The sequence below is a fragment of the Acetobacter persici genome (assembly GCF_018256955.1).
GTDB lineage: Bacteria > Pseudomonadota > Alphaproteobacteria > Acetobacterales > Acetobacteraceae > Acetobacter > Acetobacter persici.
The window spans coordinates 1-57,671 of sequence record NZ_JAERKU010000015.1 but is presented as its reverse complement, the minus strand read 5'-3'; the positions used below and the strand labels follow the sequence as shown (position 1 = coordinate 57,671).

Genomic DNA, 57,671 nt, shown 5'->3' with positions numbered 1-57,671 from the left:
TTTTCCGGCACGCCTGTCGCGGTTGTCGCCAATGCCAGTCAGAACGGGGATATGGATGTATGGACGTACAACTGGTCCAGCACACAATTTGCCATCAATATTCCGCCGGACAGTAATTCATCCAATGAAACTGTCTCGATTATTGCGATCGGACCACGCTAATGACAGACATAAAAACACTTTATCCAGACCGTTATTATGCGGCGTATGATCTGTCAGCCACCCAGCCCACTCCGGTAACAGGCTGGTATGATACATGGGGGATGAGCAGCGTCGCAACCGTCCCGCCTGCGTCAAACCTGCTTCCCGTCAGCGCGGAAGACTGGTCTGATACCACGTCTTTCCGCCTGCCGAAGGGCCGCGGCGTGCTGGCGGGAAAAGTGATTGACTACACAGCCCCTATCCCGCCCGTGCCGCTGGCAACACAGGCCCGCAACGCACTCGCCACGGCCCGCCAGACCGTGTGGGAAGAGTATGGCGCCCTGAATGACCCGACCCCGCAGGTGTGGGTGGATTACCTCAAAGCTCTGCGGGCCATTGCACAAGGGCAGGAGACAAGCTGCACAACCCTGCCGGAGCCCCCGGCATGATCCCGCCTCTGCCGTCCCCCAACTGGCAGCCCGCCCCGGCCCGCACACTTCCGCTCACACCGCCGCCCGGCCTGCGTCTGCGGGGGCTGGTGGCGGAAGACCTCTGCCTCGCATGGGCGCCCAAAGCCAGCGGCGATAATCTGGATTTCAGCCTGAACCCGGAAAACTGGCTCTATGGTACAGGAGATTCCCTGACCTCCGTTTCCGCCCGCGTGCTCACGCTCACCGGGGCCGTGACAGACCTGACCGTTCTGTGGGCCACGCTTTTGCAGGGGCAGGCCTGTCTTTTTCTGGGGGGCGGCGTGCCGGGCACTGTGCAGCAGGTTCAGGTGTGCGTTACCACGCAGCAGGGGCGCAGCCTCGTGCAGCCTGTCTCGGTGGCCATTCTGGCGGACACTCCGGCGGCGCAGCCGCAGCCCGTCCCGCGTCTGGCCGATGGTACGCCCGTGCCCCCCAATGCTCTGGCGTTGCCGGGCGGTGCGATCCTCACCGGTCCCTCCGGAACCCCTTATCTTATCGCGTAACGGGAGAACCCATGTCCGGGTCAAACAGTTTCACGGCATCCACGCCCAGTGGTATGCCGCTTTCGGCGTTGCCAGTGCAGTCTCAGCCTGCCCCGGCTGATCTTGTTTTTGGTATCTTCAGCGGGCAGGGGCAGTTTGTCCCGCAATCTGCCATCTGGACAGGAGCGGTCTCCAAAACAGGCGATACGCTCACAGGCTTGCTGAGCTGCGCTCTTGCGCCGACGGATAGCACCCATCTGGTCAATAAAGCGTATGTGGACGCACAGGGCGGGCAGGTGAGCGGTATTGTCTCAACCCTCGTCACACAGGCGCAGGATGCCGCCACACAGGCGCAGACAGCCTCCTCCCGCGCGGCCGGAGCCGCGTCAACCGTTGTTTCGGCACAAAAGGGGGTCCCCAATGGCCTCGCCACACTCTCGCAGGAGGGCAATCTGGTGCTGGGTGGTCTGGACTGTCTGGGGGTGCGGAACGGGCATGTGCTGATGGCCATGGACCTCCCCACCACAGATCCCGGCATCTCCGGTGTCTGGTGGAATAACGGCGGCTATCTCTGCATTTCACAAGGCACTTCTGCATGACATTTCTTCTCAAAACCCGTTTTCTTCTCAGCCTGTGTTCCGGTGTCGCGCTTGTGGCAGGGGCCGGGGTTGCGGCATTTGCGCGGCCTAATCATCTGCTCCCGCAATATCAGGTGCTTGGTCAGGCAACACAGTCCGCGCAGTCCACGGATACGGCGGTGACTGCCACCGCCAACACCACCACAACCACCACACCGACATCTGCCGTTCCGTCTTCCGGCTCTGGTGCAACCGCGTCTACCCAGACGGGGGCTTCAGCCTCCTCAGCTTCGGCCTCGCCTCTGCTCGCCAGGACGGCGCGTCTGCGCAGTGTTCTCATGGCGTCCCCGCTGGCCAGCAGCGCCCCCACCTATGGCCCCACCCGGCCTCCGGGTGGGCTGGATGCGGCAACCGGCGTGCCGGCTTTGTGGCAGAATGCGACCATTGGGCAGATCGGCGCGATGGCGGATGGCAGCGTGCAGCAGTCGGACAAGAATAGTCCAAACGGCGTTGCGGGGCTGGATGCCACCGGGGCAATGACAGCCCCGGTCTCGGGGGATCTGTCCTCCGCCACCGCACGGATTAGCGCAGCCGGGGCCGTTGGCAGGCCGCTGGCCGAACGCTTTGCCGACCAGCTGAACGCAAAGGATTTCGGTCTGGCGCTGGACGGTAAAACGGATGATACCGCCGCCCTTCAGGCCGCCAAAAATGCTGCGGCGTCCGGCGCGGTCATTCAGCTTCCCGCCGGAAAACTCGCGCTGAAATCAGCACCTACGGGCAGCACGCCCAACCTGTGGCAGGCGAATGGCACCTTGCAGGCGGATGGCGGCCCGCTGCTCAGTCTGGGCACGGATGTGCTGGAAAGCACGCTGGAAGGCGGGAAATATTTTGTGCGCGGCCAGACAGCGGCGGATATGCCCCCGGTGCTGCGCAAGGATCTGGATATTACGCATTCTGGCGGCACGGCCGGATTTGTCATGAATCTGGAAAAAGGCAACTGCACCATCCCGTCCGTGGGGGCCGCACTGAATGATTATGTCTGGTGCCACTCCACGGTCCTGAATAGCGCCGCCTTTGGTGGCGGCCAGCATGTGGCGCAGGCCAGCATGGCGCAGAGACCCGCCAATGCGCTGGCGGACGGCAAAGGCTCCCGCTCCCAGATCTGGGCCGGGTATGATGAAACCCGTGATGATACCGGCCAGCCTTCCAATATTGCAGGCAGTCTGGTGGGGCGGGAAATTGATGTTTATGCCAACGCGGATGATCCCAATAACTGGCGTATTGGCCTCCAGCTTCAGATTGCCGGAGCAGGCAGCACCGGCACCCCCGGCCGCATTGGCAAAGGCATTGCGCTGGGCAATAATGACAGCACAAGTGCGTATGGCATCATGATTGATGCGGCAGGCCGGTTTGATACTGCGGGGATTGACCTCTCCCGCAGCACGCCGGTCAATAATGCGCCGGTGCTGAACATTGGCGCAAACCGGAATCTTGCGTTTAGTGATGATCACAAACCACATTTTCAGTTTGATTCTGCTGCCTATACCCTGCGCTACTGGTATGACACCACGCCGCTGTTTTCCGTCGGCATGAACGGGGATGTCACCACCGCGATTGCCAACCCCGGCAGTGGTGTGGCGTGGACACTGGGCGGACAGGCGCTGATCGGCCTCAATCTGAGCAGCCTGACTACACCGGAGGCCATGCGTCTGGGGGCAGGGCAGGCCCTCTCATGGGAACCAACGGCTGTTGTGCAAACCCGTTTTGCTGACGGCAAACTGACAGAGCAGGTCGCCGCCGGAGTGGCCCGCACGCTGGACACGCAGGGGAATGAGACCATTCCCGGTGCCGCCCATAACAGTCAGACGGTCGTCAGCCTCAGCCAGCCCACCGCATCCGCTTTTGTGGCACAGGGTAAGGCCGCCATCGGGCTGGATACCACGAGCCTTACCGCACCGGATGCGCTGCGTCTTGCCGGCGGGCAGGCCGTATCGTGGGAGCAGACGGCAGCCGTGCAAACCCGTTTTGCCAACAGCACATTGCAGGATACATGGGGCGGGGCGGTTCTGCGCACGCTGGACCAGAGCGGGAATGAAACCGTGACGGGCAGCACCCTGAACAGCGGCATGACCACCCATGTAAACAACAGTTCCGCCAGTGCTGTGACAGTGACTGGCACGGCTGGCATCGGGGTCAATCTGTCCGGGCTGGCAACAGCGCAGGCTCTGCGGCTGGGCAGCGGTCAGGCTGTGGCGTGGGAGCCTACGGGGGTCATCACCACCGGCTACACCGCCACCGGTCTGCGGGACGCCAATGGCAGCACAACCCTGCGCGCGCTGGATACAGCAGGGAATGAAACGCTGAGCGGTGCTTTAACCCCTGCGGCAGGTGTCCGCCTGCCCACCTTCTCCCGTGCGGCCATCAAAGGCATGAGCAACCTGCCCATTGGCACCACCCTGTACGATGCGGATGACGATACCCCGGCCATCTACACCTCCGCCGGGTGGAAACTGGCGACGCTCAGCGCGATTCCCTGATCCCTGATTGTCTGAGCGTCCGCTCACGCCCGGTCTCCGGCCCTCTCAGGCTGTAAAAACGGCGCGGGGGCGGCCCGGCAGGCGGCTAAAAAAGACGGATTGATCAAAGATAGCTTCCGTAATCTTATAACATTTATCCTTCATGGGAATAAGTGTTATTATTTTTGAGAAAACCTGACTCAAAAAAGGTTTTTCAGATCCCTCCGGGTGGAAACAGAATGCCCTGCCGCACTTACAGGCACAGCATTTTTCCTGTAGAACGGCAGCCAGTGACATTTTTCAGACATATTTCATCATAGCCCTTTCACGGCTGCCGCTCAGACCTGTTCAGCTCAATGGATCTCAAACGTCATGGCGCAAATTATCGTCTCCTCCGGTCAGTCTTCCTCCGGCCTGACCATCAGCGGGAATGACTCCCTGCTCGTTCAGTCTGGCGGCACAGTGCAGAATACTGTTCTGCAGGGCAGTGAAAACGGCATGGGCAACGGCCCGACGGAAGAGGTGCAGGGCAGCAGCATCGGCACACAGATTGGCAGCGGCTCCCAGACGATTGACGCTGGCGGCTCCGCCCTGAGCGCCTCGGTCGGCTCGGACGGTGTTCAGGCTGTGCAGAACGGCGGGTCCGCCAGCTTCACCACAATCCAGAGTGGCGGGGAAGTTGACGTCGGGGATCAGGAGGCAGATCCGGACGCCGCTCTGGCCGTTATCACTTCCGCAACCGTCCAGTCCGGTGGTGAGCTTGATATTTATAATCAGGGCGTCGCGTCCGGCACAGTGGTTTCCTCCGGCGGAGGGCTGGATATTGCCGAAGGCGGGCTGGCGTCCGGCGATACTATTCTCTCAGGCGGTGTTCTGCTTGTCGGGCTGGGTGGGTCCGCCACGCATGAGACGGTTCAGGCTGGCGGCCTGATTATCAAATATGCCGGTGCAACGCTCACGGACACCAACACAGATGGCGTTCTAGCCGGTGTTGTTGTGATGAATGATGATGATAGCGTGGTGTCCTCATGGCTTCAGTCCGGAGATGCAACGCTCAATAATCTCGATCTGTCCACATTAAGTGGCCCAAATGAGTATGAAGGGCTGGATGTGTTTGTCGGGGGTGGAGAAACCGTCAACACCCTGACGCTGAACTCCGGCATGGACGTCGATATTGCCGGCACCGTGAACGGCCTGACGAGCGGATACGCCGATGTCTTTCAGGGTGGCGTTCTGACGGGTGTTATCTCTTCTGTTGAGGTGACAAATCAGGGTGGCCTGATTTCCGGCGCAACGCTGACCCAGAGCGCCAGTCTGGTCAATTCGGGCGGACTGGTTGCGCAGGTCACGGTGGAGAGCGGCTCCTTTGTGACGATTGGCATGCAGCCGCAGCAGGACGATGATGATGATGACGGCCCCACCCTGCCTGCCGCACAGGCTTCGGGCATGGTCGTTCTCTCCGGCGGGCAGATGACGGTTCTCTCCGGCGCGAGTATTGCCGGGGATACCATTTCTTCCGGCGGCTTTGTGTATCTGTCCGCCGGAGCCTCCGCGTCTCATGAAACCATTGCCGATGGCGGTATTCTGATCCGTGAAGGCAATACGACCGTCAGCAGCATAGATGGCACGCTGGCCGGGCTTGTGGTGGCGGACAACAGGGGGGCTGTCAAACAGGTCTTCTTCCAGTCGGGCTCTGCCACGCTCAGTGGCCTCACGCTGGATATAGGCAGTGTAGCTCCGTCCGGCGGCACCGTGACAGTGGGGTACGGTGAAACGGTTGAAAGCCTGACCCTGACGGGCAGCAGCTACACCACCCTTAATATTGCAGGCACAGTATCCGGCCTGACGGCAGCGGGCACGCAGGCAACCCTCCTGCAGGGCGGCGTTCTGGGCGGTACCCTTGCCAGAAGCAGCCAGACCGGCGTGAACTGGTTCTCCGTGACGAATAGTGGCGGCAGCATTTCCGGTGCGGTTCTGACCAGCGGTGTGAGCCTCGCGAATGCCTCTGGCCAGATTGACGGGCTGACAGTGGCCAGCGGGGCCACGCTGTCATCAAATGATATGAACATGACCGGGGTTGTCGTGCAGAGCGGCGGCACGCTCCGGATTGATTCCGCAACCGATATCGGGTCCGCAGGCGGGGTGCTGGATATTGGCGCCAGCCTGTTTCTGGGTCAGGGCATCAGCGCTGTCGAGTCTGGCGGCAGTCTTATTGTGTCCAGTGACGGTACTGTGGTGCAGACGTACACGCTGGACACCTCGGACGGCACACCCATTCTGCTGAATACAAGCAATGTCGCCATTTACGGGGAGACAAACTATACGCTGGCGGCGGGGCAGATTGTCTCTGCCGGGCAGATATCCTCCGGGTATGTTGTCAGCGCCGCAGGTGTGCAGATGGTGTCCGCCGGTGGCACCAGCCTCAGCACCACCATTCTTGGCAGCGGGCAGGAAGTGGTTTTTTCCAGTGGGGTGGCATCCGGCACGATTGTTCATTCGGGCGGGACGGAGACCATCAGCGCTGGTGGGTCGGCTGTCGGAGGCGTGATTTCCTCTTATGGGTCTGAGGTGATCTCAGCCGGTGGTTCCTCCCTGCAGACCGACATCCTGTCTGGGGGCGCCCAGAATGTGACCACTGGTGGCACCGCATGGTCCGCCACGGTTGAAACGGGCGGCACGCAGACTGTCAACGGCGGGACTGCGTCCGGCACACAGGTCAGCGGATATCTGTCTGTTTATGGTGGTCAGACTGTCTCTGCCGTGGTGTCCGGCGGCGCGACGGAAAATGTTGTCAGTGGTCAGGCGGTTGCCACCACCGTGCAGAGCAACGGCCAGATGGAGGTTGCACAACACGGTTCGGCTGTGAGTGCCGTTGTAGAAACTGGCGGGTTCCTGACAGATGCGGCCGGGGTGATAACCGGGACTACCGTCCAGTCCGGCGCAACGGCGCAGGTTTACGGGGCATCGTCTTACGTCTGGAGCAATGGCAGTTCGGTTGCAAGCACGGTTGTTGGCTCTGCGGTGTCAGACACCGTTCTGTCTGGCGGTGCCCTGCTGGTCGGTTCTGGCGGACGTGCGTCCGGGGATGTCATTTCCTCCGGTGGCTATGTGGAAGTGCTGTCCGGCGGCACCATTGCCAATGAGTCCGTGCAGAGTGGCGGCGTGATTATTCTGGATAACGGCGGCACCGTAACAGGCACCAATACCTCCGGTGTGCTGGCGGGCGTTGTGGTGCGGGACGGGCAGGGGAGCCTGATTTCCGCCATTGTGCAGTCGGGTGACAACACGGTCCATTCGCTGGATCTCACCTCGGTCGGCAGCGCCAATGTGGTCCACAGTACTCTGGTTGCTTCGGGTGAGACGGTCAGCGGTCTTTCGATCGGGAATTCCGGACTGTACAGCTATCAGAACACGCTGAGCATCGGGGGTGTTGTTTCCGGTCTTGCGATCAGGAACGTGAATACGACGATCCTGTCCGGGGGCGTGCTTGAGGGAGATGTCGCGCTGACAGGCGGCACAAACTCCAGTGAGACTCTTTACCAGTATACTTCTGTTGAGAATTCGGGCGGAACGGTATCCGGCGCGGACATTTTTCAGAATATCACACTACGGAATGAAAGTGCTGGTATTCTGAGCCACGTCACCATTCATAGTGGCGCGACGCTTCAGACGGTGGGGAACACTCTTTCTGACGTGCTCGTGCAAAGTGGCGGCACGATAGAGGGCTCTTTCCAGAGCGGTACCGGCCAGACGGGCGGCACTCTGGATGTTGGAGCGCACTTCGTAACAGATTCTAATCTGTCAACAACGGTTGAGAATAACAAATTCTCTCTCTCAAGCTCAGGCACACTCCTTGAGCAGTTCAATATTGCTCTTTCTTCTGATGCGCAGACTGGTGAAACCGGCGTTCTTCTGGCGGGCAATAATGGATATTCTACAGTCGCGGAAGGGTACGTTGTCAGCGCGGGCCAGACATCAACCGGGCTGGTGGTGCCGGGTTCTCATGCGCTGGAGGTTGAGGCTGGTGGCACCAGTGTAGACGCCACGCTGTCTTCCCCCGCCAGCAACGGGTCCGGGACGATGGAAGATGTGTGGGGCAGCAGCCTTAGCACGCATGTCCAGAGCCAGACACAGCAGGTTATTCACTCAGGGGGCGTCAGCCTTCAGGCGACAATTCAGGACCACGCACAGCAGACCGTTCAGTCGGGCGGTGTTGCGTCCGGCGCCACACTGAGCGGGTGGTTTGCAGAGCAGACTGTGCAGAGTGGCGGCAATGCTGTCAGTGCGGTGCTGTCAGACGGCGCGCAGCAATATGTTGACACGGGCGGTTCCGCGCTCAGCACAACACTGGCGTCCGGAGGTGAAGAAGTGATTTATTCGGGTGCGATTGCATCCGGGACCGACATTCAGTCCGGCGGGGTCACCTATGTCTACCAGCAGGCTACGCTGGATGGGTTTACCGTTGAAAATGGCGGCAGCCTGAGCGCGTATGGTCAGGTGCTGCACGGGACTGTGGAGAGCGGTGGCACCCTGAACTTTTTGAGCGCGTTGTCCGCGTCCGGCGGCAGTGTGGTGGCTACGGGCGTGACGGTGGATCTCGGGGCGCATATGACATTTGCCTCCGGTCTGTCCGGCCAGATTGAAAATAATACGCTGGTGCTGACCAGCGGTGGCGTCGCGGTGGAAAGTTTTGCCCTTGGTAACCTGCCGCCCAATGCCGGAGGGGAAGCCCCTTTGCTGAAAGAAGTCACGTCCGGCTTCCAGACTTATTATGAACTGGATGATGGCACGCCCTGCTATTGCCCCGGCACGCTGATTGCCACCACCCGTGGCGAGGTTGCGGTGGAAGATCTGAAAATCGGGGACCGTGTGGTAACGGCCTCCGGCAAACGCCGCCCCATCCGCTGGATTGGTAACCGGGCGTATTCCGGCCGCTTTGCCGCGACCAACCCGGATGTTCTGCCCATTCTGTTCCGGGCCGGGTCACTCGGGGTCGGGGCCTCGGGCGAGGCTCTGCCACGGCGGGATTTAAGGGTCTCCCCGCTGCACGCCATGTATCTGGAGGGCGTTCTGGTGCCCGCGCAGGCGCTGGTGAATGGCACGTCCATTGTGCGGCTGACGCAGGTGGATCACGTGGCGTATTTCCATGTTGAGCTGAAAACGCATGACATTCTGCTGGCGGAAGGTGCTCCGGCGGAAAGTTTTGTGGATGATGATAGCCGCGGCATGTTCCACAACGCGCATGAGTATGCGGAGTGCTACCCCAATGAGCGTAAAGCCACCGTGCAGTATTGCGCGCCACGGGTGGAAGACGGCGCGCAGCTTGAGGCCATCCGCCAGCGCCTGAACAGCCTGCCGGTGGCGCAGTGCGTCAGCACAGCCCGCGCCGGATAAGCCGGATGCGGGAGTGTCTCCCTCAGGGAGACGCCCCGCAGCTTGCCGGAAGGGTGTAGGGTGTCCTCACTAAAACCCCCAGCAAAGTCTAAGGGAACGCAATCCCGGCGCGGAAAGACTCTGCCAAAGCCCCAGCCAAACCTTCAGCCAGTGAAGGGTGCGCGCGCATCTGGGCCGAAGCCAGACACTGCGCCTAAACCTCAGCTTAAGCCTGAGCCGGAGGCCCCGCGCCAGAAGAAGCGTGATGTAGCTTCTGAGGTCCGGAAACCGCGTGCGCGGAAAACTGCCGTAAAACTGGCGGCCTCGCCCCGTGTCGGGCCAGCGCTGGCGCGCCTGCGCGCACGCCAGAGAGCGGCATCTGCCAGAAGAACACGCGCAAAACAGCCGGAACAGAAAGCCGCTCCGGAGCGGATCTCTCAGGCAAAGCCGCGCAGCCGGAAACCGGACGGCAGGACAGCACCAGTCTCACCTGCGGTTCTTCAAAAAGCCCGCGCCCCTAAAACAGAGAGCGCGAAACCTTCCGGGGGCACACTGGCGCAGACCACATCCGTCACACCGCCGCAGGCCATAAAAGCGGAACAGCCTTCCGGGCCGCGCTTCCCGCCTTTGCGGGGGCATCTGGACGTGCGGGAGCGCGGGCGGCTGGCGGGCTGGGCCAGTGATGGTTCCGGCAGGCCGGTGCGGCTGCGGGTGCTGGATAATGGCATAACGCTTGGCACAGTGCTGGCGCAAACCTTTCGGGCTGATTTGAAAAAAGCCGGATTTGGCGAGGGTCAGTGCGCCTTTGAATTTATTATTGAAGGCGGCCTGTCCGACACGGAAGATCATGCCATCCGCGTGGAACGGGTGGAAGATCACGCGGCCCTTGTCGGCTCCCCGTGGATTGTCCGGGCAAAACGCCAGCCTGTGGCCCCGGCGCGGGCCGTCGCCCCGCTGCCGTTACCATCAGCAGAGTGCGGGCAGGGCTATCTGGATTATGTGGACCATCGGCGTGTCTGCGGCTGGGCGCAGGATGCCGCGCGCCCCCACCTGCCGGTAACAATACAGATTCTGGATAATGGTGTTCTGGTCACGCGGGTTTTGGCAAACCGCTACCGGGGGGATCTGGATGTGGCCGGGTCTGGCGGTGGCCGACACGGGTTTGACTGCCTTCTGCCTGTGCCCTTTACCCCCACAGAGCGGCATGTGATCCGCGTCCTGCGGGATGAAGACGGCGTGGAACTGCGCGGCTCCCCGTGGGTCCTGGACCCTGTTGCGGAGCTTGGGGCGGATGTGCAGGACGCCTTTGCCCGTATTGTCCAGAATCTGCATGGCCGAAAAAACTCTGAGCAGGCGCTGGGGTTTCTCATGGAGCAGGTGACAGCGCTGAGGCAGAAAATAGCGGATCAGGCGACGGGCCGCCCCCGCAAGGCACAGGAGCGCGACCATGCTGTGCGCTCTGGCACCCGTGCAGCCGGGAAAGCGAAGGCACAGGCGGCAGGGCGTATCCTGTTTGTGGATGACTATTTTCCCGATCCAACGCGGGATGCCGGGTCTCAGGCCATTTTTTCCCACATGCAGGCGGCGCAGGCACTGGGGCTGGAGGTGGTGTTTGCTGCGTCCCGGGAGCAGGTTGCGCCCCCGGCTGCACGCGCCCTGCTGGAGCGGGCGAAAATATCGGTCTGGAGCCTGCCCTTCTGTGCGTCGGTTGAGGAAGGGCTGAGGCTGGAACAGCACGGTTTTGCCTGCGTGTATCTGCACCGTGTGGGGATTGTGTCCCGCTATATGGATCTGGTGCGGCTGTACCAGCCCAAAGCGCGCGTGATCTATAGCGTGGCGGACCTGCATTTCCTGCGGCTGGAGCGGCAGGCGCGGGAAATGGAACAGCCGGAACTGCTGCCCCGCGCAGCCAGAGTACGGCTGCTTGAAGGGCTCGGCGCATTGCAGGCCAATGTCACGCTGACCCATTCCCCCGTAGAGGCTGCGCTGCTGCACCAGCTTGCGCCGGGCGCGCGGGTTTGCATCGTGCCATGGTGCGTGCAGGCCGTGCGCAAAAAGCCACGTCTGGCCGGGCGGCGCGGCGTGGTGTTTGTGGGGCATTACGCCCATGTGCCGAATGTGGATGCCGCATTCTGGCTGGTGCGGGAGGTCATGCCGCTGGTCTGGGCGTATGCGCCGGATATGCCATGTGTGCTGGTGGGTAGTTCCATGCCGCCTTCCGTGCAGGCGCTGGCAGGCCCGCAGGTGCAGGCTCTGGGGCATGTGCCGGATCTGGCGCCGCTTTATGCGCAGATGCGGGTGGCGGTTGCGCCCCTGCGGTTTGGGGCTGGCGTGAAAGGCAAGGTGCTGGACAGTTTTGCGGCGGGCCTGCCGTGCGTCATGACGCCTGTGGCGGCTGAGGGCCTCGCTCTGCCGGAAATTTTGCAACCCCTTGTGGCACGGGATGCCGCCGGGTTTGCGCGCGTGATTCTCGCATTGCAGGACGATGCGCGGGCAACGGCTGTGGCGCAGGCCGGGTGGCAGTTTGTAAAAGAGCATTTCTCCCGGAAAACCATAACAGGCAGCCTGAAAACAGTCTTTTTATGACGATTTCGTGCTGCCGCGTGTTCTGCTTGATCCGGCCGCCGCCGCTCCTGTAATCTGCCTGCGGGATTGTCCCGACCCCAAAAAGGCAGACAGGATTCATGACAAAAAAAGCAAAAATTGTCCTGCTTGCAGGTGGCCTTCTCTTTGGAGGCGCACTGCTTCCCTCCCACACGCCCGCACACGCCAGAACAGTGCATTTTACCCCGGATACAAACAGCGCTGTGGTTTCCGGCACTGTGGAAGGAACGGAGATGATCCCGTTCCGGCTGGCTCTGCGCGAGGGGCAGCGGCTGGATGTGCAGTGCCATTCCCGCAAGAAGGGGATCTTCTTTGTCGTCAAAGACCCGACCGGCGCTGTGATTTATAAGAGTGCGGAAAGCCCGCAGCCCGACAGGTGGACCGGGCAGGCCAGTGCGCCCGGCCGGTATACGCTGGCGGTCTACCAGCAGCACCCGGCCACCCGTAAGGGCCAGACGGCGTTTTTCCGGCTGCATCTTACGGTTGCGGAAGCCTCAGCCGCCGGTTTTCTCCCGTAACGCGGCCAGCGCCATTGTGGTGGCGTGCGTCAGCGGTGCGGGCAGGGCAGTCAGCGGGAACCAGTCCAGACCGCCATGTTTGTGCGGTTCCTGCACACGCGCCTGCCCGGTAAAGCCGGACACGGTATAAACAGGGGCAACCCAGTGCGTGCCCGCAACCGCGTCAATCTGGTCCACAACACAGAGCAGGGCTGGCTGGTGGATCACCAGCCCGGTTTCCTCCAGAACTTCCCGCGCAACGGCGGCGGGAACGGTTTCAAACGCATCGACCTTGCCGCCCGGCAGGCCCCAGCACCCGGCTTCCGGCGCGCGCAGGCGGCGCAGGAGCAGAATGCTCCCCTCCTGCAAAATCAATGCGCCACAGCCTAGTCGGGGTTCTCTCATTCGGCGGGTCCTTCTGGTCCGGGGGTGGAGTGCCCTGCATATCCCGCTGCGGACTTTTACAAAACAGTGTGGTACACCCCCACCCTGCGGTGCGGGCAAAAAACTGCCTGACACGGGAGCGGGGCGAGACAGGAAGGCAGGGTGCGGACATGACGGTGGGGGAAACTTTCAAGGCTCTTCTGGACCGGGCCAATGAGAGCATTGCTGTCAAAATGACCATGCTGTTTGGCAGCATCTGGTGCGTGTACGTGTTTTTTGTGTTCTCGCTGATCCCGGTTCTGGTGCCGCAATGGCAGAATACCCTGCTCTATATCAGCAACTGTATCCAGCTTGTCGCGTTACCAGCGCTTATGGTGGGCAATGCCGTGCTGAGCCGGGGCGCGGACAAGCGGGCGGCGGAAGACCATCAGGCGCTGCTGGAAATCCTGTCAGATGTGCGGGAGGAACTGGCGGACCTGAAGGATCGTACCGCAGGCCTCGCGCAAAGCACATCGGAAGCGCTGCAACGGCCTGAGCTGGAAAACGTGTCCATTTCCGACCAGACTTTTGTGGATGTGGAAGGCCAGAACAGCCGCGTGACGGACTGACTGGTGACGGACTAAATGGTAACTGACTGGCTGGCGACTGACGGGCTGGTGACTGACTGACGGTCTGGCAGACCCGCCTGCGGGGCCTGCCGGAAAAATAGAACGGGCCGTTTCCGGCATGCAGGAGGCAGGCTTTTGCGGGAGTGCTGCGCATGACGTCTCTGGGCCTTTTCGCGCTGGTTATTGGACTGGCTTCTCTTTTTGCCCTGCTGAATGAGCGCCTGCTCCGGCTGCCGCTGACCATTGGTATTCTGGTGTTTTCCCTGCTTGCTGCGGCCCTGCTGCTGCTGGCGGAGGCTGTGCTGCCCGGTTCTGGCGCGGCACAGGCGCGTGCCCTGCTGGCGCAGATTGACCTGCCGCACACCTTGCTGGATGGCGCGCTGGCCTTCCTGCTGTTTGCCGGGGCGCAGACGGTGGATGTGCGGGCCTTATGGGGGCGCAGATACTCCGTGCTGGCGCTGGCCGTGCTGGGCACGCTTCTGGCGGTTCTGCTGTTTGCAGGCGGGATCTGGGGCGTTTTTGGCCTGCTGGGCTTTTCCATCTCCTTTCCATGGTGTGTGGTGCTGGGTGCTATTCTGGCCCCGACAGACCCTGTCTCCGTAGTGGGGATGCTGCGGCGGCTGGGGCTGCCCGGCCCCATACAGGCCCTGTTTGCGGGGGAAAGTCTGCTGAATGATGGCGTGGGCGTGGTGATTTTTACCGTAGCCCTCAGCGTGGCGATTGATGGTGGCTCGGCCCATGCCACCCGCCTTGCGGAAGCCTTTATGTGGGAAGTTGGCGGGGGCCTGCTGGTGGGGCTTGCGGGGGGTGGTCTGGCGCTGGCGGCGTTACGGGCCGTGCGCGATCATCATGTGGAACTGCTGATCTCTCTGGCACTGGCCAGCGGGGTCTACAGCGGTGCCGCCGCGTGGGGCATGTCCGGCCCGATTGCGGTTGTTGCGGCGGGGCTGATGCTCGGCGCACCCGTTGCGCAGGCGGCGCTGACACCGCAGGGCCGGATGGACCTCGCCGGGTTCTGGAGCCATGTGGATGAGGTTCTGAACGCCCTCCTGTTTGTTATTATCGGGCTCCAGCTCGTGGCCCTCAGCTTTGCCCTGCCGGTTGTTGCGGCCGCCTGTATCGCGCTGCCGCTGGCGGTGCTGGTGCGCGGGACCAGCGTGCTTCTGGCCACACTCCCCCTGTATGTTCTGCGCAGGGAGCGTCTGGGTGTGCTGGCGGTGCTGACGGGCGGCGGCCTGCGGGGCGGTATTTCTCTGGCGCTGGCCCTCAGCCTGCCCGCCGGGCCGGAGCGGGAGCTGCTTTTGTGTGTCAGCTATAGTGTTGTTGTGTTCACCATTCTTGTACAGGGCATGACCATTCAGCCACTGGTGCGGAAATTTTATCCGGTCGGCCAGACCGGAGCAGAGAAAGGATAAACCCTGATGCGGGTGTGCGCTCACGCACGGCAGATCTTGCTGGCCACTGTTGTTTTTTCGGGCGTGCTGCCCGTTGCCGCCCGTGCACAGGCAGCAGGGGAGGAGACGCAGGCCCGCAGCCCGGTGGCGGAGCGTGATGTGCAGCAAAGCGCTCCGGCAACGTCCTCCCGGCGTGCGCGGGCCGGGAAGCTCGGCCATGTAGCAGCCGGTCACGCAGCAAAAGGGTCGGGTGGTGTGCGCGCCGGAAGGGGTGTTCAGGCGCACCCGGCCGCATCCGGCCCGGTGCAGGCGCAGGGGGCGGAGCATGTGGACGTGCATGCGGACCCTGTGGCGCTGCACGCAGGCGGCGGGCTGCTGCGGCCGCAGGATGCGCCAAAGGCGATCAGCGTTGTGGGGGCGGATTTTATCGGGCGGCAGGCTCCGTCCGCCACGGCGTTTGATCTGGTGGCTCTGCTGCCGGGGGCCAATGTGGCCTCGTCCGACCCGCTGGGTTTTTCTCCCCAGACCAATATTTCCGTGCGCGGCCTGAACGGGGATGCCATTGGCTATGTGCTGGAAGGCGCACCGCTGAACGATATTGCTTATTACACCGGCTACCCCAGCCAGTTTGCCGATAGTGAGAACTATGACAGCATTGCCCTCCAGCAGGGGGCCGCGGATCTGGACAGCCCGGTGTTGAACGCGGCAGGCGGGCTGATGAGCCTGCGCTTCCGCACCCCGGCGGAAAAGGCCGGGGGGCAGGTGGATATCTCCTATGGCTCCTATGACACCAACCGCGAATATATCCGGCTGGAGAGTGGCGAGATTGGCAAAACCGGCCTGCGCGGCTTTGTCTCTTACTCCCACGCGGCCAGTGATAACTGGCGCGGGCCGGGGCGGGATGTGCGCCAGCATGTGGACTTCAAGCTGCAAAAGGACTGGGGGCGGGGGAACACGGTCTCGCTCCTCGGCTCATGGAATCAGGCGATTGACAGTTATTACCAGCAGGTTTCCAAAGAAAGCTGGGCGCAGGACGGGATTCACGGCGCGAATAATCTGGCCCGGCGCTATGATATGACCAATGCGGCGGCGGGCACGGATTACTGGCGGTTGTATCGCCAGCCCGAGCGCACGCTCTATCTGGCCGCGCCGGTCAGCCTGCATCTGGCGCATGGCCTGACGCTAAAAGCCACGCCCTACGCGCAGGGCGCTTATGGCAACGCCCCCGGCGGCACGCAGATCCCGACGTCCGGCCTGTATAACGGCACCCAGCCTCTGGCGGATGCCCTGACGCTGCCCAGCACGCAGGATGGCTGGGCGACTGTCCGGGCGGATTATACCCAGCGCAGCTACCGTTCCGGCTTTACCGCCGCACTGGACTGGAAGCGCGGCGTGAATGATCTGGTGCTGGGTTACTGGTATGATTATTCCGACGATACTGAAAAGCAGCAGTTTACCGCTGTGTCCGATGGAGGATATGCCGCCAATATCTGGGGCAATGGCGGGGTGAGCGGCATCCATCTGTCCGATGGGTCTCTGTTGCTGGGCACCAATAACCACACCGTGACGCAAACCAATGCGCTGTTTCTGGGTGACCGGCTTTCCCTGCTGCATGACCGGCTTTTGCTGACGGCAGGCTTTAAGGAAGTGATGATGACGCGCACCGGCACCAACGCCATGCCGGGTGCGGCCTATCATGCCAACACCAACAGCGCGGTGCCGCTGCCGCGTCTGGCGGCGCGTTTCCAGATTACGCCGCATCATCAGGTGTTTTTCAGTGCGACCACCAATTTCCGTACCCCTGCGGAAACAGCGTTGTATGATGTGTTTGACCCGACCTCCGGCCAGACGGAAAGTAAGGGCAGCACGCATGTCAAAAACGAATATTCCATCTCGGAAGAGCTGGGTTACCGCTACGCGGATGATCGGTTTGTGGGCAGCGTCACGCTGTTCAACTACAATTTTACAAACCGGCAGGTTGCAACGCTGATTTCAGAAAACGGCTCTTTTGTGCAGTCCACCATGAACGCGGGCGGGCAGACCAGCCGGGGCGTGGATGTGGAGTTTGGCCTGCGCCCCTGGCATCACCTCAGCCCGTATGTTTCGGGCGAGTATCTGCACGCCACCATTGATAATGATATTGAAACGAACGGAGACCTGCTGCCCACACGCGGCAAAACCGCCGTGCGCAGCCCGACACTTCAGGCAGCGGCAGGCCTGACGTACGATGACGGGCACTTTTTTGGCACAGCGACCGTCAAATATACCGGCCACCAGTATGCGACGTTCATGAATGATGAGCGCATGTCGGACCATGTGACAGGCAATCTGGCCGTGGGTTACCGGCTGGCGGATGTGGCGATGCTGCACAAGCCGGAATTCCGCATGAATTTTATCAATATCAGTAACCAGCATTACCTGTCCGGCGTGGCGGACCCGACGCTGAACGCAAAGGACACGACGGGCCGTTACGGCACAACTCTTGCGGGCAGTGCGCCGGATTATTACGTGGGGGGCGGGTTTGCGGCCTTGTTTACCGCCTCTACAGGGTTCTGAGAGGCATGTCCGGTCTGCCGTCCCGCCTGCTGCGTGATCAGCCCTCCGAAGCCTCTTCGGCCCAACTGCCTGCGGTGGTGTCTGGCGGGGCGGGTCACCCCGGCGCACCCGGCCAGTTTGGCGTGCATGGCGTGCAGGAAAAGCGGGACTGGCCGCCGCTGACGGAGGCGGAAGTGGCGTCTGTGCTGGCGCATTATCCCGCCCTGCCGCCGGTTGCCGCGATCCTCTGGCACAGTATGCGCCCCTTTTCCGCCGCCGGGATTGTGCAGATGCAGGGGGCATTTCCGGAAACCGTTGTGGTCAAACGCCACCATGCGCAGTTGCGCAGCGTGGCAGCGCTGGAGGCCGAGCACGCCTTTATGCGGCATCTTGGCGCGCGGGGGCTTTCGGTCAGCACAGTGTTGCGCACTGGTGGCGCTGGCAACGGCGCATCTGCGCTGACGCAGGGCCAGTGGACGTATGAGGTTTTTCTGCCTGCGCAGGGCGAGGATCTGTACCGGGAGACCATGTCCTGGCAGCCCTACCAGTCTTTGGACCATGCGCGGGTGGCGGGGGCGGAACTGGCGCGGTTGCATAAGGCGGCGGAGGGGTTTGAGGCTCCGGCGCGGGGGGAGGCCTGCCCGCTTGTCTCCAGTATGGTGGCGGTCGGGCAGGAGGATTTTTTGCCCGCATTGCGCGCATGGGCTGTGCGGCAGCCGGGGCTGGCGCAGCAACTGGCTGGCCGGGCGTGGGAGCAGGATGTGCAGGCGGCGCTGGGCCCGTTTCATGCCGTCCTGCGTCCGCTGCTCGGCGCGGTTAAACCCTGCTGGGGGCACGGTGACTGGCATGGTTCCAACCTGCTCTGGGCGCCGGGGCCTGCCGCCGGGATATGCAGCGTCCTGGATTTTGGCATGGCGGACCGCACCTGCGCGGTGTTTGACCTTGCCGTGGCGCTGGAGCGCAGCGGGGTGATGTGGCTGGATCTGTCTGGCCCGGATGTGGTGGTGTATCCGCAGATACAGGCGCTGCTGGAGGGCTACCAGAACGTGCGGCCCCTGAGTGCGGCGGAACGCGCCCTGCTGGTGGCGTTTCTGCCGCTGGTGCATGTGGAGTTTGCGCTCTCGGAAGTGGCGTATTTTGGCACGTTGCTGAAGGATGCGGCCTCGGCGGAGGTTGCCTATACGGAGTATCTGCTGGGCCATGCCCGCTGGTTTGCCGGGGATAAAGGCCGCGCCCTGCTGGACTGGCTGCCTGCGGCGCTGGCTCGTGGTGCGGCTGCTGCACCATGAGCCTGACAGAACTGTTTGCCGTGCTGTTCAGTGCCGCGGGGGTGTGGCTCACGGGCCGCAGAGCCATGCTGTGCTGGCCCGTCATGCTGGTGGCGTCCCTGCTGTATGGCGTGGTGTTCTGGCAGGCGCATCTCTATGCGGATACGGGGTTGCAGGGCGTGTTTGCAGCGCTTTCCCTTTATGGCTGGTGGGGCTGGCTGCGGGGCGTGCGGGACGAGGGCGCGGTGCAGATTGTCCAGCCCTCCCGTGCCACTGTGCTGCGTGGCGTGGCGCTGAGCCTTGCCGCCGGGCTGCTGATGGGGGCAGTCCTGTTCCGCTGGACGGATGACCCCAACCCCGTGCTGGATGCGCTGCTGAGTGTGTTCAGCGTGCTCGGGCAAATCTGGATGGCCCGCCGCTATCTGGCCTGCTGGGTGGTCTGGGTGGCGGTGGATATCGTCTACACGGCGTTGTTTGTGATGCGTGATCTGTATCTGACGGCAGGCCTCTATGCCGCTTTTGTCGTGCTGGCCGTTATGGGGTGGACCCAGTGGCGGGCTGCGGCACGCAAGACCGGGGCTAATCCTGCCGGTTAATCGGCTGTCACCTGCGGGGGCGTGTGTCGGGCAGCATACGCGTGAGCATTAGCGTGGCGTATGGTCAGAAACGGGCTGGCTGGGCAGAGTGTAGGTAATTGTGGTCTCGATATCATAATGCCCGAGTGAACCATTCTTTTTTATAATGGCATCTGGTACGGCCGGCATCTGCTGTCCCGCGAAAAGAGCGATGGTTGCTCTGTCCAGATCAGCAAAGCCTGTGGATTTTTCAAGTCTCACGCTTTTCACAGAGCCTGCTGCATTTATCACAACATAGACGCTGCATGACCCCTGCTCTCCGGCCTGTCTGGCGTTGTCCGGGTAAATTTGTCTTGCATGAATCCAGTCCATCACATGTTTGCCGTAAGCCTGCATGTCCGCAGAGGCGGGGGCAGGATGTGGTGCCGGAATCAGGCTATAATGTGCTGTGAGCTTCTGCGGGGTATCTGCGCTGCTGGTGTAGAGCGCCCTGATGAAAATTGTATAGCGCAGATCTGGAAAAATCCCAGGCAGAGCAGGGAGCGTGGCGTTTTGGAAGGTGCCGGTTGCCGCGGCATCCAGATAAAAATTACCAGTTGTGCTGTGGCGTCTCAAGGCATGCACATGGCCTGCCTTGTCGATATCAAGAGACAGGAGCACTGTGCCGGGCGGGCAGTGCTCCTGCACACAGGCGTCGGGGATGTAAATTTTGCGGTTCATCCACCGTGCCAGACTGTGTCTGTAGGATGCGTTTTCCGCAAGACGCAGGTTTTGCTCATCCGAGGCGGTGGCAGGTGTTGAGGCTGGTATAGTCTGCGCCTGTGCCTGCACAGGGAAGAATGCGGCAGCCGTAACGGCCAGCAGAAGGCTGGCGGTTATTCCGGAGAGGAGCGTGCGGCTCAGGGAATGTGTCAGGCACTGTTGGGGCGTCATACGGAAATCCTGAAACGAGACGAACCCTGCATGCGCAGGGAAAGAAGGAACCACATCGCCTTCTACAAAATTCTGGAAGCCTCGCCCATTGTGTGCTCCGCAGCGAGTGCCCTGATTCTGCTCCACGCGCGAGGGTGCAGGCAGGGTGGCGCAGGGGGTGTGTTGTAAGGAAGCCGCAGAAATCCGGCATTCCAAGATAAGTCGCCTCTCGTACTTGACAATAATTCTCATTATCACGTAAGCGCCGCGTATCGGTAACGTATGTGTGGGCAGCAAGGTAGCTATGAGAATTTCGCGCTCTGTGACGGGTGTGCTCCCGGCGGTTTTACTGGCCGGGGCCTCCATATCTTCAGGTGCCGCGGCGGAAACGCTGCCTGTGGCGGAACGTCAGTCTGATACGGATAACACCGACAGTAAGGAGAAAGGGCGCAAGGCCAGCGCCCGGCCGGAGGTGGTGGTTGTTACGGCAACCGGGCGCTCCAGCGCCTCGGCCTCCACTAAAACCCGTACGCCCATTATCGAATCCCCTCAGACAATTTCCATTGTCAGCCGGGAAGAAATTGAACTGCGCGCGTCGCCCACCATTGCGGATGCTCTGTCCTACACGGCCGGGGTGCAGGCCGAACCGTCCGGGATTGATAGCCGCGTGGATGAAGTATCTGTCCGTGGGTTTGGCGCGGGTGGGTTTTCCTCCAACAATAACTTTGTGGATGGTCTGCGCCTGCCCTCTGGCGGGCAATGGACCCGTACCTCGTTTGACCCGTTTGCGCTGGAACAGATTGAAGTGCTCAAAGGCCCGTCTGGCGCGCTGTATGGCCAGACGGCGCCGGGCGGGGTGGTCAACCTTGTTACCAAACGCCCGACGGCCAAAAGTGAGGGCGAGTTCTTTGTGCAAGGCTCCGGTTTTACCAACCTGAATAACGGACAGGGTCAGGCTTCGGGCGATGTGTCCGGCAAGCTGAATAAGAGTGGCACGGTCATGGGCCGCGTGGTGGCGCTGGCGCGGTATGGCGGCACGCAGGTCAACAGCGTGAACACCGGGCGCTATTACATCTCCCCCAGCCTGACATGGCAGCCGACGGTCAATACAAAATGGACGTTGCTGGCCCAGTACCAGCGTGATCAGGGTGGTTCCACCTTCCAGTTCCTGCCTGCCACCGGCACGCTGTATCCGTCACATGGCCGGTACATCAAAAACGATGCGAATATCGGTGAGCCGGACTGGGATACGTTTGACCGCAATCAGGCGCTGATCGGCTCCTTTTTAGAGCACAAATTCAGCAAATATCTGACGGTGCGCAACAACACGCGCTACACCTATCTGGATACGCTCTACCGCGCCACCGTGCTGTCGGGCGATACGCTGAGCAAATGCGCCCCGACCATCAAAGGCTGCGTTGCGGGTGAGACCGTGAACCGCCGCGCCGTGGAAGGGCGCGGGCGCTCACAGGGGGTTGCGACCGATACGCAGATTGAAGGCCATGTGATGACAGGCCCGGTGCGGCATCTGCTCCTTGCCGGGACAGACTATTTTTATACCGACTGGAATCATGACCGCGATCTGGTCAGTTCCTCTCTGGTTCTGCCGATGCTGAATATTTTTGACCCGCAGTCCCGCGGGGCGGCCGGGTATAGCCGGGCGCTTTCTCCGCAGGTTTATACCTCCACGGAAAGCCGCCAGAATGGCATCTATTTTCAGGATCAGCTTAAATTTGATCGTCTGCGCGTCACCATTGGCGGGCGGCAGGACTGGGCGCGGGATGATACGCTGAATATCCTGACAAAAAAGCGGTATGTGACAAAATCCAACGCCTTCACTTGGCGCGCGGGCGGTGTGTATCTGTTTGATAACGGGCTGGCTCCGTATTTCAGTTACGCGCAGTCCTTCCAGCCGCAGGTGTCTGACCCGTCCAGCGCGCGGGATGGACTGCCCTTCAAACCCACCAAGGGTGACCAGTATGAAGCCGGGCTGCGCTACCAGTACGGCAAAAGCATTTATATCACCTTTGGTGGCTACCAGATCACCCAGACCAACATGACCACGCCGGACCCGGAAGGCACCATGTGCGGCACCGCCACCTGCCTTGTGCAGACGGGCAAGGGCCGGGTGCGCGGTCTTGAGTTGGAAGGGCGCGCAAACCTTGTGTGGGATACATCGGTTATCTTCACCGGCACCCGTAGCGATGCTAAAATTACGCGCTCGAATTACGCGGCACAGGTGGGCAATTATCTGCCACAGGCCCCCAAATGGATGGCGTCCCTGTTTGTGGACAAGCGTTTCCGCTCCGGCTTTTTGAGCGGGGTAGGGGCTGGCGGCGGCGTGCGCTATACAGGCCATAGCTATGGCGATACCGCCAATACGCTTTCCATCCCCGGCTATACGGTGTTTGACATGTTCCTGCGGTATGATTTTGGGGAGGCACGGCCCCAGTGGAAAGGTCTGACTTTCTCCATCAATATGCGCAACATCGCCAATAAACGCTTTGTCGCGACCTGCACGGCGGTTTCAGCCTGCTATTACGGGCAGGGGCGGAGTGTGATCGGTCGTCTGGAATATCGCTGGTGACTTCGTCTCTTTTCAGCATCATTCTCTGTGTTCTGGCCGTTCTGTGCAGCATGGCGGCGGGGGTGAGTGTTTATCTCACGGCCGCGCGCCAGTTGCTGCTGCGTCAGGCTCTGCCTGCAAAAACCGGGCTGGGTCTGGCAGCGGGACTTGCCGTGGCGGCCCTGTGGCTGTTCTGCCAGAATGTTGCGGTAGTAACAGCAGTTTTCGCGCTGGTGGTGGTGCTGATGACTGTCTGGTCTCTCCTGCCGCTCTGTGTGGCGCTGGCGCGACGGGGGGAAGAGACATCATGAGCCGGGACGGAAAGACCTTCAGCACGGATCAGTGGGTTTCTAAAGTTCTGGCGGCGGTTCTGCTGGGCGTGGTTCTGGTGTGTGGCCTGATGGGCGTTGTCGGGGTGCTGAGCCAGACCGACGGCAGCCCGCGTTCCGCCTCCGGCCAGTATCTGATGTGGATGGCGGCACTTGTGTGGAGCATGTTGCTCAGCGTGTGTTTTCTCTTCCGCTCCGGGCGTCAGGCATGGGGTGTTCTGGCTGTGGCCAGTGCTGTGGTGTGGGGCCTGTTTTTTGTGTTGCGGAGTGTGCTGGCATGAAACTGCGTGCGGATTTTGTGCAGCTTTACCGCGATGTTCATAGCTGGGTCGGGATTATTGCCGGGCTTTTTCTGTTTGTGGCGTTTTATGCCGGGGCTGTCACCATGTTTGAGGAACCGCTGCAAAGCTGGGCCTCAGCCCCAGTCGCCCTCCCGCCGCCTGTCAGCCTTGAGCGCACGCCGGAGCTTTTGCAAAAAGCACTGGCCGTCCATCCGGAAGCCCGGACGGATTACACGATTGCCGTGACACCGGAAGACGCTCAGCGGGGCCGCCTGACGTGGGACGGCAGCGGCGGTCAGGTGCACCATGCGCCAACGCAGGTGATGGCGGCGGGGCTGGATGCAGAGGGCAACCTTGTTGTAGTGCCCAGAACGCCTTCTGACGCCGCACGGTTTGTGGATGTTCTGCACCAGCAGGTCGGGCTGCCTTTGCCGCATACACCCGCCATGATTCTGATGGGCATTGTGGCGCTGCTTTATGCCATTGCCCTTGTGTCCGGTGTAATTGCCTATCTGCCTGCTCTGGTCAAAACGCTGTTTGCGGTGCGTCTGGGCCAGAGTGTGCGCAAACGCTGGCTGGATTTGCATAATCTGCTGGGGCTGTTTTCTCTGCCGTTCCATCTGGTTATGGCAGTTTCCTCAGTGGTGTTTGCGTTTCATGGCCAGATTTTTGCCATTGAACATCTGTTATTTCCCGCCCCGGTGGCAGGGCAGCATGGTGGCATGCAGGGCGGCAGGCATGGTGGCGGCCCCGCCGGCCACGGTCATGGTCCCGCTGGCGGGCGGGACGCGCAGAGTGCGGCTGTAGTAACCAGCGCCGCGGGCGCATCCGCGCCTGTGGTGCCGGGTCTGCCGCCTGTTCTGGCACCAACGGACATTCTGGCTCTTGTGACGCGGCAGGCGCCGGGGTTTGTGCCGGAAGTGCTGAATTATATGCAGCTTGGGCATGGGAAGGATGTTGTCCGGGTGTTCGGGTATGATGCGCGGTACCCCACGCGCGGCCCGACGGGTGGCTTTATGGTGCTGAATTCCCGCACCGGGGCGGTGCAGTCCGGTGAGTATATGCCGGGGCATCAGCCTGCAAAATTTGCGATTCTGACAAGCTTTTTTGCCCTGCATTTTGGTAGTTTTGGCGGCGCACCCGTGCGCTGGGGCTATGTGGTGCTGGGGCTGGCCGGGGCGTTTCTGTTTTATACGGGCAACCAGTTGTGGATTGTCAGCCGCAGGCGGCGGGAGCGGCAGAGCGGTGACGTGGTGGAAACACGTGGCACCAGACTGCTGGCGGCGTTAACAACAGGCTGCACCACGGGCTGCGTGGCCGGTATTTCCGCCGTGTTCTGCGCGGTGCCGGTGCTTCCGTTTGGGGGCACCTATGGCGCGGTTTCTGCTGTGTATTACAGCGTGTTCTGCCTGTTTGTGGGGGCGGCTTTCTGCCTGCCGGGCCAGCGCGGTATTCGGCTTCTGCTGGGGGCTGCGGGGGGTGTTACGGTTTGCGTCCCGCTTATGCTCTGCCTGCACGGCGCGCATTTGCTGCGCACGCCGGAGGGGTTGAGTGTCGCGGGGATGGCCGCGCTGCTGAGCGCCTTCCTGTTTGCCGGTGCGGTGAAGCATACGCGGGAAATCTAGAAAAACCCTGCGGCAGACCGGAGGGGCACGCCCCCTACTTGCTGCCCAGAGCGATCATGAAAAGCACAACGGCGGTGACACCGGTGTTATACAGCGCATGACAGGCGGCGGTCGTCCAGAAGGGGCTGCCGCGCCGGGATTTTGTGGTCAGGTAATAGCAGGCAAAAAAGCAGACGGAACCGCTTAGCCCCACATCCAGCGCCACTGGCCAGTTGCGCTGCGGGGCAACGCCGCTGCCGCTGGTATGGTGGTCCAGAGTGAAGAGCAGGGTCGTCGTTACAAACGACAGCCCCCACACCCAGAGCCGGTTTTTGAGAAAATGCTGGAAAATCCGGTGCGGCAGGAAAAAGAAAATAAAAGTTTCCATGACCGGGGCGAGCAGTAACGCCGAAAAAATAAAAAACGGCAGAGAGGATGGGTTGGGTGTGTTATCGGTTGCCCCGAAGACGGACAAAATCATCAGCCCCAGCGGGCAGATAACTGCCTGCGCCAGCAGACAGCGCAGGCAATAAAACCAGTTGATGGAAAAGCGGCTTTCTGCCTGCTCAGGGTTGCCAGTTTGCGCGGGCGTGTTCGTCGGTGCTGGTGCTGGTGCTGGTGCTGGTGCTGGTGCTGGTGCTGGTGTCGGCGTGGTGTCTCCTGTGGTCTGGTCCGGGGTGGTCATGCGGGTGGCCTTCTGGGTCAGGAGAAAATGATGGTCCGGTGGCCGTTGAGCATTACACGCTGCTCTACATGCAGTTTGACGGCGCGGGCCAGCACCTGAGATTCCACGGAGCGGCCCGCCGCAACATAATCCTCTGCCGAGAGGCTGTGGGTGACGCGGGCGGTTTCCTGCTCAATAATCGGGCCTTCATCCAGATCCGGGGTGACGTAATGGGCGGTGGCGCCAATCAGCTTCACGCCACGGGCATAAGCCTGATGGTACGGCCGTGCGCCCTTAAAAGACGGCAGGAAGGAATGGTGAATGTTGATGATGCGGCCATTCATCTCGGTAGAAAACGCATCGGACAGCACCTGCATATAGCGCGCCAGCACAATCAGATCGGCGCTGGTTTCCGCCACAAGGGCGCGCAGGCGGTCTTCCTGCTCCGCCTTGTTCTCCCGGTTTACCGGCCAGTAATAATAAGGGATGCCTGCCTGTGCGGCGGTGGTGGCGCTATCCTGATGGTTGGAGACAATGGCCACAATTTCGGCCCGCAGCCAGTTGACGCGCACCTGATACAGCAGGTTGAGCAGTGCGTGGTCAAACCGGGACACCATGATGATCAGGCGCGGCAGCACGGCTGCATCATGCAGCCGCATGGTCATGCTGAAGCGGGCGGCGACCGGGGCCAGACAGGTCTGGATTTCCGCAAGGCCGCCGGGCGCGGGCGCGGTAAAGGCCAGCCGCATGAAGAGCTGCCGGGCTGCCTGATCACTAAACTGGTGGGTTTCCAGAATGTCCGCGCCTTTTTCCGCCAGAACGGTGGAGACAGCGGCCACAATGCCCGGCTGGTCGGGGCAGGAAAACGTCAGAATAAAATGCATGGCGCGTCGGCGGTCCTTGTAGCGGCAGCGCCGCCGGAGGATGGCAGCGCGCGGGAGGGCACGGAGTGTGCCAAGGCCCGCGCCATCCGGCAACCGGCACCGGACGCGCCGCGCCATGCAGGCTGTATGCCGGTGGTGTGCCAGTGGTGTGGATGACTCGCCTCTTTTCCGAATCGCGAGACCTGAGGGACACGGAAAAGAGTCAATCATAAAAATGTAAAAAAAGCTCTGAGGCGCAGAAAACTGCGCTTTACAGGGGAGTGTGGGCCGGAAGCCCCCTGCGGTTTATCCACAGAAGCCGGGGAAAGACTGTGGGAAAACTCTGTGGATAGTTTTGTGCAATGCTGACAGACAATGCATTCTTGTCACGTTTCCCGGTTTGTTCTGTTCCTTCAGGCGGAACGCTCCCGCAGGTAGGCGGCCAGCACCACGGCCTCGTTCTGCTCGGTGTTTCTGGCCCCGAACAGCAACGTCATCGGGCCTTTGCGGGCCAGGGTTTCAAGCTGCTCCACACAGGCGGGGTTGGCATCCAGTTCGGCCCGGTAGCGCTGGCAGAAGCCCTCCCAGCGGGCCGGGTCATGGCCGAACCACTCGCGCAACGCGGTAGAGGGCGCAATATCTTTCAACCACAGGTCGAGTGCGGCGCGCTCCTTGCTCACCCCGCGCGGCCACAGGCGGTCCACCAGAACGCGGGTGCCATCTGTGGGGGAGGGGGCGTCATACACCCGGCGGACCTGAATGCCCGCACCATGCCGGGCAGCGGAAGGGAGATGTGCGTCAGAATGAGCAGACATTCAGAATATCCTTTACGGTTGAGATCGTCCTGTTTCAGGCCGCGTGCAGAGCGTCTTCCAGCGTGGTGGCGGAGCCGAACACTTCATGCCGCAGCCGGTCCGCCGGAACACCGGCCGCGCTCAGGCCGTTGATCATGTCCTGCATAAAGCTTTCCGGCCCGCAGATGTAGTAAAGCGCATCCGCCGGGGTGTTGGCGCGTACCCATTCCGGCGTAATGCGGCCCGTATGAGCCGTGGTGCCGGTGGTGCTGAGGGACGCGGCCTCTTCCGCGCTGCCGTGCGTGTAGAAAATGTCAGCCCTGACCACGCCTCTGGCGGACAGATCCCGCACCAGCGGGCCGAATGCTTCCGTCTGCGGGTTATGCGTGCCGTGGATGTACTGCAAGGGCGCACCCATGCCTGCCGGGCAGCCGAGCGATGCGGCCGCGGCGGCAGCAGCGCGGGTTTCCAGCATGGCGATAAACGGTGTCAGGCCCACGCCAGCGCTCAGCAGCACAACCGGAGCGGACGGGTGGCCGGGCTGCGGAGCGGGCAGCGTGAAGGAACCCGCCGGGGCTGACACCTGCAAGTCCGTGCCAGCCTGTGCGCTGTCATGCAGCCAGCCGGATACCAGCCCGTTGTCCGCCTTCCGGACGCTGATACGATAGCTCTGGCCGTTGGGGGCGGAGGAAATGCTGTAATTGCGCCGCTGGTTGCCGTGGCCCGGCACCGTGACGGAAAAGCTGAGATACTGGCCCGGCTTATGCGCCATGACTGGCTTGCCGTCCGTTGGCACCAGATCATAGGAGGTCACGCAGGCGCCCTCCTGTGTGCGGCTGCGGATGGTGAAGGTCCGCCAGCCTTCCCAGCCACCGGGGGCATCCGCATGGGCTTTGTAAATCTGGCTTTCCCGGCTGATCAGTACATCCGCCAGAAAACCGTAGGCTTTGGCCCATGCGTCCATGATGTCCGGCGTGGCGGCATCCCCCAGCACATGCGCAATGGCCCCCAGCAGGGCGCGGCCCACATAGGGGTAGTGTTCGGGCAGGATGTTCAGCCCGACATGCTTTTCGGCAATGCGTTCCACCATGCCGCCCAGCGCGCCAAGATTATCAATATTGCGGGCATAGGCCAGCACGGCCAGCGCCAGTGCCGTGGGCTGGGTGCCGTTTTTCTGGTGAGCACTGTTGAACAGGGCGCTGATGGCGGGGTCTGCCAGCAGGCGTTTGTACATTTCCGTGGTGATGGCCAGACCGTGTGCTTCCAGAGCGGGAACGCAGGCGGTGACGATGGCGCGGGTTTTGTCGTCGAGCGGGGTGGCCATGAACGGCTCCTGTTTAATAAGATGTATATTTCATACACCTTATAGAGCGCTGGCAAAAAACCTGTCAACTGGGGTACAGATGGCGGAATGCGCCTGACCCTGTACACAGATTACGCCCTGAGAACGCTCCTCTACCTTGGAGGCCACGCGGGCCGCCGTGTGTCCATCCGGGAGGTGGCGCAGGCTTATGGCATTTCAGAAAATCATCTGGTGAAGGTGATCCATCATCTGGGCCGGGGCGGCTTTGTGGATACGCTGCGCGGGCGGCATGGTGGCCTGATGCTCTCCCGCCCGCCGGAGCAGATTAACCTTGGGGATGTGGTGCGCCATACGGAAGACGATATGGCGCTGGTGGGCTGTATGGTCCCGCCCGGCAGGGAAGGCAACCGCGCGGGGGAGCGGTGTGTTCTGGCTCCTGCCTGCACCCTGCGCGGGGTACTGGGGGAGGCGCTGGGTGCGTTTATGGCGGTGCTGGATGGCCAGACGCTGGCCGATCTGCTGCGGCCTTTTGAGATAAAAACAGTGCAGGCCATTACGCCGGAGGGCGAAAAAAGGGTGCCAGAAAGCATAATGGAGAACGCACTAGAGAGCGCACCAGACAGCGCACCAGACTCCGCAAAAAAGGCGGACTGAACGCCCGGCACCCGCGCGATCTGTCTCATGAGACGCAGCCGGGTCTTTTAAAATGGAATGAACGGATTAAAACCCGGAACGCCTCCCCGGATCTGCGGGCGGCGCAAAAGAAGGGTTGTCCGTTTTCTCATGCTGCATTTCACGCCAGATTCCCCTGCGTCCCTCATCGCTTTGCTGCTCTGTGGGCTGCTGGTCTGCGTGTTTGAGTTTGTGAACGGCTTTCATGATACCGCCAATGCCGTGGCGACGGTCATTTACACGCGCTCACTCCGCGCGGGCACGGCAGTTGTTCTGTCAGGCGCCATGAATTTTCTGGGTGTGCTGATGGGCGGATTGAGCGTGGCCTATGCCATGGTGGAGCTTTTGCCGCCGGACGTGCTCTCCCCGCCGGACGGCACGCCTGCGGTGCCCATGCTGCTCTCCCTGTTTGGCACGGCACTCGTCTGGAATGTGCTGACATGGCGGGCGGGTATCCCCAATTCCAGCTCACACTGCGTCATTGGTGCCATTGTGGGGGTGGCGATTGGCGATGCGCTGGTGCACGCGCGCAGCCTGCGTGACGGCGTGGACTGGCATCAGGTCACTAAAGTTCTGGAGGCGCTGGCTGTCTCCCCGCTGCTGGGGCTGATTGGAGCGGCCCTGTTTTATCTGGCCTTGCGCGCGGTGGTGAAAGATCCGGCTTTGTATCAGCCCCCCAAAGGGCATGAACCCCCGCGTGGCTGGGTGCGCTGGCTGCTGGTGGCAACATGCAGCGGCGTCAGTTTCTCTCATGGGAATAATGATGGCCAGAAGAGTATTGGCCTGATCATGCTGGCAGTTGTCGGGCTGATGCCAGCGCTGTATGCGTTAAACCCGCAGGAGGCGCACCGGCTGCCACTCTCTGTGCCGCAGGCAACGCAGATTGAAAATCTGCTGAACCAGTATGACCATAATGGCCTTCGCGTGGACGCTCTGGCCGCCGCTACCCGCCTGAAAGCGGACAGTGAGGCGGCTCAGGCCAGGGAGAAAAAACCTTCCGGAGAACCTGCTGCCGGAGCAGGCGATGCCGCGACGCAGGGGGCGTTACGGTACCGCGTGACGCAGCGCGCGGATGTGTTTGAAGTTCTGGCCGGGCTGAAGCAGGTTGAGCATGGGGCTACAGCCCCGCAGGCAGAGCGTGCGCAGGCAAAGGCTCTGCGCCAGACCATTCAGCCAGTAGTGGAGTTTGCGCCCTGGTGGGTGCGGTTGCTGAGTGCTTTATGCCTCAGCCTTGGCACCATGATTGGCTACAAACGCATTGTCCGCACGCTGGGTGAAAAAATCGGCCGCACCCATTTAACGCCCGCGCAGGGGGCATCCGCAGAGCTGGTTGGTGCAGGCCTGATTTTAACGGCTGGCTACACCGGCCTGCCTGTCAGCACCACGCATATCATTACCGCAGGCATTGCGGGCAGTATGATTGGCGCAGGCAGCGGTGTGCAGGGCGGCATGGTGGGGCGCATTGCGCTGGCATGGCTTGCCACCCTGCCTGTGACAATCCTGATGGCGGCGGGGCTGTTTTATCTGTTGAGTACGTGATCTCACATAAGGTTTTCAGGATGACGTCCTGTTCCTTTATTACGCTGAGCGACGTTCCGTGATTGACAGGCCTTTGTAGAAAAGCAGGCCGCACATCCCATGTGGTGCCGGTCTGGAATCCGGGACGGAAGACTGTATCCTCCGGCTCATGGTACGCTGTCCGCGCATAAGTGGTCAGCGCGTGCTGAGTGGGACCGAAGCTGTAATCGCTGATGGCGTTCCGTTGGAGGGGGCTTAGGGAGCGTTTGCCCGGCATGAAGTATTCATAGAACAAAATAATGATTTTAGTAAATTATATCTTGGTCTTTTGAATACTGAATTTTTCGCGGAGGCGTTGAATGTCTGCGCATGGATGCGGGTCTAGGCTCCTGCACCTCTGACCCTTAAGCATCTTCTATGACGAATCTGATAAGAGTTATTAATTTGAATAATCTATTTATGCGTTGACCCTAACTATATCCACACATATATAGTCGACTCCAGGCAGAACAGAGCGCTCTGCCGGAGGGAGGATGGTATTCTCTGACAGAGCAAGGATTTTTTGAAAATTTTCCCTTCTGCTAGAAGTTGATCGGTCTGTTTTTGTCGGTCAGAGGGGCACTGGTAAGGCAGGTTGTTCTGCTTTGTCAGACGTATGCCGCATGCGCGGTTGCGTGCCCTTTTGCCTGATTTTCCATTGTTTACGAGGTAAAAATGGCGTACGCGACAACAAACCCCTACACAGGGGAAGTTCTTGCCACTTTCCCTGAAGCCACAGATCAAGAGGTGCAGACAGCACTTTCCAACGCTTATTCAGCGTTTGAGACATGGCGTGATACCCCGTTTGCAGAACGTGCACGCATCATGACGGCCGCTGGCGCCATTCTGCGCCGTGATGTGGACAAGTATGCCGCACTCGGCACGCTTGAAATGGGTAAAACGTTTGAGGAATCAAAGAAAGAAGTCATTCTTTCTGCGGAAATTTTTGAATATTACGCGAAATATGCAGAAGAACTGCTGAAGCCGGAAAACCTGCCGGTTGCAGATCCTGCTGAAGGAAAAGCCGTTCTGGTGCATGAACCGCTGGGTATCGTGTTTGCCATTGAACCGTGGAATTTTCCTTTTTATCAGGTTGTGCGGATTATCGCGCCGCAGCTTTCAGCCGGCAACGCTGTTCTGCTGAAACATGCGTCCAATCTGCCGCAATGTGCCGCGGCCTGTGAAGAACTGATGAAGGAAGCCGGACTGCCGGCAGGGCTGTTCCGCAATCTTTATGCTGCGCGGTCTCATACGGCTCTGATCCTGAATGACCCGCGCGTGTGCGGCGTTGCGCTGACCGGCTCTGAAGGTGCTGGCACGATTATTGCTGGCGTTGCTGGTAAAGCTTTGAAAAAAGCAACCATGGAACTGGGTGGCGCAGACGCTTTTATTGTTCTGGACGACGCAGACGTAGAAAAGGCCGTCAAATGGGCCGTTATCGGGCGCCACTGGAACGCCGGGCAGGTTTGCGTCTCCGCTAAACGTCTGATTGTGGCTGATGCGGTTTATGATCGCTTCCTTGAGCTTTACAAAAAAGGCGTTGCCGAACTGAAAGCGGGTGACCCGATGGACCCGGCCACGACGCTGGCGCCTCTGTGTTCTCAGGGTGCGGTGGACGATCTGCATAATCAGGTCACGGCCGCCATCAATCATGGTGCCAAGGTTGAAGTCATTGGGCCGGAAGTTCCCGGTAAAGGCGCTTTCTTCCGCCCGCTGCTGATGACCAATCTGCACGGTGATAATGAAGCACGGCATTGGGAATTCTTTGGCCCTGTAACACAGCTTTACCGCGCCAAAGATGAAGATGATGCTATCCGTATTGCCAATGATTCACCTTACGGTCTTGGCGGTGCGGTCTTCACCAAAGACGAGGCGCGTGGTGCCCGTGTGGCGGCTAAGATCCGCACGGGGATGGTGTTCATCAACCATCCGCTGGTGCCTAAGGCTGATCTGCCATTTGGTGGGATTGCCCGGTCCGGCTATGGCCGTGAACTGATCGGTCTGGGGATCAAGGAGTTTGTGAACCATAAACTGATCAACACGGTTGATATCGACGCACCGTTCTGATCAGGACTGCCAGCAGGTGTCTTACCGGACGTCTGCTGGCATTTCTTTTCGTGCTCATAAAATCTAAATAAACATTGAAATACATGTTGTTTATAGAATTTTACAGAAATTCTCCCATAGAAAATTCCTGCAAAACCGATCTTCTCCGGCTTACTCCCTGAAAGAGGCTTGTGAAACTGATGGCATCCAAATCTGAAATTCTGATCGTCGGTGGTGGTGTGGCAGGACTGGCCCTTGCAACCCGTTTGGGAAAAACGATTGGAAGGCAGGGAAAAGCCCGTATTACCCTGATTGACAAGAGCTTCTCCCATGTATGGAAACCCATGCTGCATTGCTTTGCCGCAGGGACTGTCCTGAATGAGAATGATCGGATCAGTTTTATCTCGCAAGCCAGCAGCCATCATTTTGAATTCTGGCCCGGAGAAGTAATTTCGGTAGACCGCACCAAGCGGGAAGTGGTTTTAAGCTCCCTTCATGCTTCAGATGGAACAAAGGTGCTGGAAAGCCGGACCCTGAAATATGACGCCATTATTCTTGCTGTCGGAAGTTGCGCAAACGATTTTGGAACGCCGGGTGTGGCTGAACATTGCCTCTTTATTGATAACCTGATTGAGGCCAATTCTTTCAATGAAAAATTCAGGATGGAAATCCTGAAATCCTTTGCCAATAGCTCAAAGCTTGATATCGCGATTGTCGGTGGCGGCGCAACCGGAACGCAGCTTGCAGCGGAACTCCATAAATCGCTTGAAATTGTTGACCCGCTGAGTTTGCACGCATTCGGGAAAGCCCCGCCGAAGCTGAGTGTCACACTGTTGCAGTCTGGCCCGCGTATTCTGCCCGCTTTCCCTGAATCTGTTTCCATTGCGGCTCAGAAAGAGCTTGAGCGTCTGGGTGTGACAGTCCGCACGTCTTCCCGTGTTGCTGCCGCCGATGCAACGGGCTTTGTGTTAAAAGATGGCTCCCATATTACAGCCACCCTGCGCGTCTGGGCGGCAGGGGTTAAAGCGCCAGACGTGACAAAAGCCTATGGAGGGCTTTCTCTGAACCGTTCTGGCCAGATTATGGTGAAACCTAATCTGAGTTCTGTTGATGATGACAGAATTTTTGCGATGGGAGATTGTTGCTTTATTGAGGAGGAGCCGTTACCCGCAACGGCGCAGGTGGCCCGCCAGCAGGCCCGCCATCTTTCACAGCATCTCCCAGCATGGCTGGAACATGGGACGGAGATTCCCTCCTGTATTTTCCACAATAAAGGGGCGATTGTTGCTCTCGGGAATTACAATGGATGGGCCGCTCTGCCTGGTGGCACAGTACTGGGCGGCGGCATCATGCATGGGCTTTCAGCCCGCCTTGGGCATATTATGCTCTATAGAAAGCATCAGATTGAACTGTTTGGCTATTTCCGGGGGATGGCTTCTATCCTTGCAGACTGGATAGAAGCCATTATCAGACCTCCCGTTCGGCTGGACTGAAATCTATTGAGAAGGTCAGGTTTAGGGTTCAGCCACTAGAAGTTTGAACCCACCGTCATCATGATAGCGAGAGGCGTTCCCAGAAAATAAGTGGGTGAGCCTGCTTTGACACTTGTTCCCGCGATCCCTTTGCTAACCTGTGAGGAATAGGAGGGGCTGGCAATCCCGCTCAGATATTTCAGGTTTGTTATATTCATGAAGTTCAATCTGATATAAGGGCTTTTAAGGAAGTCAATATCATTCGCCTGATAGCCCATCCCTAAATCGACAGTTTTATAAGCGGGCATTCCCTGATCATTCATAAAGGTTGAATACTGGGCATCAACCCATTTGAATGTAATATCCGTGAAAAATCCCTTCCGTTTATATTGCAGCCCGATATTGGCCATGAATTTGGGACTGGCCACCATGATCTTACCTTTGGTCGGCAGGAAGTCGCCCGAGACGGGGAAGTTATTATCCATTGTTGCGTGCAGATATTGGGCATTCGCGTAAGCTGAAAGACCGTAATAAGAGTGTGATGCAATTTCTACCGTGGCACCCTTAATGGTTTCTCCCCCGACGGAGATTGCGCCGGAGGTCAGGGCGCCGTTCAGATAGAGTGATGTGGAAACCTGATGATTTTTAAGGTTCATGTTAAACAGGGTCGCATCGAAATTGAAAAGCCCGTGATAGCGAAAACCCAGCTCTTCACTCACAGCATATTCCGGTTTGACACTTTTCTGGCCGGACTGAGAAATACCACCCGTCGCTACGTTATAGATATTCGGATAGGTGGTTATAGGCACGGCCGGGCGTGAGTTGGTACTGGCGTTAAAGTAAAGCTGCACAGTTTTGGATACGTTGAATGTCAGGCCAATTCTGGGCATGGGGCGGCTGTAGGAGCTTGAAAAATTGCCCTGTGGCCCCGGAAGCCTGTTGTTGCCTGATACGTTGTACATCATGTCTTTAAAGCCTAAGCTGATTAAAAATCTGTCGTGGAACAGACTTAAATCATCGCTGACGTAAAACTGGTTGATCAGGGTGGAGAGAGAATAATCGCCCCCGGCAATGGTTCTGCCGCTTGTATCTTTCAGAACCCGACCGATTGTATCCCCGCTGCTATCCAGAGGAGAAAGACTGTTGAGCGTGCTGATAGTCCAGTGATCAAGCCAGTAGCCAACCGTTACCTTGTTGTTTTTTCCGGCTTTAAGAGTGGTATAAAGGTTGATCCCTTCTGAATGTATGGTCTGGTCTGTATTGGAGCGTGCGGGGATTTTCCCGTTAATAATATTCAGGTCATCCGTGTTGACGGCTATTTTTTCCGTGCCTGTATAGGTTGAACGGGGGTCAATATTTGTCTGTCCGGGGGCGTTTGTCTGTTCCCACCGGAAATAGGGGACAATTTTCAGATCAAGGCCGGAGAGTTTCACATCATTATTCAGAGAAACAAGAACGTCCTTGCTGGTATAAATATAGGACTTCCAGTAGTTCGTCGTCTTACCGTTAATATAATCGCTGGCAAAAGTGCCTTCAGAAAAATTGTTATCAACCTTGTTGGCAGTCTCAAAATTTTTCAGCGTATAGAGGTTTGTGCGCGCGACATCGCGCAGGGAGCTTGACACAAACAGGCTGCTGTTTGCGATCGGGCTCCAGTCTTTTGTCATTTTAAAATCAAAATGGTGTTTGCTGTTGCGGCCGCTACCGGTGTAATTATTGGCGGCAGCGTAAGAATAGGATGTAAAAAACTTGATGCCGCTATTGCCCAGATAGCCGCTATCGGCACGCATAAAGACCCGCTGCGCCGCAAAGGAGCCAGCGCTGTAGTCCAGATGCGCCTCGCGCTTTGTAGCGGGGGTTCTGATTGTTGCATAAACTTCGCCGCCCACACCTGTCACAAGAGGGTCCTGAAGGCGCGAGGAGCCGGGTATGAGCGTGATGCTGGAAAAGTTCTCGTTATCGGCCCAGTCTTCAACATAGGGGTTGTAGTAAGCAAGGTTGGTGCCGGGCATGCCCTCAACCGACCATCCCATTTCAGTATGGTCAAGGCCGCGCACGGTCGTTTTGTCACGGATGGTCAGACCGTACGCATCGCTGCTGCCAAAATTGACGCCGGGCAGGTTGGCAATTATTTGCAGAGGGCTTGCCGCGGCAGGCTTCCGGGCAATGACGTCCGCATCAATCCCGCTGGCGGAATAGGGCGTTGTGCGCACATGCATCAGGCCACCCCCGGAAGCTTTTCTTGTAAGGACAAGAACCTCTTCTTTTTTCGTCGGCTTCGTGCTTTTGGGTTTGTTTAATGTTTCGGCCAGCGTGCTTTCAGGCAGAATGACCAGAAAAAACCCGAGGAAAATGGATCTGTGATAAGACGGGGAGCGGTACATTGTTTACTGTCCTGATGCTGCGGGTGTGAGTGTTTTATGGCGTCCTATTTTTGTGCAAATGAAACATCCAATCAGGGAGATAAAAAATGGAATTAGCAAAGATAGATGCCAGTTATGGTTTTTTGAGAGCAGCCACGCGGTGGCAATAGGCGTCAGCGCTGCGCCAATATTGCCCAAAAATGTGGTAAAGCCTGCAACCATTCCTTTTCCGGTCGTCATGTAATCATGCACGAGGGACCAGATTGAAACCTGACTGACGCCGATGAAAAAAATTGAGGCACAGAGAAGAAGAACGCTAAGTGTCAGGCTGCCCATATAAGACGAAATGAGCAGTGCAAACCCGGCAAGGGGCAGGGAACATGCAGGGATAAGCCGCATATGGTTGCCGGAAAGCAGCGTTTTTGCGTGTCTGTTAATCAGGAGTCCGGAAAGAAGCACGGAAGAATACAGCGTCAACCCCGTGGCGGCATAGAGCCAGCCCATCTGACTGTAACTGACATGCAGATACTCCATGAGATAATGCGGCATGGAGAGAGAAAAGAAGGACTGCACAGAGGTTGTGCAAAAATAGAGTGTTGCAAGAAGCCAAAGCGGTTTTGCTGAGAGAATATCCCGATAATTTGTCTCGTTCTGCTGCACGGGTGCACTCTGCTGGTCCTGCGTTGCACGCAGCCACAGAAAGCTTATGACGATCCCGATGAGGGCGAAACTATAGAACGGTGACGCCCAGCCGAACTTTGTCGTCAGGGTTGTGACAATCGGGCCGGAGACGCTGGAGCCAAGATACATGATGGAGAGCAGAAACGAACTGGCAAGCGACCGCTGGGTAGGCGGGAACCAGTCATTCACCAGCACGATGCTGCTTGCCCAGTCGGGAGCCTGAAAGGCACCGAGCAGGCATCTGAGAAGCAGAAAGTCAGAAAAATTTCTGGCGAACGGGAAAAAGAAGACGCTCAGAGACCATGCAAGGCAGGCGACAAACAGCACAACATGCGGTTTGAATCTGTTAATAAACCACCCGGCCGGGATCTGCGCCAGAGCGTAGATCCAGATCATGCTGGACGCGAGGATGGTGGACTGAAGGTATGAGAAATGGAAGATCGTATTTATTTTTGGGGAGACCAGAATAAACGCGTTTCTATCAAGAGACATTAAAAGGTTGATGGGAAGAAGAACCCCCAGAAAAACAAGCCATTTCCTCTGTTTTAACGCGTATTTCATGGGGTATCTCACGGCGAAAATGGCAAAACTCTTCCTGAAGAAGAGATTATTTTTTAAAAATAGTCCTGACAGTTCCATTTGTGTTTACAAAAGGACTTGTGACTTAAAACTGATAATTTCATTGATCTTTCCACGCAAGAAAAATTACGTAATTGAACATTTAAATTAAAATAACACTATATAAATAGTGGAATAGGCTGCGCGTCAAAACGGAAAGCGGGCAGGACTGATGGGGCGTGCTCGTTGTGTGGTGCGGAGAAAGAGAAGACTGTTCCTGTCATGCGGTGAAGTCTGGCAAGGGTGCCGGAGGCGTTTTTACGTCCTCGGCCATCACCGTCTTCCCTCCGTTCCCCGACTTGCAAAGGCGGACGAAACGGGAAGAAGTGCCCTCTGTGGATGGGATGATTGCTTTCCGGCAGTCTGATCGCCATTAATACAAGGGCGGATGCTGGCGGAAGGGAGGGTCATGTGAAAGCTGTGGAGGTGGAGTGGCTCGTTGATCAGCTTCCTAACCGGAGTGGCCGGGCACTGGCGCAGCAAATTACCACCCTTATTCACTCCGGGGTGCTGCCGGTTGGGGTGCGCTTGCCCGCTATCCGGGATATCGCCTTTGTGCTTGGGGTCAGCCCTGCCACGGTCTCTATTGTCTGGAGTGAGCTACGCCGCCGCGGTATGATTACCGGGCGGGGGCGGCGGGGTACCTATGTCAGCAGTGCGGCCATTGCGCCGCGCCCGATCCGACGTGCTGAAAATGTAAAGTTGGGAGGTATCCCGCTGGATCTGTCCGGTTACACACCGGACCCGGCACTTCTGCCGCCTCTGCAATCCGCGTTTCTGCATGTGCAGGAGACGCCGCATTTGAATATCTATGCGGATGAGCCGATTGAAGCCTCTCTGGAGCAGGTGTGCCGGGCAGACTGGCCGTATGAAGCCGAAGCTCTGATGGCAACTAACGGGGCCTATGGCGGGCTTTTTGAAGCGATGCAGGCGCTGATCCCGCCCGGCAGCGTCGTGCTGGTTGAAGACCCGGTCCCCATGAGGGTGCTGGATATTATTGATTACCTCAAAGCCTCCGCTGTTGCGGTGCCCGGTGATGCGCACGGGCCCATTCCCGCCAGACTACGCGCCGCACTCACGCGGCAGCCTGTTGCGTTTTTCCTTCAGCCCAACCTGAATGCCATTACCGGGCGTGTCTTATCGGCAGAGCGTATGAAGGAGCTTGCAGATGTTCTGAACGCCGCCCCGCCTGTCTGGATTTTTGAAGATGATGCGATGGCGTATTTTACCAGAGCAAAGCCAAAAAGCCTTGGGGTGTGGTGCAGTGCGCAGGTGATTCATGTGCGCTCGCTCTCAAAAGCTCTGGGGCCGGATCTGCGTCTGGGTATTTTGTCCGCATCCGACAAAATTATTCGGGAAATACAGGCGTACCGGAGTTTTGGGTCTGGCTGGACGAGCCGTATCATGCAGGCCGCCACCGCGCGTTTGCTGGCGGCCCCCGAAACGACAACGCATCTGGAACGGGCGCGGCGGACGTATCTGGAGCGTCGTCAAAAATTGACGGACAACCTTGCAGAATATGGTTTTTCTTATGCAACCGGTGAGGGATTTAGTTTCTGGCTACCGGTGCAGGATGAAGAGGCCGCTCTTGCCTCCCTGAATGCGCACGGTATTCGCGTTACGGCTGGCAGGCAGTGTTCCCTGATGCCGCAACCTCATATCCGGTTTTCTATTTCTCATCTGAAAGACCGGTATGAGTGGGTCAGTGAACATCTTGCTCAGGCGGGGTTATCAAAGGCGATCTGTTAAGGCGAGGGGAGCGGGCTTTCGGGGAAAAAGTAGGAAAAGAAAGCGGTTTCTTCGTAGCTATTCGTCAAAAATATGTGTCGCGGTGCTTTCCTTGATAAACAGTTCCTCATACGACCGGGAGAGCCCGGCGGGGGATTTGCCAACGCCCCAGCGCCAGAGTGTTTGTGCATCTTCTGAAAAGCGCCAGTAGGCTGCGACAATCACGTCTTCATCCAGCATTTCGAGAATTTCAAACTCCGTTGCAGAGAGCTGGCGTGCACGGACTTTATTAAAGCGCGCATTGCCGGACGTCAGGCCGGGGGTGCCGTTAAGGTCGGTCTTAAAATCCAGCGTCATAACCGGCTGTGTTGAGAGCGTGCTGTTTTCTGAATGATACCATATGAAATTTCCGGGAAATTTCAGAAAGAGGTCTAACTTCATATGGTCAGGAAACTTACCGTCACTCCATGAGGATCGGGTGTTTTCAATCCGCCATACGCCATTGAATCGGGTATTATCCGGCAGGCTCTGGTCTTGAGAATGCGTCATTTTATCTCTTTATTTTAGCGTCGGGGGGGTAAAGCGGCAGTTATTGAGAACGGGGAGGACGCTGCGTGCGTGCTCAAGCCGGCTGCGCTCAAGAGTGGCAAAGCCAAGACCGGGGCTTTCTCCAAGGGCGGTGGTGATAATACCCAGAGGGTCCACCACCATGCTCGCGCCGATATTGGAGGGCCCACATTCCCCCACGGCAACCACATAACAGGTGTTTTCCAGCGCACGGGCGACGTTCAGGATCTCCCAGTGCCGTTCCTTGTTCGGGCCGCGCAGCCATGCTGCGGGGATGGCAAGAACGTCTGCGCCGCTGAAGGCAAGATGGCGCGCGACTTCCGGAAAGCGGATGTCGTAGCACGTCATGAGCCCCACTTTCATGTCCCTGACCCGGATAATGGGGGGCAGGTCCTGTCCGGGGGTGATTTTATCAGACTCACGTTTGTCAAAGGCATCATAAAGATGCAGCTTGTTATAGGCTGTTGTCAGAACGCCATCTTGCAGCACAACCAGCGTGTTAAAGAGCCGTCCGTCCGCATTGGGGACCATGACGCAGCCAGCAACCGTCAGCCCGTGTGTGTGCGGCAGTAATTCTGTGATGAACGGGCCATCAAGCGGCTGGGCAGTTCTTTCTAAAATACCGGGGTCACTGGCATTCCGGGCGAGAATCCCTTCGGGCAGAACAAGAAGGTCCGCATGTTCTGATCTGGCTCTTGTAATCAGGGCCCGGCAGGACTCAAGATTGTCCTGCCACTCTGGTGCGACGGCAAACTGTCCAAGAGCGACTTTCATATTTTCACTTCAGCTATCAAAAAGAGGAAACCAGAAAGGAGTGCGTCACATTTTTGTTGAGCCGGATTTTCTCTGTATCCCTGCTGCTCAGTAAAGACGGTGACTCCTGCATAAAGGGTCACGTTGAAACAGCGCAATTGCTATTATGTTATTGTTCATTTCTGGCTGTTTTTTAGAGCGATCCGGAGAATATTAAAGAGTGGTTTCCGTTGCGGAAATCTTCCTGTCTGGACGTCTGTTGCAGGCAGCCGGGCCTGATCTGCGACCGTTTAAGCGGAATGGGGGCGATCTTGCTGCCCCGCACGTTCTCCCCGCGTCTTTGCCGGAGGAGTGAAGTCCGGGTAAACCGGGGAGAGGACTTTCGTCACGCAACGTGACAGACCATGCTTTTTCAACGCATGATAGGGCAGAGTTTGCCTGTTATGGAGAAGAGAGCAATGACACAGTCCCTCAAGACCGTTCTGGTGACCGGTGCCACGGCAGGGTTTGGCCACGCCATTGCCCTGCGGCTGGTAAAGGACGGGTATCGCGTAATTGCAACGGGCCGCCGGCAGGAGCGGCTGGACGCGCTGGCGCAGGAGGCCGGGCCTGCGCTGCTGCCGTTTAAGCTGGATGTGACCGATCTTGCCGCCGTGCAGGCGCTTCCTGCGTCTTTACCGGAAGGCTGGCAGGATGTGGATGTGCTGGTCAACAACGCGGGGCTGGCGCTTGGGCTGGAAAAAGCGTGGGAAACCAGCCCGGCTGACTGGGAACGCATGATTGCCACCAACGTGACGGGGCTTGTGGAAATCACGCGTGCGCTGCTGCCGGGCATGGTGGCGCGGAACAGCGGGCATGTGATCTCGCTTGGCAGCACGGCGGGCACGTATCCGTATCCCGGTGCGAATGTGTATGGCGCGACCAAGGCCTTTGTGGACCAGTTTATGCGCAACCTGCGGAGTGATCTGCTGGGCAAGCAGGTTCGGGCCACAACCATTGCGCCGGGCCTGTGTGGCGGCAGTGAGTTCAGTGCCGTGCGTCTGGGGGATCAGGCGAAGGCGGATGCCGTTTATAACGGCACAAAACCGCTGCTGCCGGAGGATATTGCAGAAACCGTAGCGTGGGTTCTCGCTCTTCCCGCGCATGTGAACATCAACCATGTGGAAATGATGCCGACGTGCCAGGCCTCCGCCGGGCTGGCTGTGGACCGCACAATGGCGGGCTAAGCCCTGACGTTTCAATGAAAAATGCCGTGCCCTCACAGCGGGGGCACGGCATTTTTATGTCTGGTGTTTTGCGGCTTATCGCGTGGGGGAGATCTTGTCGGCAATAGCCTGCTGGTGTTCCCGCAGGGCCTGATCCTTTGCCTGTTTGGCCGCAATTTTTTCCGCGGCTTTGACTGTTTTTCTGGCCTGCATCCGTTCAAGCCGTTCCTTCAGCGCCATGCGCTCGTACCGGATGCGCTGGCGGATCCAGTTGAGCAGGCCAGACAGTGTGACAACCAGAATCCCCACAAAGGTCCAGCCATCCAGCGGCTGATGGAACACCAGATAGCTGAGCGCGACGCCCCACACCATCTGGCTGTATTGCGGCAGGGCGACGCGGTTGGCGGGGGCGCGGGCGGTTGCCATCATCATCAGCAACTGGCCGAAGGCAGCCAGAAAGCCATAGCCAAACAGATAGACCCATGTGGTCACCCCGTGCGGCCATGAGGCATGTGCCCACATCAGAATCCCGTTGCCAATCAGCGGGCCAGCCAGACTGGAGCCGAACAGAGACAGCCGTGCGCTGTTCTGCCCGGCCAGACGGTAGGCAATGACGCTCCCGGCGTTGGCGACGGCGGCAATCAGCGCGCACAGATGCCCGAAATGCAGCGCCCGCACCCCCGGACGCAGCACAATCAGCACGCCAATAAAGCCGAGGACTACGGCCAGCCATGCCCAGGCCGTCACTTTTTCCTTCAGCAGCACCACGGAAAGAATGGTGACAAACAGCGGCATGAGGAACATCAGCGAAAGCGCTTCGGGCATGGGCAGCAGCATGAAGGCTTCCACGCTGGCGGCGGTCGCGACAAAGGTACAGACGGCGCGCAGAGCCCACATGGCGGGTTCCTGCGTGCGGAAGACGTCACTGTAGGCTTCCCCCGGCTTACGGATGAACGGCAGCAGAAGAAGGCCGAAAACCCCGCCGGAAAACGCGACTTCAAACGGGTCAAGCTGCCCGCCGAGAAGCTTGGAGAACGCATCACTGATTGCGTAGGAGGCAAATGCCCCCAGAGCCAGCGTAATGCCGGAGAAGAGAGTTTTGGGGTCCATAGACTGCCTAAAAATGTTGTGCTTGTCGGGGGCTGTGGGTGAGGGTTTGAGGGGGGGGGCGGGCCAGCATGGCCCGGCTCCTTTCCCGCACTAAGCAAAAAACGGCACGGGTTGGAAGTACATTCGGTCTGGAGAGGCCGGGGGGAGTGCAGGGTTGCATTTCCCTGCCAGCTTGAGCAGGCGGGGCGAACATTCTATACAGGCCACAAGGGGATGGGGTTCCCCCTTTAACCGCCCTTGCAAGGGCTGATGACTCCTGCCGTAACGATCTGGCGGGAGAGGTGCGACCTGTTCCCGCCGCAGCACGGCGGGCGTTCTGGATGGCCCGCCGGAATGAAGGGGCCTTATATGTCTTTTGCTTCCTGTCTTCTGGTCATGCTCGGCGGTGCGCTGGGCACGCTGGCGCGCTATGCCGTGACATTGCTGACAGCCCCGCTCAGCCGGACAATGCCGTGGGGCACCATGGTTGGCATCAATGTGGTGGGGTCTTTTATCATCGGGTTTTTCAGCACGCTCACGCTGGCGGACGGGCGCTACCCGGTGTCTGACAATACCCGCCTGTTTGTCATGATGGGCCTGTGCGGTGGCTACACCACCTTTTCCTCCTTCAGTCTGCAAACGCTGGACCTGCTGCGGAGCGCGGCATGGGGCCGGGCGCTGGCGAATGTGACGCTCTCTGTCCTGCTCTGCATCAGCGCGGTCTCGCTCGGCCACCTGCTGGCCACGCGCCTGAATGGCCAGACCCTGCAGCTGACGCAGGCGGAGGAGCAGAGTGATATGGAAGGCGAGATGGAGGGCTGAGCCATTGCAGATCAGGTGAGCCTCTTTTACCCGCCCGTTTTTACCTGTCTGTTTCTGCTCGGATGGCTTTAGGCTTGCATTCCCCACCGGATTAGCGCATCTGTGCAGGAAGCGGGTGCTTTTATCCGGGTTCTTGACGCATGTTGCGTCTGGTTTATCTCCATAAAAGTTATGATTTCGTGTGTGTTTTGTGCACGACCGCGTTTGTTTGAGAAGGAGCCTTTGTTATGGCAACAGGCACCGTAAAATGGTTCAACCCCACAAAGGGTTATGGTTTCATTCAGCCGGAAGATGGCGGTCAGGATGCGTTCGTTCACATCTCTGAACTTGAGCGCGCTGGCATGCACACTCTGAACGAAGGTCAGAAAGTGTCTTACGAGCTGGAAGCTGGCCGTAACGGCAAGACCTCTGCTGTTGGTCTTAAAGCGCTCTGAGCCTTTAAACCGCAGAGATGCTGTCTGGAAAAGCCGTCCTTCGGGGCGGCTTTTTCTTTTGGGGGCAAGAGGATGGGGGCAGGGTGATGCCCCCCGGTTTAGGTGTTCAGGTATTATGCGGGTCTACGCTCTGGAACCCGTAGGTTTCATAGCGTGTTTTCAAAACGCCATTTTCAACATCCACCACCATAAAGCCCTCTGGCGTGCCATAGCGTGTGCCGTGCCACCAGTTGCCGGACACAGCGCCGCCCGTAATGTAGGGCACGCCATGCCAGTCCACCCGTTCCAGAATATGGGTGTGGCCCTGTAGCACACCAATGACGTTGCAGGTGTCAAACAGCGGCAGGACCTCATGCGCGTTGACAACGCTGATGCCGTGATGCTTCTGCGGTTTTTCCGGCGGGGCGTCATAATCCTCCACGGCTGTAACCAGTGGAATGTGGGTGACGACAATAATGGGCGTCCCGGCGGGCTGGGCGTCCAGATCCTTTTTCAGCCAGACAAGCTGCTGCGCATCAATCCGGCCTTCATACATGCGGTCTGCCGTAATGCCGATGGAATCCAGCACAACAAAATGCACGCCTTTATGGTCAAAAGAGTAATAAAGCTGGCCGAACTGGTCCTCGAAGTATTTTTTACCGTAAAACGGGTCCGTCGGCTGGGCGCCGCTTTTGGTATACACGCCAAAACAGTCATGGTTGCCGATGGTGTGGTGCACCTGCATGGTGAGGTCATTCGCCGTGCGCTTGTATAAATCCATCAGCATGGTGGCGCGGCCTGCATTGACGCCCAGCGCATCAAACACATGATCCCCGCCCTGAATGGCAAAATCCGCCGGAATGGTCCGCGCTTTCAGAAACGCGGTGTGGCAGCCCGCATTGGCGTTCAGTTCCGGCTGGAGATGTGTGTCGGTGATGAACAGGAACGTGAAGGGCTCATGCCGGAGCAGCGGGGGGCGGCTGGGGATGGCGGCGAGTGAGCGCGTGAGGGGGGCAAATGTCAGGCCCGCAGTCAGGGAGAGAAACGTGCGGCGGTTAAACTGGACCATGAGCGGCGATTTCCGTTTGCGTGGAAAGGGTGAACAGGCACCCTCCACTGTGCGCAAAACGGCGTGTGCTGCCAGAGCTGTCACAAATGTTTAATATGCAAAGGCGCTGTAAGGCGCGTGGGGTGCCGCAGGTTCAGGGAATGACGATATCCATGCCGCATTTAACCCGGTCCAGCGCAATCAGGCTGCGGAAACGGGCGACGGCCTCGTTTCTGGAAAACAGCTCACGGGTAATCTCTTCATAAGTCGTCATGTCTTTGGCGACGATAATCACAACAAAGCTGATCCCGCCCGTCACATAATAACATTGCTGGACGGAGGGCGAGGCCTGAAAGAGCGCCTTGGCGGCATCAACCGTTGCAATCCGCTCATCCACCAGATGCACCTCGACAATGGCCGTAATGCTCATCTGCACGGCGCGCACATTCACCTCGGCGCAGTTCCGCGTGATGATTCCCGCTTTTTCCATGCTGGCAATCCGCCGCTGCACGGCGGCGGCCGAGAGATTGACCCGGCTGGCAATCTGCCGTTGCGGCATTTTATTGTCACGCTGGAGCAGCCGCAGGATGGCTTTATCAAAGGAATCCAGAGCGCGCGGGGGAGGGGTTTGAGCCATAGGTGAGTTTTTGTTGCATTTGGGGCCGTAATCAAGAGCGCAAAGATCATCTGGGTGATGATATGTCCCGGATGTTCAGGGAGACGGAGCATCATGACCCACATCGGTGACCATTCAGCGGCCCACACGGGAGCCCAGACGGGGCGCGGCGTGCTGTGCGGCGCGGGTGCCGGTGCGCTGTGGGGGCTGGTGTTTCTGGCGCCGGAACTGGTGCGGGATTTTAACCCGCTGATGCTGGCTGCCGGGCGCTACCTTGCCTACGGGGTGATTGCCGGGGTGCTGATCCTGCCGCGCTGGCGGCGGCTTTCCGGCCTGCTGAGCGGGCGGGACTGGCAGGCGGTGTTCCTGCTCTCTCTGGCGGGCAATACGCTGTATTATGTTCTGCTATCTCAGGCCGTGCAGAGCGGCGGGATTGCCCTGACATCCCTGATTATCGGGTTTCTGCCGGTGACTGTTACGGTTATTGGCAGCCGGGATCAGGGGGCTGTACCTCTGAAAACTCTCGCGCTTTCTCTGGGGTTATGCGTGGCAGGGGTGGTGTGCATTGGCTGGCAGGGGCTTTTGGGGCCGCAGGCGTCCGGCCGTACGGTGCAGGGCATGTTGTGTGCGGTTGGAGCGCTGGTGTCCTGGACAGCCTATGCCGTGGGCAACAGCCGGTGCCTGAGCCGCCTGCGGCATGTATCCGTGCATGACTGGAATTTGCTGGCAGGCGTCGTGACGGGCGCGCAGGCTGTTGTGCTGGTGCCGTTTGCCCTGCTGGCGCAGAAGGGGCCTCATTCCGCAGAGGCATGGGGCCGGTTTGCCGGTGTGTCTGTCGGGGTGGCGATTTTGGCGTCCATGTGTGGCAACGCCTTGTGGAACCGCATGAGCCGCCTGTTGCCCCTGACCATGACCGGGCAGATGATCCTGTTTGAAACGCTGTTTGCGCTGCTGTACGGATTTTTGTGGGAGCAGAGGTGGCCCCACCCGCTGGAGTTGGCGGCGTTCGGGCTGGTGGCAGGCAGTGTTCTGTCCTGCGTGGCCGTCCACCGGAAGCATGTCCCGGCGGCACAGGCCTCTGGTCCGGACACTCCCTGCCAGACAGAAATTGCCGGGCAGGGAGTTTGAAAACCCTTTTTACTCAAAAAGGTTATTCAGACGGCATGCGGTAGAGGGCGCAGAGTTTGTTGCCGTCCGGGTCCCGCAGATAGGCCAGATAGAGGTCTCCCGTGGGGCTGTGGCGGACGCCGGGCGGGTTTTCAATAGCTTCCCCGCCATTGGCAACGCCTGCTTTGTGCCATGCGTCGGCTTCTTCCGGGCTGGCGACGGCAAAGCCAATGGTGCTGCCGTTGCCAGCCGTTGCGGGCTCACCGTTCAGCGGTTTTGTGATCACCAGACGGCCGCCGCCATGCGTATAGGTCAGGCGGCCTTTGGCGTTCGGTTCCGCCGGGGCGCAGCCCATGACACCCAGAACGGCATCATAAAACTGTTTGGAGCGGGCAATATCGTTACTGCCAAGCATGATGTGGCTGAACATGAAGCGTGTTTCTCCTCACCCGGTATGGGGTGCCGCAGAGTAGCGCGATACCGGGTGGCGTCAAATCCTCCCCACGCAGAGCCTGTGTGCAGAAAACCGCGGGCTTATGGCAGCCCCATGCCGCCGTTTGCGCCGAGAATCTGGCCTGTCATGTAACTGCTGTCATCCGAGGCCAGAAGCACGTAGGAAGGGGCCAGTTCCGCCGGCTGGCCGGGGCGCTTCATGGGAACGCTCTCCCCAAATTTTTCCACATTTTCCATGGTCTGCCCACCACTGACCTGAAGTGCCGTCCAGAACGGGCCGGGGGCGATGCCGTTGACGCGGATACCTTTTTTGACAAGCTGTTTGGCCAGCCCTTTTGTAAAATTGGCAATCCCTGCCTTGGTGATGGAATAGTCGAGAATATTGACGGACGGCTCATACGCATTGGTGGACGATGTGAAGATAATCGTGGAGCCGGGCTGCATGTGCGGAATCACCGCTTTGGTCAGCCAGAACAGCGCGTAGAGATTGGTCTTCATGGTCCAGTCGAACGCCTCGGTCGTGACGTCCAGCAGATCATCATGCGTTTGCTGGCGGCCCGCGCAGTTGACGAAAATGTCCAGACCACCCAGCTCTGCAACGGCTTTTTCAACAAGCTGCCTGCAAAAATCCTCATCCCGCAGGTCCCCCGGCAGAGCGACGAATTTACGGCCTTCCTTGCGGACCAGCTCCCCGACCTCGGCGGCATCCGCTTCTTCCTGCGGCAGGTAATTGATGGCGACGTCCGCCCCTTCCCGCGCATAGGCAATGGCGGCGGCGCGGCCAAGGCCGGAATCTCCCCCGGTAATCAGCGCCTTGCGGCCCTTGAGTTTGCCGCTGCCCACATAGGATTTTTCACCGTGGTCTGGCAGGGGCGTCATTTTGGAGGCAAGGCCCGGCCAGGGCTGCGGCTGCGCCTTGAACGGGGCATGCGGGTAGAGAGAGCGGGGGTCTTTGAGGGGGGAGGAGGTCATGGCGTTCTCTTTCACAGTCTGGGCCGCGGCAAGGTTGATGAACACGGGCGTCCCGGCCGCAGCCGCAAGGCCCGCCATTTTCAGGACGGTCCGGCGGGAGGGGCTGTGTCCGGGGGCTGGTGTCTCATCCGTCATGCGGCTGTCCTTTCGCATCGGGCCACAGCACGGCGCGTCAGGCGGGAGGTCTGGCCTGCCGTCTGCTGTGTTCAGGTGTGCCTGTGTGTCGGTGGGCCTGTGTTTCAGTGCGCCTGTCCGGCCCGTGGCTTTGAAGTTCATAACCCAGACGCCCCGGCGGCGGAGGGGTTCCCCTATGGGGGCTGTGCGGGGTGCATGGCTGGTGGCTGGTGGCTGGTGTTAGGTGAGTAGCAGGTTATCAGGTGATAGGTGAGTGGCAGGTGATCAGGTGATAGGTGGCACGGAGCACGTTGCAGGCGGCGGTGTTCAGGGCAGGTTGCGGGCGGCGGTGTGCAGGCCGCGTGGGCTGCCTTTGTCTTGCTGGTGGATTTTGTTAAATAACAGGAATGACTGAGGGCAGGCTCTGTCCTGTGTTTGTGGTGTCGTCATGCGGGGGAGAGGCAGAATGTCCGACGTGCCATGTCTGGAAACCGAGCGTTTGCTGTTTCAGGCGCCGTGCCGGGAGGATTTTGAAGAGTTTGCCGCCATGTGGGCAGACCCGGACGTGGCGCGCTATACATGCGGCACGCCGGAAACACCGCAGGCCGCGTGGGGCAGGCTGCTGCGCTACAGGGGTGTTTGGGGCGTTATGGGCTTTGGCTTCTGGAGTGTGCGGGACAAACAGACGGGGCGGTTTGTTGGTACAATTGGCTTCCATGACGCGCATCGGGATGTGACGCCCTCTGTCGTGGGGGTGCCGGAAGCAGGCTGGGTTCTGGCTTCATGGTGTCATGGCAAAGGGTTTGCCACAGAAGGGGTCAGCGCAGCCTGCCGGTGGCTGGATACGCACACGCCTTACAGACGCTCGGTGTGTCTGGTGTCTCCCCGCAATACGCCCTCCATCCGCATTGCGGAGAAACATGGATTTGTGCTGTTTGCAAAACCGTTTTTTATGGGGGAGGAAACGCTTCTGTTTGAGCGTTATGCTCCAGAGTGAGCGTTTCTTCCGCAAGCGGGCCGGTGGGTTAAACGCGCCCTAATGTCCGCCGTAACGTGCGGTTTAAGGGTTCAGAAAACTTACGGCTAATTATGCTGGCCAGCAGGCCGGAGCCGATGAGGAAGACGGGCAGAAGAGCCACGCGTTCCAGCCCTGTTCTGGGCACGGTTTCTGGCGGCAGCATGGTGCGCAGCAGGCCGAGAATAATCAGGTGGAACAGGTAGAGTTCGTAACTCAGGCGGCCTGTTTTCTCCAGCCCGCGCAGCAGGCGGGAGCGTGTGGCAAGCGGCCCGTTTTCATGGTGCGCGGAGGCGATCAGCAGGATTGCGGCCCCCAGCGCCATGACGGACACTCCCCAGATATTGGTCGCCCCGATGGAGCGCCAGAGATAGAGCCAGACCATGCCGAGGATAATGGCAGGCTGGAGCAGCCGCGCTGCCAGACCCTCCAGCCGCCAGCGTGTGGCGATAACAGCGGCCATGCAGCCAATGGCAATGCCGTCAAACGAGGCGAGATAGGCAAACAGAAATCCGGATTCATCATTCTGATGCGCCATGCGGTACAACGGCCCGACCACCGCCACCAGCCCCCAGAACAGCATGATAAACGGGGTGCGGCGCAGGGTGAGAGCCACCAGCGGGAAGGTCAGGTAAAACACTTCCTCCACGGAGAGGGACCACAGCACGCCCAGCGCGTAATTTGCCCAGTCATACCGGGCGATAAACAGGTTCATGCTGAAGGTGAGGGACGCCAGATTGGCCCGCATCATGGCGGCAAGCGGAGACAGGCCGGGAATATGCGTGTTGAACATGGGCAGCCCGGCCAGCGCAAGCGCGTTGACCAGCGCGAGCAGGAGCAGCAGGCACGGCACAATCCGCGCGATGCGGAAGGCGTAAAATGTGCGGGCCTGTAAAGCGGCAAGACTGCCCCAGCGGGAGAGGCTGTTGCTGGTGATCAGAAAGCCGGAGATAACAAAAAACAGCGTGACGCCGTAATTGCCATTCCGCGCCACAGCCCGCACCGCCTCTGGCGTGATAAGGGCCGCCAGCGCGGATTGACTGAGCGGATAGGCAATGCAGAAATGGTGGAACAACACCAGCAGAATGGCGATGCCCCGCAGCAGGTCAATCCGCCGGTTGCGGTGGCCGGGGGTGACGGGGGGCGCTTCAGGCGGGAGGGGCATGGGGAACCTGACTGGCAGAAGGAGACTTGAGGCACGCTTCTGGCAGCGGTTCGTGGTTAAAATAGGACGATACTGTAATAAAAAACCCCACAGGGACACATCATGGTCCGCTGCGGGGTTCTCAGGTCAGCTGGCCGGGAGGGGCGCTGGATGGGGTCAGGAAACCCCGGCCATGCGGGCAAATTTGCGCTGGCGGCTGAAGAACAGCTTTTCCGTTACAAAAAACGCCAGATCCTGCACCTTGCTGTGCGGGGTGAGGCCGATGGTCTTGAACACCATGCTGGTCACGCGGCGCAGGTGGCGCGGCTGATAGTTCTTCATGGCGCGGGACATATAGGCCGCAATGCAGCGGTTATGGTCGTAGGGCAGGGAGGGTGGTTCGTTTGTGGTGTAGTAGGCGGAGGCGAGTTCATCATCCTCGCTTTCCGTCACCCGGCCCAGCGCAATCCGGGCGCGTTGCAGGGTGCTGATGCGTTCGCGCTTCAGGTAGCGGTGCATATGGTCATAAAACAGTTTGAAGTGCCGGAATTCATCGGCTGCAATCTGTTTGCACAGGGCTTTCAGCACGGGTTCTTCCGTGGCGTCGGCCAGCGCGGAATAAAAAGAGGAGGTCCCGGTTTCCACCATGCAGCGGGCAATCAGTTCCCCCGTGCGGGAGCCACGCACGGACTGATCGACTTCCAGCGGGATATGATAAAAGTCGCGGTAGCGCTGGAAGGCGGCCTGATAATCCCATTCCGGGTCCGCCAGCATGGCCCAGCGGCCCAGCGCGTCCCCGTGCTGGATTTCTTCCACCGCCCAGTGGTCTGCCGCCTGTTTGAAGTCCGGGTCATCATGAAACACGTTGTTCAGATAGATGGCGTAGTCCACGCTGTTGCGTTCCACCACGGCTGCTGCCTTGATGGCGGGCACAAGCTGGGGGTCCACGCGGGCGGGGTCAAATTCGTCCCAGGGTAGCTGGTCAATCTGCCAATGTTTCATCTGCGCCGGGGCTCCCGTCCTGCTGCTCTTAAACCTGTCTGTAGGCGTCAGGCCGTCCGCACACGTTGCCGTGTGCGCAGGATGGCCCGGACTGTTGCTCTAGACCATTCCCGTGCGGGACGGAATGGCATGACAAAAAAAAGACAGTGCGGGCGGCCCGGCGGGTCTGGGCGGGGGTATCAGACCTGCCGGAGGGGGTGGCGCGCCTCAGACCGTCGGGGCGATGGCGGGTGAGTTGCTGGCCGTGGCGGGCGGCAGCGGGCGGGGGCGGCGGTTTTCATCCAGCGCGACAAAGGTGAAGTCCCCTTCCGTCACCTTGGAGGTCAGGTGCGTGTGGCGCGCGCGCCGCCATGTCTGCACATGGATGGTGAGCGAGGTGCGGCCTTCCCGCGTGATGTTGGTGTAAATGCTGACTTCATCCCCCACCACCACGGGTTCCAGAAAAACAACGCCGTTAATGGCAACGGTTGCGGCGCGCCCGTTGGCCCGGAAGGCCGCCGTGGTGCCCGCGGCAAGATCCATCTGTGAGATGATCCATCCGCCGAACACGTCCCCCGCGGGGTTGGTATCGGTCGGCATGGCGATAACGCGGATGGTGGGCACACCGTCTGGCAGATGGGAGGCAGAAGCAGCAGGCATAATATCAGGGCCCTTTATCAGGAAGGAAGGCGAGGGTTAACGGAAGGGTGGTTCATCAAAACCACGCAGCTTGCGGGAATGCAGCCGGGCGACACCCTGCTGCCGGAGCAGACGCATGGTTTCAATACCGACCATCAGATGCTGGCTGACCCGCTCACGATAGAACGCATTGGCCATGCCGCGCAGCTTCAGTTCTCCGTGAAGGGGTTTGTCCGACACACAGAGCAGCGTGCCGTAGGGCACCCGGAAGCGGAAGCCATTGGCCGCGATTGTGGCGGATTCCATATCCACAGCAATGGCGCGGCTCATATTGATCTGGGTGAAGAGATGCGCCAGACGCAATTCCCAGTCCCGGTTATCGGTGGTCATGACGGTGCCGGTGCGCAGGCGCGTCTTGATGGCGGAGTCGTGCAGGCCCGTCACCAGAGCGGTGGCCTCCTGCATGGCCACCTGCACCTCGGCAATCGGGGGGACGGGCACCCATGTTGGCAGGTCGGCGTCCAGAACGTGATCATCCCGCACATAGCCGTGGGCCAGAACGTAATCCCCCAGCATCTGGGAGCGGCGCAGGCCCGCGCAGTGGCCCACCATCAGCCAGCAATGCGGGCGCAGCACGGCCAGATGGTCCGTCATGGTTTTGGCGTTGGCGGGGCCGACGCCGATATTGATCAGCGTAATGCCATCCCCATCCGGGCGGCACAGATGGTAGGCGGGCATCTGCGGCAGGCTGCCAGCCGGGGCTTCGGGCGGGGTGCTGCCGGGGCCGGTGTAAATCTGGTCTCCGGGTTCAATAAACGCCGTGTAATCACCCCCCGCATCCACCTGCGCGCGGGCATAGGCCCGGAAGGTCTCCACGTACCGCTGGTAATTGGTGAGCAGGATAAACCGCTGGAACGCACCGGGAGTGGTGCCGGTATAATGATGCAGGCGCGCGAGAGAGTAATCTGTGCGTTCCGCTGTAAACAGGGCCAGCGGGCGAGGTCTGCTGGCGTCGGGCAGAAGCTCACAGTTGGCGATGCTATCATCCGTGGCGTGCAGGTTGGGCAGCGCGAACTGTTCCTGCAACAGCAGCAGGTCTGCTTCTGTCAGGCCTGTTGCGGCCTCTTCCATTACATAAGGCAGCGGAATGGGGTGGCGGGACCGGCCGACCAGCACCGGCTGGCCATAATGGTGCAGCAGCGGGGTAATCTGCTCCCGCAGATACTCCCGGAACAGCGCCGGGCGGGTGATGGTGGTGCTGTAAAAACCGGGGTCCAGAATAACGTCAAACGGTGGGCGGCCCGTGAGCGGCGTGCCGGGGGGCAGTTCCAGCGCCAGACAGGGGTAGGTTGCCTCACCCGGCGGGCAACCTTGCCGCGCCTTAAAGGCGGCATGCAGGCGCTCCACGCTCTGCGCATACAGGCTGCACAGATGGTCAATCGCGGCGTCTGCGGAGGTGAAAGCCTTGAAATCCGTCCCGGCGGCATCGCGCAGGGCGGTCATGTCGGGGTGTGGTAACGTCATGCGCTCACCATAGCGCGATAACGGGGGGACCGCGCAACCGTGCCGCGCCCGGCGGGGATGCGAGCCAGCGGTTTTCTGCCCCGCGCGGCATATCTGCGCACGGAAAAGTGCGCTATAGCCCCCCGACTGCTGACAGAGGAGGCCAGAGACGCGCGATGATCGCCATCACCCCGGAACAGACCGCCATTCTGGAAAAAGCCCCCACCTCCAGCTTCCGGGTGATTGCCGGGGCCGGGTGCGGCAAAACCTCCACGCTGGAACTGTTCAGCAAAACATGGACGCGCCACCGGGGGCTGTATCTGGCCTTTAACACCGCCATTGCCAAAGAGGCCCGCGCCCGTTTTTCAACCCAGATTGAAGCCCGCACCGCCAATAGCTACGCTTATCGCAGCCTGAATATCGGGCAACTGGGCCGCAAGGTGCAGGGGCGTTACATGGCGCGGGACCTCTGGCGGCTGGAAAAACTGCTGGGCAGCAAGGCAGGCGGTGCGCCGGACGTGGTGCTGAAAACGCTGAGCAATTTTCTGATCAGCGAAGGCTCCAAAATTACGGCGGTGCATTGCCCGGAACCGGAGAGCGGGCGGAACAGGGACATCCGCCAGTTTGTAGCGCAGGCCTATAAATATCTGGTGGCGTTTGAAAAACATGATTTCCCGATCACGCATGATCTCTATTTGAAAAAATTCGAGCGTGAGCAGAAAATTACCGGCTATGACTATATTATGGTGGATGAAGCGCAGGACCTGAATCCGGTTCTGATTTCCATCCTGAAAAAATCCGGCCTGCCGATTGTGGCGGTGGGGGACCCGAACCAGTCCATTTACGCCTTCCGTGGGGCTGTGGATGCCATCAGCGCGCTGGACGGCCCCTGCCTGCCGCTGACGCAGAGCTGGCGCTTTGGTGAGCCGGTGGCGCGGATGGCTAACGCCATTCTTGCGCACCATTCCCGCAAACCGGCGCATCGCCTGCACGGGAACCCGGCTGTTAAAAGCCGTGTGCAGTTGCACCGGAAAGGCATTAAGCCCGAGCACAGCACGCTGGTTCTGGCCCGCACCAACGCCCGGCTGTTTGAAGGGCTGGCGGACAGCACCCGGCCTTTCCATGTGCTGGGCGGGGTGAGTGACATGGTGCAGGAAATTCTGGCGGCCTATAACCTGTATCAGCGCCAGTTTCAGCCCTCGCTCAAGCCGGAGGGGGCGGCTCTGGAGTATGCCTCATGGCGGGATCTGGAAAATGCGGCGGAAGGGCGGGATGCGGACCCAGTGGCTAAACGGCTGTTTGGTATTGTAGAAAAACATAAGGATACACTGGATAAAAAGATAAAGACCATCCAGACGCTCTATCGTGAGAGCGCTGATGATGTCAGTCTGGTGTGCTCCACCGCGCATAAGGCCAAGGGGCGGGAGTTTGATGCCGTCATTATGCTGGATGATTTTCTCTCCCCCGAGGAATGGAGCAGGCGGCGCACGCAGTTTCAGGACCGCGCCAGAAAGACGGAGCAGGAACACGGCCCGCTCTCCCCGCGTCTGAAAGCCCGGCTGAAGCGCGATCTGGATAATTGTGATCAGGAAATCAACCTGCTCTATGTAGCCTGCACCCGCGCCCGGCTGACGCTTTCTCTGCCGGAGGGATTGTTTGAGTTCTGGAAGACCGTCTAGACCGTACTACGGCAAGGGGTTGCCTTTGGGATAGCATTGCGTATCTTTAACAAACCGGGTTCTGCGGACGGTTTGGCACTGTCTTCAGGCTCCGTCTGGAGCGTCATAAGAGATGTGCAATGTCGAAATGGAAGACGAGTCTCTCTGGTGCTGTTGTAGGTCTGTGCTGCCTGTGGTGGCCGCCTGAGGCGGAGGCCCAGCACTCCTGCATTGTGGCCTCCATCAGTGAGACTTTATTAGGCGGGCAAAGTGATACGCCGCTGATGCCGGTTAAAATCAATAACCAGCCAGCCGCTATGTTCTTAAGTTATGATTACGACGATATTTACGTAAAGCACTCCTCTTCCCTGAATTTTGACAAGTTTGCTGATGAGAGTATCTGGGGAACGGTTGACGTTTTTAATACATTTAGAAAACGCGAAAAAGCAGAGGTTGTCAGGGTCGATACATTCTCTTTTGGTGGCTTTAATGTTCCTCACGCCAAATTTATTCTTCTGAAAGAGGCAGGTAACCAGTCAGTTCAGGGTCTTCCTGTTGCTGGTATATTGGGCACCGTCTTTCTCAATAACTTTGCTGTTTTGTTGGACATGAAGAGCAGGAAAATCACCCTTTTTGAGGTTAAAGACGGGTGTGAGAATAAAGAAGAAATGACGAAAATCATGGGGGGTGATTTTCATGAGGCCAACATCAACAATAATGCGAACAGGCTGGAAGTGGGGGTAAAAATATCTGGCCATAAAATGTATTTTTTTATCAATCCCGATCTGGATATGACAGAAATGCCCGTGGGTTGGCTTGCCGACTATCACATCCCGTTGGTGAAAAAAGACGAAAAAACTGAGGTGAGATTTACCGGGGGTGAAGGCTATATTTCTAACATCGCGACAGTTGAGAGCCTGAGCATAGGCGACGATACCGAAAAGAACCGGAAGATAAAGGTCGCTGATAAAATTTTTGAGGGGTCTTTAGGGCTGGATTTTTTTGCTGACAAAGTTGTTTTAGTCGATGCCGTTAATTCCAGAATGTATTTTAGAAAAAGTGACGGGGTGAGTCAGGACCCGGGTCATAACTTGCATTTTGAGACCTCAAAAAATGCCAATATAGATGTGAAATAACCTCACTATATTCGATGGTGGCAGGACGTGTTTTTCTGCCATTCTCACTCCATGACAGGGAACCAGTGGGGCTTTGCCGGGTTGAAACATATGACATCTATGTGATCAGCAAAGGACAGGCCGCATGAAACGTTCCCTTCTGACAGCAGCAGCTTTGCTGGCAACTTGCGCTCTGGCCGCCTGTATGCCGCCGCCGGGAGATATGGGTGGACCCGGCGGGGGAAGAGGCGGGCATCATCAGGGTGGTCCGGGTGGCGGCCAGCGTGACGGCGGCTGGCGCAACGGGAACAGCTCCGGCAACATGCAGGGCGGTGGACCCGGAATGGGTGGTCCGGCCATGCAGAATGGCGGCATGGGCGGCGGTGGCGGTTACTAAACACGCCACACTCCGTAAAGCAGAACCATGTGGCCCGACAGGTGCCGGTTCTGTACTGGTTTTAGAGAGCAGGCTTATGCCTCAGGCAGAGCCCGGCATAGCGTAATACCAATTTGTTTTGGCTGTGACTCAGGGGGGGGGGTACACATAGGCGTTGAATTGTGATTCACAGGATACCGTCA

The 57,671-nt window shown here is 59.3% G+C and carries 49 protein-coding genes and 1 riboswitch (1 of these 50 running past the window's edge); of the genes, 30 read left to right on the top strand and 19 right to left on the bottom strand.

The genetic code is table 11. From position 1 onward, the window contains the following. From JK199_RS13490 to JK199_RS13455, 8 genes are all read left to right on the top strand, one after another. Positions 1-162, top strand: partial view of a phage tail protein gene (locus tag JK199_RS13490; RefSeq protein ID WP_212376911.1) — the final stretch only. 966 nt of this gene lie to the left of the window's left edge; the window shows 162 of its 1,128 coding nt (coding positions 967-1,128); its start codon lies beyond the left edge, outside the window; it ends in the stop codon at positions 160-162. After that, positions 162-590, top strand: coding sequence for a hypothetical protein (locus tag JK199_RS13485; RefSeq protein ID WP_244985165.1), 429 nt, complete (start codon positions 162-164; stop codon positions 588-590). The genes JK199_RS13490 and JK199_RS13485 overlap by 1 nt, the downstream gene beginning before the upstream one ends. Next, positions 587-1,114 (top strand): phage fiber-tail adaptor protein, encoded by a 528-nt coding sequence (locus tag JK199_RS13480; protein ID WP_212376908.1) that lies wholly within the window; start codon positions 587-589, stop codon positions 1,112-1,114. Before JK199_RS13485 ends, JK199_RS13480 begins: the two co-directional genes overlap by 4 nt. An 11-nt stretch (positions 1,115-1,125) precedes the next feature. Further along, positions 1,126-1,692, top strand: coding sequence for a hypothetical protein (locus tag JK199_RS13475; protein WP_212376904.1), 567 nt, complete (start codon positions 1,126-1,128; stop codon positions 1,690-1,692). Beyond that, the gene (locus JK199_RS13470; RefSeq protein ID WP_212376901.1) at positions 1,689-4,208 is read left to right on the top strand and encodes a hypothetical protein; all 2,520 of its coding nucleotides are present in this window, start codon (positions 1,689-1,691) and stop codon (positions 4,206-4,208) included. The genes JK199_RS13475 and JK199_RS13470 overlap by 4 nt, the downstream gene beginning before the upstream one ends. Before the next feature lie 351 nt (positions 4,209-4,559). Then, a complete protein-coding gene (locus JK199_RS13465; protein WP_212376898.1) occupies positions 4,560-9,581 on the top strand; it encodes a Hint domain-containing protein in 5,022 nt (1,673 codons plus the stop codon). Positions 9,582-9,731: 150 nt separating this feature from the next. Continuing rightward, entirely contained in the window at positions 9,732-12,146 is a 2,415-nt protein-coding gene (locus JK199_RS16015; RefSeq protein ID WP_212376895.1) for a glycosyltransferase, read from the top strand. Between the two features lie 98 nt (positions 12,147-12,244). Further along, positions 12,245-12,682, top strand: coding sequence for a hypothetical protein (locus JK199_RS13455; RefSeq protein WP_077931129.1), 438 nt, complete (start codon positions 12,245-12,247; stop codon positions 12,680-12,682). Here JK199_RS13455 and JK199_RS13450 read toward each other — a convergent pair. Continuing rightward, positions 12,659-13,066, bottom strand: a complete 408-nt coding sequence (locus JK199_RS13450) for an NUDIX hydrolase (protein ID WP_212376892.1) — start codon at positions 13,064-13,066, stop codon at positions 12,659-12,661. The genes JK199_RS13455 and JK199_RS13450 overlap by 24 nt on opposite strands. A 149-nt stretch (positions 13,067-13,215) precedes the next feature. Between JK199_RS13450 and JK199_RS13445 the strand changes: the two genes are divergently transcribed. From JK199_RS13445 to pnuC, 5 genes are all read left to right on the top strand, one after another. Further along, the gene (locus JK199_RS13445; protein ID WP_086656588.1) at positions 13,216-13,653 is read left to right on the top strand and encodes a hypothetical protein; all 438 of its coding nucleotides are present in this window, start codon (positions 13,216-13,218) and stop codon (positions 13,651-13,653) included. Between the two features lie 152 nt (positions 13,654-13,805). Next, positions 13,806-15,068, top strand: a complete 1,263-nt coding sequence (locus JK199_RS13440; protein WP_212376889.1) for a cation:proton antiporter — start codon at positions 13,806-13,808, stop codon at positions 15,066-15,068. A 6-nt stretch (positions 15,069-15,074) separates the two neighbouring features. Further along, complete coding sequence (locus tag JK199_RS13435; protein ID WP_212376886.1) at positions 15,075-17,603, top strand: TonB-dependent receptor; 2,529 nt, start codon at positions 15,075-15,077, stop codon at positions 17,601-17,603. A gap of 5 nt (positions 17,604-17,608) precedes the next feature. Continuing rightward, a complete protein-coding gene (locus tag JK199_RS13430; RefSeq protein ID WP_212376883.1) occupies positions 17,609-18,871 on the top strand; it encodes a phosphotransferase enzyme family protein in 1,263 nt (420 codons plus the stop codon). Next, on the top strand, positions 18,868-19,446 hold the full coding sequence (gene pnuC, locus JK199_RS13425; protein WP_212376880.1) for a nicotinamide riboside transporter PnuC: 579 nt from the start codon (positions 18,868-18,870) through the stop codon (positions 19,444-19,446). Before JK199_RS13430 ends, pnuC begins: the two co-directional genes overlap by 4 nt. 48 nt (positions 19,447-19,494) lie before the next feature. Here pnuC and JK199_RS13420 read toward each other — a convergent pair whose 3' ends face one another. Then, the gene (locus JK199_RS13420; RefSeq protein ID WP_212376877.1) at positions 19,495-20,358 is read right to left on the bottom strand and encodes an energy transducer TonB; all 864 of its coding nucleotides are present in this window, start codon (positions 20,356-20,358) and stop codon (positions 19,495-19,497) included. A 283-nt stretch (positions 20,359-20,641) separates the two neighbouring features. On the opposite strand from JK199_RS13420, the gene JK199_RS13415 reads away from it, so the two are divergent. The 4 genes from JK199_RS13415 to JK199_RS13400 are packed head-to-tail and all read left to right on the top strand — an operon-like array spanning position 20,642 to position 25,138. Beyond that, positions 20,642-22,924, top strand: a complete 2,283-nt coding sequence (locus JK199_RS13415) for a TonB-dependent siderophore receptor (RefSeq protein ID WP_212355723.1) — start codon at positions 20,642-20,644, stop codon at positions 22,922-22,924. Further along, positions 22,921-23,214 carry a hypothetical protein gene (locus tag JK199_RS13410; RefSeq protein ID WP_212376874.1) on the top strand — a complete coding sequence of 98 codons (294 nt, stop codon included), beginning with the start codon at positions 22,921-22,923 and terminating at the stop codon, positions 23,212-23,214. Before JK199_RS13415 ends, JK199_RS13410 begins: the two co-directional genes overlap by 4 nt. Further along, positions 23,211-23,513: a hypothetical protein gene (locus JK199_RS13405; RefSeq protein ID WP_212376871.1), complete on the top strand. Its 303-nt coding sequence runs from the start codon at positions 23,211-23,213 to the stop codon at positions 23,511-23,513. Before JK199_RS13410 ends, JK199_RS13405 begins: the two co-directional genes overlap by 4 nt. Beyond that, positions 23,510-25,138 carry a PepSY-associated TM helix domain-containing protein gene (locus JK199_RS13400; RefSeq protein WP_212376868.1) on the top strand — a complete coding sequence of 543 codons (1,629 nt, stop codon included), beginning with the start codon at positions 23,510-23,512 and terminating at the stop codon, positions 25,136-25,138. Before JK199_RS13405 ends, JK199_RS13400 begins: the two co-directional genes overlap by 4 nt. A 34-nt stretch (positions 25,139-25,172) precedes the next feature. On the opposite strand, the gene JK199_RS13395 is transcribed toward JK199_RS13400, so the two are convergent. The 4 genes from JK199_RS13395 to hmpA all read right to left on the bottom strand — a co-directional run bounded on the left by JK199_RS13395 (position 25,173) and on the right by hmpA (position 28,762). Then, positions 25,173-25,802: a CPBP family glutamic-type intramembrane protease gene (locus JK199_RS13395; protein ID WP_212376865.1), complete on the bottom strand. Its 630-nt coding sequence runs from the start codon at positions 25,800-25,802 to the stop codon at positions 25,173-25,175. A gap of 17 nt (positions 25,803-25,819) precedes the next feature. Further along, entirely contained in the window at positions 25,820-26,665 is an 846-nt protein-coding gene (gene purU, locus JK199_RS13390) for a formyltetrahydrofolate deformylase (RefSeq protein WP_025827330.1), read from the bottom strand. A 392-nt stretch (positions 26,666-27,057) separates the two neighbouring features. Continuing rightward, on the bottom strand, positions 27,058-27,459 hold the full coding sequence (locus JK199_RS13385) for a DUF488 domain-containing protein (protein WP_212376862.1): 402 nt from the start codon (positions 27,457-27,459) through the stop codon (positions 27,058-27,060). Positions 27,460-27,493: 34 nt separating this feature from the next. Beyond that, positions 27,494-28,762, bottom strand: coding sequence for an NO-inducible flavohemoprotein (hmpA, locus tag JK199_RS13380; protein WP_212376860.1), 1,269 nt, complete (start codon positions 28,760-28,762; stop codon positions 27,494-27,496). An 87-nt stretch (positions 28,763-28,849) separates the two neighbouring features. On the opposite strand from hmpA, the gene JK199_RS13375 reads away from it, so the two are divergent. The 4 genes from JK199_RS13375 (at position 28,850) to JK199_RS13360 (ending at position 34,509) form a co-directional block, all read left to right on the top strand. Further along, positions 28,850-29,395, top strand: coding sequence for an RrF2 family transcriptional regulator (locus JK199_RS13375; RefSeq protein ID WP_212376857.1), 546 nt, complete (start codon positions 28,850-28,852; stop codon positions 29,393-29,395). A 129-nt stretch (positions 29,396-29,524) separates the two neighbouring features. Then, entirely contained in the window at positions 29,525-30,952 is a 1,428-nt protein-coding gene (locus JK199_RS13370; RefSeq protein WP_212376854.1) for an inorganic phosphate transporter, read from the top strand. 693 nt (positions 30,953-31,645) lie between these two features. Continuing rightward, the gene (locus JK199_RS13365) at positions 31,646-33,037 is read left to right on the top strand and encodes an NAD-dependent succinate-semialdehyde dehydrogenase (protein ID WP_077931145.1); all 1,392 of its coding nucleotides are present in this window, start codon (positions 31,646-31,648) and stop codon (positions 33,035-33,037) included. Between the two features lie 179 nt (positions 33,038-33,216). Beyond that, complete coding sequence (locus JK199_RS13360) at positions 33,217-34,509, top strand: NAD(P)/FAD-dependent oxidoreductase (protein ID WP_077931146.1); 1,293 nt, start codon at positions 33,217-33,219, stop codon at positions 34,507-34,509. 35 nt (positions 34,510-34,544) lie between these two features. On the opposite strand, the gene JK199_RS13355 is transcribed toward JK199_RS13360, so the two are convergent. Together JK199_RS13355 and JK199_RS13350 are read right to left on the bottom strand one after the other, a co-directional pair. Further along, positions 34,545-36,872, bottom strand: coding sequence for a TonB-dependent receptor (locus JK199_RS13355; RefSeq protein WP_212376851.1), 2,328 nt, complete (start codon positions 36,870-36,872; stop codon positions 34,545-34,547). A gap of 3 nt (positions 36,873-36,875) precedes the next feature. Continuing rightward, entirely contained in the window at positions 36,876-38,093 is a 1,218-nt protein-coding gene (locus JK199_RS13350; RefSeq protein WP_342356332.1) for an MFS transporter, read from the bottom strand. 468 nt (positions 38,094-38,561) lie between these two features. On the opposite strand from JK199_RS13350, the gene JK199_RS13345 reads away from it, so the two are divergent. After that, entirely contained in the window at positions 38,562-39,899 is a 1,338-nt protein-coding gene (locus JK199_RS13345; protein ID WP_212376844.1) for an aminotransferase-like domain-containing protein, read from the top strand. A gap of 57 nt (positions 39,900-39,956) precedes the next feature. Here JK199_RS13345 and JK199_RS13340 read toward each other — a convergent pair whose 3' ends face one another. Together JK199_RS13340 and JK199_RS13335 are read right to left on the bottom strand one after the other, a co-directional pair. After that, positions 39,957-40,427: a hypothetical protein gene (locus tag JK199_RS13340; RefSeq protein ID WP_212376841.1), complete on the bottom strand. Its 471-nt coding sequence runs from the start codon at positions 40,425-40,427 to the stop codon at positions 39,957-39,959. A 9-nt stretch (positions 40,428-40,436) separates the two neighbouring features. Further along, entirely contained in the window at positions 40,437-41,219 is a 783-nt protein-coding gene (locus JK199_RS13335; protein WP_212376838.1) for a deaminated glutathione amidase, read from the bottom strand. Positions 41,220-41,656: 437 nt separating this feature from the next. Here JK199_RS13335 and JK199_RS13330 point away from each other — a divergent pair, with 437 nt between their 5' ends. After that, entirely contained in the window at positions 41,657-42,424 is a 768-nt protein-coding gene (locus JK199_RS13330) for an SDR family NAD(P)-dependent oxidoreductase (protein WP_086655074.1), read from the top strand. A gap of 75 nt (positions 42,425-42,499) precedes the next feature. Here the strand turns inward: JK199_RS13330 and JK199_RS13325 are convergent, their stop codons facing one another. After that, positions 42,500-43,513 (bottom strand): DMT family transporter, encoded by a 1,014-nt coding sequence (locus JK199_RS13325; protein WP_212376835.1) that lies wholly within the window; start codon positions 43,511-43,513, stop codon positions 42,500-42,502. A gap of 200 nt (positions 43,514-43,713) precedes the next feature. Next, positions 43,714-43,779: riboswitch (Fluoride riboswitch) on the top strand. Positions 43,780-43,861: 82 nt separating this feature from the next. On the opposite strand from JK199_RS13325, the gene crcB reads away from it, so the two are divergent. After that, positions 43,862-44,314 carry a fluoride efflux transporter CrcB gene (gene crcB / locus JK199_RS13320; protein ID WP_086655139.1) on the top strand — a complete coding sequence of 151 codons (453 nt, stop codon included), beginning with the start codon at positions 43,862-43,864 and terminating at the stop codon, positions 44,312-44,314. Between the two features lie 227 nt (positions 44,315-44,541). Further along, positions 44,542-44,748: a cold-shock protein gene (locus JK199_RS13315; protein ID WP_025827303.1), complete on the top strand. Its 207-nt coding sequence runs from the start codon at positions 44,542-44,544 to the stop codon at positions 44,746-44,748. Between the two features lie 106 nt (positions 44,749-44,854). On the opposite strand, the gene JK199_RS13310 is transcribed toward JK199_RS13315, so the two are convergent. Further along, a complete protein-coding gene (locus JK199_RS13310) occupies positions 44,855-45,796 on the bottom strand; it encodes a metallophosphoesterase family protein (protein ID WP_212376832.1) in 942 nt (313 codons plus the stop codon). A gap of 133 nt (positions 45,797-45,929) precedes the next feature. Beyond that, positions 45,930-46,412, bottom strand: a complete 483-nt coding sequence (locus JK199_RS13305; RefSeq protein ID WP_244985164.1) for an Lrp/AsnC family transcriptional regulator — start codon at positions 46,410-46,412, stop codon at positions 45,930-45,932. Positions 46,413-46,505: 93 nt separating this feature from the next. Here JK199_RS13305 and JK199_RS13300 point away from each other — a divergent pair, with 93 nt between their 5' ends. Further along, positions 46,506-47,519: a DMT family transporter gene (locus tag JK199_RS13300; RefSeq protein ID WP_212376829.1), complete on the top strand. Its 1,014-nt coding sequence runs from the start codon at positions 46,506-46,508 to the stop codon at positions 47,517-47,519. Between the two features lie 22 nt (positions 47,520-47,541). Here the strand turns inward: JK199_RS13300 and JK199_RS13295 are convergent, their stop codons facing one another. Beyond that, a complete protein-coding gene (locus JK199_RS13295) occupies positions 47,542-47,928 on the bottom strand; it encodes a VOC family protein (protein ID WP_212376826.1) in 387 nt (128 codons plus the stop codon). Positions 47,929-48,032: 104 nt separating this feature from the next. After that, the gene (locus JK199_RS13290; RefSeq protein ID WP_280528602.1) at positions 48,033-49,058 is read right to left on the bottom strand and encodes an SDR family oxidoreductase; all 1,026 of its coding nucleotides are present in this window, start codon (positions 49,056-49,058) and stop codon (positions 48,033-48,035) included. A gap of 445 nt (positions 49,059-49,503) precedes the next feature. On the opposite strand from JK199_RS13290, the gene JK199_RS13285 reads away from it, so the two are divergent. Continuing rightward, positions 49,504-50,034, top strand: coding sequence for a GNAT family N-acetyltransferase (locus JK199_RS13285; protein WP_212376823.1), 531 nt, complete (start codon positions 49,504-49,506; stop codon positions 50,032-50,034). A gap of 28 nt (positions 50,035-50,062) precedes the next feature. Here JK199_RS13285 and JK199_RS13280 read toward each other — a convergent pair whose 3' ends face one another. The 4 genes from JK199_RS13280 to JK199_RS13265 all read right to left on the bottom strand — a co-directional run bounded on the left by JK199_RS13280 (position 50,063) and on the right by JK199_RS13265 (position 54,340). Continuing rightward, a complete protein-coding gene (locus JK199_RS13280) occupies positions 50,063-51,217 on the bottom strand; it encodes an acyltransferase family protein (protein WP_212376820.1) in 1,155 nt (384 codons plus the stop codon). A gap of 156 nt (positions 51,218-51,373) precedes the next feature. Continuing rightward, positions 51,374-52,198, bottom strand: coding sequence for a ferritin-like domain-containing protein (locus tag JK199_RS13275; protein WP_025827292.1), 825 nt, complete (start codon positions 52,196-52,198; stop codon positions 51,374-51,376). Between the two features lie 207 nt (positions 52,199-52,405). After that, a complete protein-coding gene (locus JK199_RS13270; protein ID WP_025827290.1) occupies positions 52,406-52,837 on the bottom strand; it encodes an acyl-CoA thioesterase in 432 nt (143 codons plus the stop codon). Positions 52,838-52,873: 36 nt separating this feature from the next. Continuing rightward, positions 52,874-54,340 carry an AMP nucleosidase gene (locus tag JK199_RS13265; protein WP_244985163.1) on the bottom strand — a complete coding sequence of 489 codons (1,467 nt, stop codon included), beginning with the start codon at positions 54,338-54,340 and terminating at the stop codon, positions 52,874-52,876. A 155-nt stretch (positions 54,341-54,495) separates the two neighbouring features. Here JK199_RS13265 and JK199_RS13260 point away from each other — a divergent pair, with 155 nt between their 5' ends. From JK199_RS13260 to JK199_RS13250, 3 genes are all read left to right on the top strand, one after another. Beyond that, positions 54,496-55,998, top strand: a complete 1,503-nt coding sequence (locus JK199_RS13260; RefSeq protein ID WP_212376816.1) for a UvrD-helicase domain-containing protein — start codon at positions 54,496-54,498, stop codon at positions 55,996-55,998. 119 nt (positions 55,999-56,117) lie between these two features. Next, positions 56,118-57,113 (top strand): hypothetical protein, encoded by a 996-nt coding sequence (locus JK199_RS13255; RefSeq protein WP_212376813.1) that lies wholly within the window; start codon positions 56,118-56,120, stop codon positions 57,111-57,113. 124 nt (positions 57,114-57,237) lie between these two features. Then, positions 57,238-57,489 carry a hypothetical protein gene (locus tag JK199_RS13250; RefSeq protein ID WP_143217627.1) on the top strand — a complete coding sequence of 84 codons (252 nt, stop codon included), beginning with the start codon at positions 57,238-57,240 and terminating at the stop codon, positions 57,487-57,489. Positions 57,490-57,671 lie beyond the last annotated feature (182 nt).

Bases quoted from the DNA above. Each gene is read 5' to 3' on its own strand.
- JK199_RS13485 (WP_244985165.1), top strand. From the start codon at position 162: ATGACAGACATAAAAACACTTTATCCAGACCGTTATTATGCGGCGTAT.
- JK199_RS13480 (WP_212376908.1), top strand. From the start codon at position 587: ATGATCCCGCCTCTGCCGTCCCCCAACTGGCAGCCCGCCCCGGCCCGC.
- JK199_RS13475 (WP_212376904.1), top strand. From the start codon at position 1,126: ATGTCCGGGTCAAACAGTTTCACGGCATCCACGCCCAGTGGTATGCCG.
- JK199_RS13470 (WP_212376901.1), top strand. From the start codon at position 1,689: ATGACATTTCTTCTCAAAACCCGTTTTCTTCTCAGCCTGTGTTCCGGT.
- JK199_RS13465 (WP_212376898.1), top strand. From the start codon at position 4,560: ATGGCGCAAATTATCGTCTCCTCCGGTCAGTCTTCCTCCGGCCTGACC.
- JK199_RS13455 (WP_077931129.1), top strand. From the start codon at position 12,245: ATGACAAAAAAAGCAAAAATTGTCCTGCTTGCAGGTGGCCTTCTCTTT.
- JK199_RS13450 (WP_212376892.1), bottom strand. From the start codon at position 13,066: ATGAGAGAACCCCGACTAGGCTGTGGCGCATTGATTTTGCAGGAGGGG.
- JK199_RS13445 (WP_086656588.1), top strand. From the start codon at position 13,216: ATGACGGTGGGGGAAACTTTCAAGGCTCTTCTGGACCGGGCCAATGAG.
- JK199_RS13440 (WP_212376889.1), top strand. From the start codon at position 13,806: ATGACGTCTCTGGGCCTTTTCGCGCTGGTTATTGGACTGGCTTCTCTT.
- JK199_RS13435 (WP_212376886.1), top strand. From the start codon at position 15,075: ATGCGGGTGTGCGCTCACGCACGGCAGATCTTGCTGGCCACTGTTGTT.
- JK199_RS13430 (WP_212376883.1), top strand. From the start codon at position 17,609: ATGTCCGGTCTGCCGTCCCGCCTGCTGCGTGATCAGCCCTCCGAAGCC.
- pnuC (WP_212376880.1), top strand. From the start codon at position 18,868: ATGAGCCTGACAGAACTGTTTGCCGTGCTGTTCAGTGCCGCGGGGGTG.
- JK199_RS13420 (WP_212376877.1), bottom strand. From the start codon at position 20,358: ATGACGCCCCAACAGTGCCTGACACATTCCCTGAGCCGCACGCTCCTC.
- JK199_RS13415 (WP_212355723.1), top strand. From the start codon at position 20,642: ATGAGAATTTCGCGCTCTGTGACGGGTGTGCTCCCGGCGGTTTTACTG.
- JK199_RS13405 (WP_212376871.1), top strand. From the start codon at position 23,211: ATGAGCCGGGACGGAAAGACCTTCAGCACGGATCAGTGGGTTTCTAAA.
- JK199_RS13400 (WP_212376868.1), top strand. From the start codon at position 23,510: ATGAAACTGCGTGCGGATTTTGTGCAGCTTTACCGCGATGTTCATAGC.
- JK199_RS13395 (WP_212376865.1), bottom strand. From the start codon at position 25,802: ATGACCACCCCGGACCAGACCACAGGAGACACCACGCCGACACCAGCA.
- purU (WP_025827330.1), bottom strand. From the start codon at position 26,665: ATGCATTTTATTCTGACGTTTTCCTGCCCCGACCAGCCGGGCATTGTG.
- JK199_RS13385 (WP_212376862.1), bottom strand. From the start codon at position 27,459: ATGTCTGCTCATTCTGACGCACATCTCCCTTCCGCTGCCCGGCATGGT.
- hmpA (WP_212376860.1), bottom strand. From the start codon at position 28,762: ATGGCCACCCCGCTCGACGACAAAACCCGCGCCATCGTCACCGCCTGC.
- JK199_RS13375 (WP_212376857.1), top strand. From the start codon at position 28,850: ATGCGCCTGACCCTGTACACAGATTACGCCCTGAGAACGCTCCTCTAC.
- JK199_RS13370 (WP_212376854.1), top strand. From the start codon at position 29,525: ATGCTGCATTTCACGCCAGATTCCCCTGCGTCCCTCATCGCTTTGCTG.
- JK199_RS13365 (WP_077931145.1), top strand. From the start codon at position 31,646: ATGGCGTACGCGACAACAAACCCCTACACAGGGGAAGTTCTTGCCACT.
- JK199_RS13360 (WP_077931146.1), top strand. From the start codon at position 33,217: ATGGCATCCAAATCTGAAATTCTGATCGTCGGTGGTGGTGTGGCAGGA.
- JK199_RS13355 (WP_212376851.1), bottom strand. From the start codon at position 36,872: ATGTACCGCTCCCCGTCTTATCACAGATCCATTTTCCTCGGGTTTTTT.
- JK199_RS13350 (WP_342356332.1), bottom strand. From the start codon at position 38,093: ATGAAATACGCGTTAAAACAGAGGAAATGGCTTGTTTTTCTGGGGGTT.
- JK199_RS13340 (WP_212376841.1), bottom strand. From the start codon at position 40,427: ATGACGCATTCTCAAGACCAGAGCCTGCCGGATAATACCCGATTCAAT.
- JK199_RS13335 (WP_212376838.1), bottom strand. From the start codon at position 41,219: ATGAAAGTCGCTCTTGGACAGTTTGCCGTCGCACCAGAGTGGCAGGAC.
- JK199_RS13330 (WP_086655074.1), top strand. From the start codon at position 41,657: ATGACACAGTCCCTCAAGACCGTTCTGGTGACCGGTGCCACGGCAGGG.
- JK199_RS13325 (WP_212376835.1), bottom strand. From the start codon at position 43,513: ATGGACCCCAAAACTCTCTTCTCCGGCATTACGCTGGCTCTGGGGGCA.
- crcB (WP_086655139.1), top strand. From the start codon at position 43,862: ATGTCTTTTGCTTCCTGTCTTCTGGTCATGCTCGGCGGTGCGCTGGGC.
- JK199_RS13315 (WP_025827303.1), top strand. From the start codon at position 44,542: ATGGCAACAGGCACCGTAAAATGGTTCAACCCCACAAAGGGTTATGGT.
- JK199_RS13310 (WP_212376832.1), bottom strand. From the start codon at position 45,796: ATGGTCCAGTTTAACCGCCGCACGTTTCTCTCCCTGACTGCGGGCCTG.
- JK199_RS13305 (WP_244985164.1), bottom strand. From the start codon at position 46,412: ATGGCTCAAACCCCTCCCCCGCGCGCTCTGGATTCCTTTGATAAAGCC.
- JK199_RS13300 (WP_212376829.1), top strand. From the start codon at position 46,506: ATGACCCACATCGGTGACCATTCAGCGGCCCACACGGGAGCCCAGACG.
- JK199_RS13295 (WP_212376826.1), bottom strand. From the start codon at position 47,928: ATGTTCAGCCACATCATGCTTGGCAGTAACGATATTGCCCGCTCCAAA.
- JK199_RS13290 (WP_280528602.1), bottom strand. From the start codon at position 49,058: ATGACGGATGAGACACCAGCCCCCGGACACAGCCCCTCCCGCCGGACC.
- JK199_RS13285 (WP_212376823.1), top strand. From the start codon at position 49,504: ATGTCCGACGTGCCATGTCTGGAAACCGAGCGTTTGCTGTTTCAGGCG.
- JK199_RS13280 (WP_212376820.1), bottom strand. From the start codon at position 51,217: ATGCCCCTCCCGCCTGAAGCGCCCCCCGTCACCCCCGGCCACCGCAAC.
- JK199_RS13275 (WP_025827292.1), bottom strand. From the start codon at position 52,198: ATGAAACATTGGCAGATTGACCAGCTACCCTGGGACGAATTTGACCCC.
- JK199_RS13270 (WP_025827290.1), bottom strand. From the start codon at position 52,837: ATGCCTGCTGCTTCTGCCTCCCATCTGCCAGACGGTGTGCCCACCATC.
- JK199_RS13265 (WP_244985163.1), bottom strand. From the start codon at position 54,340: ATGACGTTACCACACCCCGACATGACCGCCCTGCGCGATGCCGCCGGG.
- JK199_RS13260 (WP_212376816.1), top strand. From the start codon at position 54,496: ATGATCGCCATCACCCCGGAACAGACCGCCATTCTGGAAAAAGCCCCC.
- JK199_RS13255 (WP_212376813.1), top strand. From the start codon at position 56,118: ATGTCGAAATGGAAGACGAGTCTCTCTGGTGCTGTTGTAGGTCTGTGC.
- JK199_RS13250 (WP_143217627.1), top strand. From the start codon at position 57,238: ATGAAACGTTCCCTTCTGACAGCAGCAGCTTTGCTGGCAACTTGCGCT.